This window comes from Cytobacillus sp. S13-E01 (assembly GCF_029193815.1).
Classification (GTDB): domain Bacteria; phylum Bacillota; class Bacilli; order Bacillales; family Bacillaceae_L; genus Bacillus_BV.
On sequence record NZ_JARFVC010000033.1, the window covers coordinates 1 to 46,040 of the forward strand.

The 46,040-nt window shown below is 36.0% G+C and carries 43 protein-coding genes and 3 pseudogenes; 37 read left to right on the top strand and 9 right to left on the bottom strand.

The genetic code is table 11. The features are described from left to right. The first annotated feature begins 402 nt into the window (after nt 1-402). From PY093_RS16760 to PY093_RS16835, 15 genes and pseudogenes are all read left to right on the top strand, one after another. Nucleotides 403-999: an MSMEG_1061 family FMN-dependent PPOX-type flavoprotein gene (locus PY093_RS16760; RefSeq protein WP_275647001.1), complete on the top strand. Its 597-nt coding sequence runs from the start codon at nt 403-405 to the stop codon at nt 997-999. Between the two features lie 1,133 nt (nt 1,000-2,132). Beyond that, entirely contained in the window at nt 2,133-3,392 is a 1,260-nt protein-coding gene (locus PY093_RS16765) for a mechanosensitive ion channel family protein (RefSeq protein ID WP_275647002.1), read from the top strand. Nucleotides 3,393-3,738: 346 nt separating this feature from the next. Next, nucleotides 3,739-4,710, top strand: a complete 972-nt coding sequence (locus PY093_RS16770) for a DnaD domain-containing protein (protein WP_275647003.1) — start codon at nt 3,739-3,741, stop codon at nt 4,708-4,710. Beyond that, nucleotides 4,707-5,516, top strand: a complete 810-nt coding sequence (locus PY093_RS16775; RefSeq protein WP_275647004.1) for a DnaB-like helicase C-terminal domain-containing protein — start codon at nt 4,707-4,709, stop codon at nt 5,514-5,516. The genes PY093_RS16770 and PY093_RS16775 overlap by 4 nt, the downstream gene beginning before the upstream one ends. Before the next feature lies 1 nt (nt 5,517). Continuing rightward, complete coding sequence (locus tag PY093_RS16780; protein ID WP_275647005.1) at nt 5,518-5,979, top strand: DnaB-like helicase C-terminal domain-containing protein; 462 nt, start codon at nt 5,518-5,520, stop codon at nt 5,977-5,979. A gap of 70 nt (nt 5,980-6,049) precedes the next feature. Further along, on the top strand, nt 6,050-6,469 hold the full coding sequence (locus PY093_RS16785) for a hypothetical protein (RefSeq protein ID WP_275647006.1): 420 nt from the start codon (nt 6,050-6,052) through the stop codon (nt 6,467-6,469). A gap of 148 nt (nt 6,470-6,617) precedes the next feature. Continuing rightward, nucleotides 6,618-6,884 carry a type II toxin-antitoxin system Phd/YefM family antitoxin gene (locus PY093_RS16790; protein ID WP_275647007.1) on the top strand — a complete coding sequence of 89 codons (267 nt, stop codon included), beginning with the start codon at nt 6,618-6,620 and terminating at the stop codon, nt 6,882-6,884. Between the two features lie 333 nt (nt 6,885-7,217). Continuing rightward, nucleotides 7,218-8,468 (top strand): DUF4153 domain-containing protein, encoded by a 1,251-nt coding sequence (locus PY093_RS16795; RefSeq protein ID WP_275647008.1) that lies wholly within the window; start codon nt 7,218-7,220, stop codon nt 8,466-8,468. A gap of 281 nt (nt 8,469-8,749) precedes the next feature. Further along, on the top strand, nt 8,750-9,037 hold the full coding sequence (locus PY093_RS16800) for a hypothetical protein (RefSeq protein WP_275647009.1): 288 nt from the start codon (nt 8,750-8,752) through the stop codon (nt 9,035-9,037). Nucleotides 9,038-9,227: 190 nt separating this feature from the next. Next, a pseudogene (locus tag PY093_RS21300) lies at nt 9,228-10,504 on the top strand (insertion element protein); the annotation flags it as partial. 66 nt (nt 10,505-10,570) lie between these two features. Next, nucleotides 10,571-11,065 (top strand): GNAT family N-acetyltransferase, encoded by a 495-nt coding sequence (locus PY093_RS16815; RefSeq protein ID WP_275647012.1) that lies wholly within the window; start codon nt 10,571-10,573, stop codon nt 11,063-11,065. 305 nt (nt 11,066-11,370) lie between these two features. Next, nucleotides 11,371-12,078, top strand: coding sequence for a M48 family metallopeptidase (locus PY093_RS16820; RefSeq protein WP_275647013.1), 708 nt, complete (start codon nt 11,371-11,373; stop codon nt 12,076-12,078). A 118-nt stretch (nt 12,079-12,196) separates the two neighbouring features. After that, on the top strand, nt 12,197-12,274 hold the full coding sequence (locus PY093_RS16825; protein WP_275647031.1) for a hypothetical protein: 78 nt from the start codon (nt 12,197-12,199) through the stop codon (nt 12,272-12,274). 414 nt (nt 12,275-12,688) lie between these two features. Continuing rightward, nucleotides 12,689-14,062 carry an MDR family MFS transporter gene (locus tag PY093_RS16830; protein ID WP_275647014.1) on the top strand — a complete coding sequence of 458 codons (1,374 nt, stop codon included), beginning with the start codon at nt 12,689-12,691 and terminating at the stop codon, nt 14,060-14,062. 254 nt (nt 14,063-14,316) lie between these two features. Further along, entirely contained in the window at nt 14,317-14,781 is a 465-nt protein-coding gene (locus PY093_RS16835) for a YehS family protein (protein WP_481769315.1), read from the top strand. A gap of 250 nt (nt 14,782-15,031) precedes the next feature. Here PY093_RS16835 and PY093_RS16840 read toward each other — a convergent pair whose 3' ends face one another. Continuing rightward, complete coding sequence (locus tag PY093_RS16840) at nt 15,032-15,556, bottom strand: DUF2269 domain-containing protein (protein ID WP_275647016.1); 525 nt, start codon at nt 15,554-15,556, stop codon at nt 15,032-15,034. Continuing rightward, complete coding sequence (locus tag PY093_RS16845; protein ID WP_275647017.1) at nt 15,553-15,786, bottom strand: hypothetical protein; 234 nt, start codon at nt 15,784-15,786, stop codon at nt 15,553-15,555. Before PY093_RS16845 ends, PY093_RS16840 begins: the two co-directional genes overlap by 4 nt. Nucleotides 15,787-16,004: 218 nt before the next feature. Here PY093_RS16845 and PY093_RS16850 point away from each other — a divergent pair, with 218 nt between their 5' ends. The 3 genes from PY093_RS16850 to PY093_RS16860 all read left to right on the top strand — a co-directional run bounded on the left by PY093_RS16850 (nt 16,005) and on the right by PY093_RS16860 (nt 17,023). Beyond that, complete coding sequence (locus tag PY093_RS16850) at nt 16,005-16,250, top strand: hypothetical protein (RefSeq protein ID WP_275647018.1); 246 nt, start codon at nt 16,005-16,007, stop codon at nt 16,248-16,250. Nucleotides 16,251-16,259: 9 nt separating this feature from the next. Then, the gene (locus PY093_RS16855; protein WP_275647019.1) at nt 16,260-16,436 is read left to right on the top strand and encodes a hypothetical protein; all 177 of its coding nucleotides are present in this window, start codon (nt 16,260-16,262) and stop codon (nt 16,434-16,436) included. 128 nt (nt 16,437-16,564) lie between these two features. Beyond that, the gene (locus PY093_RS16860; RefSeq protein WP_275647020.1) at nt 16,565-17,023 is read left to right on the top strand and encodes a hypothetical protein; all 459 of its coding nucleotides are present in this window, start codon (nt 16,565-16,567) and stop codon (nt 17,021-17,023) included. Between the two features lie 46 nt (nt 17,024-17,069). Here the strand turns inward: PY093_RS16860 and PY093_RS16865 are convergent, their stop codons facing one another. The 4 genes from PY093_RS16865 to PY093_RS16880 all read right to left on the bottom strand — a co-directional run bounded on the left by PY093_RS16865 (nt 17,070) and on the right by PY093_RS16880 (nt 20,294). Continuing rightward, entirely contained in the window at nt 17,070-18,131 is a 1,062-nt protein-coding gene (locus PY093_RS16865) for a HAMP domain-containing sensor histidine kinase (protein ID WP_481769316.1), read from the bottom strand. A gap of 2 nt (nt 18,132-18,133) precedes the next feature. Next, entirely contained in the window at nt 18,134-18,841 is a 708-nt protein-coding gene (locus PY093_RS16870) for a response regulator transcription factor (RefSeq protein ID WP_275647022.1), read from the bottom strand. Between the two features lie 106 nt (nt 18,842-18,947). Continuing rightward, nucleotides 18,948-19,949 carry a UDP-glucose 4-epimerase GalE gene (galE, locus tag PY093_RS16875; RefSeq protein ID WP_275647023.1) on the bottom strand — a complete coding sequence of 334 codons (1,002 nt, stop codon included), beginning with the start codon at nt 19,947-19,949 and terminating at the stop codon, nt 18,948-18,950. A gap of 144 nt (nt 19,950-20,093) precedes the next feature. Next, entirely contained in the window at nt 20,094-20,294 is a 201-nt protein-coding gene (locus PY093_RS16880) for a GHMP family kinase ATP-binding protein (protein WP_275647024.1), read from the bottom strand. A gap of 201 nt (nt 20,295-20,495) precedes the next feature. Between PY093_RS16880 and PY093_RS16885 the strand changes: the two genes are divergently transcribed. From PY093_RS16885 to PY093_RS16910, 6 genes are all read left to right on the top strand, one after another. Continuing rightward, nucleotides 20,496-21,953 carry a protein adenylyltransferase SelO gene (locus PY093_RS16885; protein WP_275647025.1) on the top strand — a complete coding sequence of 486 codons (1,458 nt, stop codon included), beginning with the start codon at nt 20,496-20,498 and terminating at the stop codon, nt 21,951-21,953. Between the two features lie 151 nt (nt 21,954-22,104). Further along, nucleotides 22,105-22,248: a hypothetical protein gene (locus PY093_RS16890; RefSeq protein ID WP_275647026.1), complete on the top strand. Its 144-nt coding sequence runs from the start codon at nt 22,105-22,107 to the stop codon at nt 22,246-22,248. Between the two features lie 409 nt (nt 22,249-22,657). Then, a complete protein-coding gene (locus PY093_RS16895; protein WP_275647027.1) occupies nt 22,658-24,685 on the top strand; it encodes a DEAD/DEAH box helicase in 2,028 nt (675 codons plus the stop codon). Between the two features lie 30 nt (nt 24,686-24,715). Continuing rightward, nucleotides 24,716-25,675 (top strand): hypothetical protein, encoded by a 960-nt coding sequence (locus PY093_RS16900; RefSeq protein ID WP_275647028.1) that lies wholly within the window; start codon nt 24,716-24,718, stop codon nt 25,673-25,675. 437 nt (nt 25,676-26,112) lie between these two features. Then, the gene (locus PY093_RS16905; RefSeq protein ID WP_275647029.1) at nt 26,113-27,126 is read left to right on the top strand and encodes a DUF1646 family protein; all 1,014 of its coding nucleotides are present in this window, start codon (nt 26,113-26,115) and stop codon (nt 27,124-27,126) included. A gap of 509 nt (nt 27,127-27,635) precedes the next feature. Then, nucleotides 27,636-27,860, top strand: a complete 225-nt coding sequence (locus PY093_RS16910) for a hypothetical protein (protein ID WP_275647030.1) — start codon at nt 27,636-27,638, stop codon at nt 27,858-27,860. A 226-nt stretch (nt 27,861-28,086) separates the two neighbouring features. Here the strand turns inward: PY093_RS16910 and PY093_RS16915 are convergent, their stop codons facing one another. Further along, nucleotides 28,087-29,412: a DUF2254 domain-containing protein gene (locus PY093_RS16915; RefSeq protein ID WP_275644475.1), complete on the bottom strand. Its 1,326-nt coding sequence runs from the start codon at nt 29,410-29,412 to the stop codon at nt 28,087-28,089. Nucleotides 29,413-29,738: 326 nt separating this feature from the next. On the opposite strand from PY093_RS16915, the gene PY093_RS16920 reads away from it, so the two are divergent. Both PY093_RS16920 and PY093_RS16925 read left to right on the top strand, forming a co-directional pair. Further along, nucleotides 29,739-30,452 (top strand): FadR/GntR family transcriptional regulator, encoded by a 714-nt coding sequence (locus PY093_RS16920; protein WP_275644476.1) that lies wholly within the window; start codon nt 29,739-29,741, stop codon nt 30,450-30,452. 255 nt (nt 30,453-30,707) lie between these two features. Next, on the top strand, nt 30,708-31,721 hold the full coding sequence (locus PY093_RS16925) for a mannonate dehydratase (protein WP_275644477.1): 1,014 nt from the start codon (nt 30,708-30,710) through the stop codon (nt 31,719-31,721). Nucleotides 31,722-32,016: 295 nt separating this feature from the next. Here the strand turns inward: PY093_RS16925 and PY093_RS16930 are convergent. Together PY093_RS16930 and PY093_RS16935 are read right to left on the bottom strand one after the other, a co-directional pair. Further along, a pseudogene (locus PY093_RS16930) lies at nt 32,017-33,460 on the bottom strand (IS4 family transposase). A gap of 290 nt (nt 33,461-33,750) precedes the next feature. Next, nucleotides 33,751-34,014: pseudogene (locus PY093_RS16935) on the bottom strand (transposase); the annotation flags it as partial. Nucleotides 34,015-34,240: 226 nt separating this feature from the next. Here PY093_RS16935 and PY093_RS16940 point away from each other — a divergent pair. From PY093_RS16940 to PY093_RS16990, 11 genes are all read left to right on the top strand, one after another. Next, nucleotides 34,241-35,275, top strand: a complete 1,035-nt coding sequence (locus tag PY093_RS16940; RefSeq protein ID WP_275644479.1) for an ATP-grasp domain-containing protein — start codon at nt 34,241-34,243, stop codon at nt 35,273-35,275. A gap of 291 nt (nt 35,276-35,566) precedes the next feature. Continuing rightward, nucleotides 35,567-36,166 carry a TerD family protein gene (locus PY093_RS16945; protein WP_275644480.1) on the top strand — a complete coding sequence of 200 codons (600 nt, stop codon included), beginning with the start codon at nt 35,567-35,569 and terminating at the stop codon, nt 36,164-36,166. A gap of 58 nt (nt 36,167-36,224) precedes the next feature. Next, nucleotides 36,225-36,803 (top strand): TerD family protein, encoded by a 579-nt coding sequence (locus PY093_RS16950; protein WP_275644481.1) that lies wholly within the window; start codon nt 36,225-36,227, stop codon nt 36,801-36,803. Nucleotides 36,804-36,888: 85 nt separating this feature from the next. After that, nucleotides 36,889-37,467 carry a TerD family protein gene (locus tag PY093_RS16955; protein WP_275644482.1) on the top strand — a complete coding sequence of 193 codons (579 nt, stop codon included), beginning with the start codon at nt 36,889-36,891 and terminating at the stop codon, nt 37,465-37,467. A 53-nt stretch (nt 37,468-37,520) separates the two neighbouring features. Further along, nucleotides 37,521-38,303, top strand: coding sequence for a TerC family protein (locus tag PY093_RS16960; protein WP_275644483.1), 783 nt, complete (start codon nt 37,521-37,523; stop codon nt 38,301-38,303). Between the two features lie 222 nt (nt 38,304-38,525). Beyond that, nucleotides 38,526-39,722 (top strand): HpcH/HpaI aldolase/citrate lyase family protein, encoded by a 1,197-nt coding sequence (locus PY093_RS16965; protein WP_275644484.1) that lies wholly within the window; start codon nt 38,526-38,528, stop codon nt 39,720-39,722. Then, complete coding sequence (locus tag PY093_RS16970; RefSeq protein ID WP_345774216.1) at nt 39,661-41,043, top strand: phosphoribosyltransferase family protein; 1,383 nt, start codon at nt 39,661-39,663, stop codon at nt 41,041-41,043. Before PY093_RS16965 ends, PY093_RS16970 begins: the two co-directional genes overlap by 62 nt. Further along, nucleotides 41,036-42,145 carry a cysteine protease StiP family protein gene (locus PY093_RS16975; protein ID WP_275644485.1) on the top strand — a complete coding sequence of 370 codons (1,110 nt, stop codon included), beginning with the start codon at nt 41,036-41,038 and terminating at the stop codon, nt 42,143-42,145. The genes PY093_RS16970 and PY093_RS16975 overlap by 8 nt, the downstream gene beginning before the upstream one ends. Continuing rightward, the gene (locus tag PY093_RS16980) at nt 42,142-42,939 is read left to right on the top strand and encodes an HAD family hydrolase (RefSeq protein ID WP_275644486.1); all 798 of its coding nucleotides are present in this window, start codon (nt 42,142-42,144) and stop codon (nt 42,937-42,939) included. Before PY093_RS16975 ends, PY093_RS16980 begins: the two co-directional genes overlap by 4 nt. Nucleotides 42,940-43,176: 237 nt before the next feature. Next, complete coding sequence (locus PY093_RS16985; RefSeq protein WP_275644487.1) at nt 43,177-44,790, top strand: YceG family protein; 1,614 nt, start codon at nt 43,177-43,179, stop codon at nt 44,788-44,790. Between the two features lie 17 nt (nt 44,791-44,807). Continuing rightward, nucleotides 44,808-45,899: a toxic anion resistance protein gene (locus PY093_RS16990; protein WP_275644488.1), complete on the top strand. Its 1,092-nt coding sequence runs from the start codon at nt 44,808-44,810 to the stop codon at nt 45,897-45,899. The last annotated feature ends 141 nt before the right edge of the window (nt 45,900-46,040 follow it).

Sequence of the window (46,040 nt, forward strand, 5' to 3'; positions counted from 1 at the left end):
TTAAGTCCTCCTTTGGTTATTAAATGTCCTTTGCGCTGATCAGCTTGGACACTTTGTATCATACCAAGGAGGCTTATTTTATTCAAATCTCATTTTGCTTTAATACAGGAATGCTTTCTTATCTTTTGAAAAAGCCCAACTGCCGGCTTTTTCAAGTTCGGATTCCCTTCGGGGAGGGATGCGAGCCTCCTCGGCTATGCCTGTGGGGAATCGCCGGATATCCCTCTTAATCCCGCAGGAGTCAAGTGCCTTCTGCTCCAATCCACTCTTGATTTAAATATCTTCAGATAGCAGCAAGCTTTACACTTTTTCATTGCTAATTAGAAGTCAAGTATTGATAATGATTTTCATTCCTGTAAAATAGATAGTAACTAAATGTCGTTAAAGAAAGAGGGTAGTATGATGGAGTTAATCAATTTTTCTACCGATGCAATTGCTTCAGAAGAGGAGCTTCGAGAAATAGTAGGAACGCCACACGAATATGTCATAAAAAAAAGCGTTTCGGTGTTAGATGAGCATTGTAAGAGATTTGTAGAAATGTCACCACTGTTTTTTCTATCTACGTCAAATTCAGAGGGAGATTGTGATGTTTCGCCAAAAGGGGACTATCCGTGTGGAATCCAGATAATAAACAACAAGCAATTAGTGATTCCGGATCGTCCAGGCAATAGACGAGTAGACTCCATCATTAATATTTTATCCAATCCACACGTAGGACTATTATTCCTCATTCCAGGGCTAGAGGAGGTACTCCGCATAAATGGACGTGCAACTATAATAAAAAATACTGAGATTTTAAACAACATGAACCTAAACGGAAAGCCACCATTACTTGGAATCGGTGTTGATATAGAGGAATGCTTTATCCACTGCTCTCGTGCATTGAAAAAATCAAAAATATGGAACACTGACACATGGCCAAACAAAGCAGACATCCCATCCGGTTTGGAAATATTTCATGCAGCCTTGCAACACAATGGAGTGGAAGTGAGGAGATAAAGGTGAAATTTAGAGCCTGACCACAGGCCTTTCATATAGTGAATACATTCAAGAATTTCACATCTGGTTTTCAGGTCAAATAGAAAAAAGGATAGGGTAATAAAACTAACGGGTTCCCTTTTGAAGTGCAAAAAGTGAAAAAACAGGGTATATAACTTACAAAAAGTCATAGGAAGTCGCCATGCTTTTTATATTTCTTTAAACCCAAAAATTTAAGTGTATAAGGTATATAAATAATGTCCTTAAAATCAAGGCTCTGTTATTATTCATTGTTGATATTCGTGTAGGAATAAGAATTCATAGGCGGAGAATTTCCTGCTAATGTTTATAGAGGGGGCTTTAGATGCAGATATAAGCGGAGATATTCCGATTAACTGCTCTAAATAAGACAAAATCCAAGGTTTTGGATAATTTAAACGGAAAAACTTCCCTTATTTTTAGGAAAATATGCGTATTTACCAATTTAAACGGAATTTTTCCGTTTATTTTTTAAACACGGTAAAAACAGCATTTAGTTATAATGGAGCCGAAATTTCTGATAATCCGATCTTATACATAATTTAACATAGTAATTTTACATCTATTTTAGCAAACCAATTATCAGATAGAGAATTGCTATTCGCAAATAGTGATTTACTATGTGATTTATCATGCGATTTTATATGTTAAATTACAAAAAAACATTGATCTAGCAATAAAAAATAGGGTGAGAAAATCACTACGATTTCGCACCCTATTTGCATTGTGATTTACTGTTTTGCACCTTTAAAGAGAACCCGTAAGTAATAAAACGACCTTGCTCCCTTTTTTACTGCCTAGCTTTTCCCCGTATGTAACTACTTTTTCTTTCATTTTGCTTCTTTCTCCAGCAAAGTAACATTACCAAACGATGGAAGTTTATTTTTCTTTTGAAATAGTAGAAATATTACTTTAAATTGCTCACTTTAACTACTTCTTTAAAGTTTTTTGTGGACTTGTTTTTCATCGACTATCAAATTCCTATAAAAATGAAGAACTCAACTGGCTTTCTACCGATAAACCACTGTAAACTACCTTCGAATGGTATATACTAAGTAACATTAGTGAATTCGGACACCCGAAAAGCCGTAATAAGGATAGAAGGGAGGAATACGATGGAGTTTATTCTTAACCAAATGCTGGAATTTGGAATGGGTCCGAGCCTGGCTGATTATATGGCTGCTTTTATCATGATTTTATTTATAATAATCCTCTGTATAATCGCAAATTTTATCACGAAGAAAATCGTCATGAGGGTGATCACGCATTTCATTACGACAAATAAATTCAAATGGGATGACATGCTATTGGAAAGAAGGGTCTTTCATAGGTTATCTCACATTGTTCCAGCAATCATTATCTATTACTTTGCTCCAACCTTCCCTGATTTTCAGCATGTTATAGAAAAAGGGGCAATTGCCTACATCATTATTGTCGGTGCACTTGTGATAAACAACTTTTTAAATGCATTTAACGATGTTTATCAAACGTTCGAAATCTCAAAGACTAAGCCGATTAAGGGATATATACAGGTCGCAAAGATTTTGATTTTTATCTTTAGCGGAATAATTGTCATTGCGAACCTGATTGGGAAAAGTCCTTTTCTTCTATTAAGTGGGTTTGGAGCGCTCTCTGCTGTTCTCTTGTTAGTGTTTAAAGATTCAATCTTAGGGCTTGTAGCGGGCATTCAGTTGGCAGCCAATGACATGGTACGTGTTGGAGATTGGATTGAAATGCCTAAATATGAAGCAGATGGGGACATCATTGATATCTCTTTAAATACGGTAAAAGTTCAAAACTTTGATAAAACGATTACGACCATACCGAGCTATGCTCTTGTATCTGACGCTTTTAAAAACTGGAGGGGGATGCAAGCTTCTGGTGGTCGACGAATCAAACGATCCGTCTTTATTGATACAAATACAATCATGTTTTGCACGGATGAAATGATTGAGGAATTTAAACAAATTAACTATCTATCTACATATATAAAGAATCGAGAAAATGAAATTGCTGAATACAATGCGAAGCATGACAATAACAAAAACAATCGGGTGAATAGACGAGCCCTTACAAATATTGGTGTTTTTCGGGCGTATATAAACAATTACCTTCAAAATCACAATGGGATTAGTCAGAATATGACCTTACTCGTCAGACAACTGGCACCAACCGAACACGGTTTGCCAATAGAAATATATGCGTTTACCAACGATATCCGCTGGGACGTATATGAAACCATTCAATCAGATATCTTTGATCATCTCTTTGCAGTAGCACCCGAATTTGGACTTAGAGTGTTCCAGAATCCTTCAGGGAATGACTTGAAAAGAATTATTGGTGAATCAGGCAAGGAAAAGATGGTTGATAATTAGATTATGATCCAGGGAAGAGATTAAGTTATTAAAAAAATTGAAAAATAGAGACAACTAAAAATAAAATTTCAGTTTTATGATTTTAGCTATCTCATATGAAATAACGAGAGGACATCCGGAATAAATGGATGTCTTTTTTGCTATTGGAAAAATATACATTAGTCTCTAACAGATTGATTAAAAGAAAATTTTCTAGGTATATGAAACCCAAAATCTAAAAGTAATTTCCCCAAATTTAATTAAAAAATATTTTATTGAAAAGTCATGCCACCTTTTGTACCCTCTAAGCCTATAACTTATGTGAAAAGGAATCTTAATAAAGGTTACTGAAAGGATAGTGGTTGGGATGGCAAAGTACAGAATGGTACATACAGAATTTTGGATGAGTCCGGTAGTATCGGAGGAGATGACACCGGAGGATCGGTACTTTTTTTTATATCTATTAACAAATCCACATACGAAACAAATTGGCATCTATAAAATTACGAAGAAACAGATGGCGTTTGATATGGGGTATTCGATTGAAAGTGTGCATTCATTAATGGATCGATTTATTCAACATCATAAACTCATTCGCTACAATCCAGAAACAAGGGAGCTTGCGATTAAAAACTGGGGGAAGGATAACCTGCATCGTGGTGGCAAACCGGTGACAGATTGTATTTTAGCAGAATTGGAAAATGTCGAGGATACCTCGCTTATTCAGTATGTTGGTGAAAACATTCCTAAGCTTGATATTCGTAGTCTTTATGAAAATTTTTATGAAGCGGAAGATACGACATCTATCTCTTCTGATCCCCTAGTCGACGATTCGTCTGACGATTCGTTTTCGACTCGTTTCACGATACGTGGGCAAAAAGAAAAAGAAAAAGAAAAAGAAAAAGAAAAAGAAAAAGAAAAACAACAACAAACAGTTCTCTATCCTAGTAAAGTGAATAAAACAGAACAGACGGTTTACGAAGAGGTTGTGAAGGAAATCAATGAGTTTTGGGATCTGAATGGATTTGGTTTTGCAAACATTCATGCAAAAGCTCAGCTACTAGCTTGGTTAGATGATGCTACATTTATGAATCCGAAAGAAGTAATTTTAAAAGCAATGCACATTGCTTGTGTAAACAATAAACGAAAGCTGAACTATGTTGTTGCTATTTTAAAAAATTGGGAAAATGAATCATTGCTAACCGTTGAAGAAATTGAGTTGTATGACGAGAACAAAGCCAAGGGTTTGAGAGAAAAACAATTGGGCGAATCAAAAAAAGTCGGTCGCGATATACCAAGGGAATTTGTACTAGATATAACAGCAGGTGAGGAATCGTGAATGTTGTAGAACAGACGTTTCTTGGCAGCTTAATGAAAGCCGATTATTTGATCAAAGATACCGTTATCCGCCCTGAACAGTTAGAAAGTGGACGTCATAAAGAGTTGTTGCGGAGAATGGTTGACTTTAACCAAGCGGGTAAGAATATTGATTTGATCACCTTAACAACCTTACCTAATCTTGAATCCTTCGGTGGAATGTCGTATTTATCCGAACTGTTATCATTTGCCGATATTGAAAAATTTGACGAGGTTGAGAAGCTCATCATAGATGGGTGGAAGGAAAGAGAAAAGCGAAACATCCTGAAGATGGCAGCCTTGAAAGATTGGGAGATTGCTAGAGTCATAGCCGAATTGGACAAGATTAATCAGCTGAAAATGGATGATCATACGTCAATCCAACAAGCATTGGTAAGCATCTATGAAGCCCCTTGGAAAAAGCAAGAAGTGATAAAGAGTGCGGCAACTGGACTTAAAAAACTTGATGCCATGACAGGTGGTTTTCAAGACGGGGAAGTAACTATTTTAGCGGCAAGACCATCGATGGGCAAATCAGACGTTATGCTCCATTTTGCAAAAGCAGCGGGATGGACAGGCTATGTTCCACTTATCTTTTCACTCGAAATGCCTGAAAAGCTCATAACGACTCGCCTAATTGCTTCAACAGGAGGCTTCAACCGTGTGAAAATGCGTAACCCCAAAAAAATGCTAACCCCAGCCCAAAAGCAGAAATGGTCTGATGTGATTGGGGACCTAAATGAAACAAATATCCAAATTTTAGGGTGGGGCTGGACAAACGGTAGCTAACATGAGAGCAAAAACAAGAAAAGTCATGAATCAATACCCAACCAAGAAACCTATTATTTTTATCGATTATTTAACACTCATACAATCAAGCCAACCTTTTGGAGGAAATGCCCACCTACAAGTAACGGAAATCTCCAAAAGTTTAAAAACAATGGCAAAGGATTTTGCCTGCCCTGTCATTTGTTTAGCACAACTAAATCGGTCGGTCGAGACAAGAGCGAATAAACGACCGATGATGTCTGATATTCGTGAATCAGGAAGTGTCGAACAAGATGCCGACGTTATCTTGTTCTTGTACCGTGAGAAATATTATGACAAAGACTCTGGAAATCCTACTCTTGAAATCATTGTCTCGAAAAATCGGAACGGTCCAGTTGGTACGGTTACCGTAAAATACAACGAATTTACTGGAACCATTGAAGAGCAAACGGAGGAAAAGAGAGAGAATGAAGTCTTTAACTAACTGCATACATCAAACTAAAACCCAACCACGAACCCCACAAAACAACCATTATACTAATGAGGTGAAACCAATGAAGGTAAAAGAGGTATTCGATTATAGTATTTCTAATGAAGTATCACCATTGGCACATTACATCTTCCACTTATATCAAGAAAAAAAGATTACTTCAGAAGACGACTTTTCCAAACTAGATTTCGATCAAGCCGATCATCAGAAAGTAGAAGAAATGATTACTAATAATGTATTAGGAATTTATAAGATGAATATCTATGCACTTAAGATGAACGAGCAGGATTTCGTCTATATCTTTGCCCGAAATTCGAATGAGGCTACCCAGTTCTTTATTGAAACGTATTATCAACCCCCAATGTATTGTAAGGAATCCTCACTAGATACTGAGTTTGTTAGAGGGAAGGAGATTGTTTCTTTTCGGGATATGAGGAAGGAGTATAGCAGCTTTCCGGCTGTGGCTGGGGAGTTTAGTTGGTAGTCAATTGGAATTTTAAATACCTTTCTCTTCTATAATCGTAGTAACTGTTAAAGAGTAAATAGACTAGAAAATGGATAGGTAACTATTTGTTGGTTATTCATAATAATGCTATAATTAAGGCATAGTTATGATACGAGGAGATGTGATTATGCCTGAAATTCGTCCGATAAAGGATTTGAGAAATACTACAGAAATCTCTGAATTGTGCCACCAAATCAAGGAACCTCTTTTTATCACGAAGAATGGCTATGGAGATTTAGTTGTTATGAGTATGGAAACCTATGAAAAGTCTCTAGGGAAGTTGGAGTTATACCAAAAGTTAGCTGAAGCAGAAATCCAATTAAAAAACGGTGAAGAACTTTTAGATGGGGAAGAAGTCTTTAAAGACCTAAAGAAAAAGCATGGAAGAAAATAAATACAAAATAAGGTGTTTAACATCAGTCAAAAGTGACAGATGTTAAGCACCTTTTTATTTTGGAGTTTCGTGTATTAATCAAAAGTGGATTGGAGCGGAAGGCGCTTGCTCCTGAGGAAAAAACAAACTTTGAGAAAAGAGGCATCAGTTAAAAGATAATTAGCAGAATCGTTTATGTGTTACTAAGCAATAAAAATATAGTATAAAATAACATATATTTATTGTAATTCGATAAATATCGTGTTAAAATCTTATAAACAAGATAAAGGAAATGTAAGGCTTTAGAAAAAGGAAAGTAGATTTTGATATGAAGAAATATGGGAGGTAAAAACGATGGACAATAACCATTTGTTTATTGAAAATATTGATAACCCACATGAGCTGGAGAGGATGTTCAGAAAAGACCCTAAAGCTTTTAAAAAGTCATTCTCACACGCTTGGGAACAAAACCCAAATTCACCTGTTTTTGCTGTTTGGTATGAAAGATTGCATTTCAAGGAGGTTGAGAATACGGATAAAGCATTCTTGCCTCAGAAAGGTTTCTTGCTGATGGGCATTTTAGCCATTCTGGCAGGGATAGTTACTAGGGTCATTTTCCATTTTGTCGAACAGGAAGCAATCGCTCCAATTAACCTGGCTTTTGGAATACTTCCCTTTATTGCAGCTTATTTTGTATATAAGAATCCTCCGAAGAAAAAGGTTCTTTACACCCTTATATCAATGTTCTTGATTTCTGAGGTTTTCCTTAATTTACTGCCATTAGATTTTAATAAAGATAGTATCATCCTTGCTTATTTACACCTACCCATCTTCTTATGGGTTTTGGTAGGATTAGCATTCACAGGAAATGACTATTCAATAGGCAACACAAGATTAGGCTATCTTAAATTTAATTTGGAATTTGGCATTTTATATGGCAGCATGGCCATTAGCGGTATGTTGCTCGCATTATTAACCATGCAGTTATTTAGCTTTGTCGCCCTAGATATAGCAGACTTCTATTTTAGAAATATCGTTTTATTTGGTGCTGCTGGGCTCTCAATTGTGGCTACACACCTAGTATCTAACAATCTTAAAATCGCCAAGAATATTACACCATATATAGCTAAAATCTTTAGCCCACTTGTCTTGGTCACATTATTGGTCTACCTTATAACCGCTATAGGGGTTGGGGAAAATCCATTCTTAGATCGCAATTTCCTGCTAGCCTTTAATGGAATACTACTTTTTGTATTGGTCGTAACCATATTTTCTATTACCGAAAGCGGTACGGAGGAGAAAAAGAACATGTTTGATTATATCAATTTTGCCTTAATTGTTCTTGCTCTTATTATTGACAGTGTAGCGTTGTCGGCCATCGTGTTCAGACTTTCTTCTTATGGAATTACGCCCAACAGACTTGCTGTTTTAGGTGTAAATCTACTTATCTGGGCAAATCTAATTTGGATCATGCTTTCCTATATACGTTTTTTACAAAACAAAACCGGACCTTCAACCATCCAAGATGCCATTACTAAGTATTTGCCAATCTATGGTCTTTGGGCAGCTTTTGTTACATTTGTTTTCCCTTTGATTTTCAAATAGCTAAATCATGTTGCCTAGTCACTTTTCGAATTGGAACAAAAATTTATTGGAGTTTTATTAACTCTCAAAATAGCAGAACTGTCAAGGTGAGGTCACATAAAACGGTTTATGAACCCTAATATAGCAAAACAGTCAAAATGAGCTCGAAATGTTGACGACCAAATTTGTATAAGGACAAAGCATCTTAATTGTTATGCTTTGTTCTATTTTGGTTATAATTATTACTATAATAGCAATGTTTTAGGTGGAGCATTATCAAATTAGTAGAGTAGGTGTAAGCGATGAGTGACAAGATGCCTAAGGATGTAGAAAATCAAATGATAGCAGCCTTACAAGGTTTAAAGAATTTGAGAAGAGAACAGGAGGACAAACAGTATAAAAAGCATTGGGGAGAAACTCAAATTCCCTTTACTTTAACAGAAGGACTTAGAAGATATACGAAAACAGAGCTGGATACTATTAGAAAAAGCTTAGAAATTTCAAATGCTAGTAATCTCAAAAAACTCGACTTGATTGAGTTATTAACGGAAAGGTTACAAACGGATTTTTGTCATCTAAGTTACAAGTGAAAGCTAATCTTATCTTATGTAGAATCAATCTATGAACCGTATAAAGCCCGCATCCATGTGCAGGCTCTTTTTCTAGTTAAGTGCTTTTTGTAGAGTTTCTATATTCCTTCTTATAAGGCTGAATTAATCTTCTTTATTAAGTATATCTTCTTCAGAAATAGACTCAAGATTGCTCAAGTGAAGAACTTCCGGACGAAGTGCCAGGTACCGTGTCACATTAATTTTAGATATTGGGGTTGGAACATACTATCACAAGTTAGAATGGCCTTATCGTAGATGTTTAGAGTTTTTGGACAGATACGAAACAAAACCTTTAAAGGACAAGCATTTTGGGGAAATGTGGCTAAATACCGATAAGGTGCACTATTTACTTAACAATGTTCTGAAAAAGGGTCAAGGTGGAAGTAAGTTTCGGGGGTTGGAAGATTTAAATTTGCAAACTTACATTGTTGTTACTTCGGAAGTTTTTTCAAGGTATGCCTTTCGTTCTGATGTTGCTTATGATTGGGATATTACCTTTGAAGAGTTGGCTTTGGATACCATTCAATTTAAAGATGATTTCTTGAATGAGTTTTCTAAGAAAAATGCAAGATTAGAGTTTTCTCACTTCCCACAAGAACCACCCAAAGAAGATAAGGATTTGTATGCTCAATACACCCACGACATCAATAAAATTAAACACAGAAGCCAATATGTAGATGGTCTTCACGTCAATGCTACCTATATAAATATTGCTCATTATTGGCTTATTAAACAACTTGTAAAGGCAAATGAATGGCGAATGATTAGCGACAATGATAACTCTATCAAAACAGCCTTCTATCGTGTTTTTGCTGAAGAAATCAAACGATACGATGCCCATCACTTTCTAAGTCTTGTTGACAGAAAAAATCAAAGAAACAGTGTTTGCAAGAATTTCAAGATGCGAAATAGGATTTGTTGGAGTGGGGTTTTCAAAGTGGGTATGATACAAAAAATTTAAGGAAGTTGGCGAAATACTATTTGACCGAAGTGTTTAGCCAACATACTTTTCACGAACAAGTTTCAGAAGGGAAAAAGACCTTCAACAAATATGCCAATAATCCAACTGAACATCCTTTTGCATCAAAAGATAAAGGCTTTCACTTGGTTGATTGCACAACAGACCTTTCCTCTTATGAGCCAAAAGATATTGCTGATATGGTATTAGAGGTAAATGATAATGCCACCAATGCCTTTATCCAACAAATGAGAAGAAGATTATCCATTCTCGAAAGACCTTTAATGACCGCAAGAGGTGAAGGAAAAAGTTATATTTACGCTAACTTTAATCCGAAGTATGCTCAATACGCATTGACTATTTTGAGAACTTATTTTAATTTTTGCTTACCTTACAAGTCTGCGGATGGAAAGAAACTAACTCCAGCTCAGCGACTTGGTATTTCAGATAAAGTGTTTGAACTAAACGATATTATCTATTTCCGATGAAATTTTTGCAAAATAAAAAAATATGGTAAAATATGAAAAATATAAAAACAAAGGGATAGAGTTATAATGATAATCAGACCAATAGCAGTAAGTGATGCAGAAAACTTCGTAGAGTTAAGCAAGAAAATTGATGAGTCTGGATTTATGACGTTTGAACCTGGGGAAAAAGAAACAACTGTTGAACAGCAAAGAAAATCAATAGAAAGAATTCTATCTGAAAAGAAATCAATCTTCTTTGTAGCCGAAGTTGAAAGCAAAATTGTTGGTTTTATCGCAGTGTTAGGTAGCAATCTAAAACGAAACCAACATTCTGCATATCTTGTCTTGGGTATCCTTGAAGAATATCAAGGACAAGGGATTGCCACTAAACTATTCAACCAAGTTTTTGAATGGGCAAAAGAAGTTGAAATTTCAAGATTAGAGCTTACGGTTATCAAAGGTAATATAAAAGCATTCAACTTGTATAGAAAAATGGGCTTTATATTAGAAGGCGAAAAAGTACATTCATTGATAATAAACGGAAAGCCTGTTAATGAATATTATCTATATAAGTTGTTATAAACTCAATAAAAACAACAATTAAAGCACCTTTGAGCAAAGGTGCTTTAATAATGTCTAATATAGTTGCTATTTTTAGTGTTATTTTATACACCAAAATACAGTTATTTCGGTGTATTTTTTCTACGTTATTTCTGCTTTTCTACTCCAAAACTGAACTACTTACTAAAAACGGTTTCTTCTTTTTATATGTGTGTCGTATTATTGTTATAGTACCTTCATTGTAATTTATTTAATAAGTATATAATCTAGTCTTTTAAAATTAACAATTTTATAGAATACAAGGAAAATGCCATAAGGGTGATAAAATGATACATTCCTACTTAGGTGAAACAATGCGTTTTGAGATAAAATATAAAAACCGTAAATCGATAGGCGTTTATATAGACGTCTATGGAAATGTAGAAGTCCAGGCTCCTAAAGGGACATCAGATGAAAGCGTGATTCAGTTACTAGAGGAAAAATGGATACTGATTCAACAAAAGTCAAAAGAAATGAAGGATAGGTTACTTGGACCACAGGAGAAAGTTTATGATCATGGTGAGAGCTTTCTTTATTTGGGAAACACTTATCCTATAAAAATCCATCAAGATAGTACTATAGAGCAAGACCACGTAGTGTTTGATGATAAACAGCTAAATATTTATGTAAAACAGTTTGAGGGCGAAAGAATAAAGCAAGCGTTAAAGCGATTTTATTACCAGCAGTGCAAAGCCTTGGTGGAGAAGAGTATCAGGTCCTATCAAAGTAATTTTAAAGTGAAACCACGTTCAATCAGGATATCAGATAGCCAAAGTACATGGGGAACCTGTGATTCAAACCTACAGCTAACCTTTAACTGGAGGCTAGCTATGGCACCAAAGAATGTCATTGATTACGTAGTCGTTCATGAAATGTGCCACATGGTTCATATGAATCATGACCGATCCTTCTGGCGCCTTGTTGGCAAAATAATGCCCGGCTATAAGGATCAAGAAAATTGGTTAGCATTATCAAACTGGAAAATGACCGTTTAGCGGGACGAGGGACACAGGAACCCTGTCCGAATAAACTGAGACAGTGAACCTGTCCCCATGACCCGTTTTGTAATTCTATTTTTTTCTAACAAAAATTATTATTGTTGAAATAGAGGATATGGAATCAATATCCTATAAGGGCAATTATTCCTCGTTTATAAGCCAAAAGGAAGAAAGTATGCGGATACAATATTAGCATTTTAGAGAACAGCAAAAAAAGATCAAAACGATGAAAAAAACAGTTACGGATCTAAGGGAATGGGCTATGAGGGCTGATAAAAACAAGTTTTTCAAAAGATCCGCCAGCATCCCAAAAAAGCACAGCAAACTAGACCGAATTGATAAACCAGTATTTGAGCGACGAAATATGAACCTAGATTTTAAAGTAGCAGAACGGTCCGAAAAATGAAACTATTAAGGCAATGGGGCTGTCTAAAAGTTGTAAGGCTAAACAATTTGTAAAGGTTGCAAGTTTGTATGTAAATCGTTATTATTTTCCATGGACTAGTTAATTATATTAATAGAATTAAAAAGATAAAAAGCAGTCTCTAATGGAAAGGATCTACTCCAAGTAATCGGGTATGTCCATAGAAAGAAGGAAAAAGGAAAAATGAAAAGTGAAACAAAACAAAAATCCGTCGTTTTTGCGTTATTAATAGCAACATTTTTAACCGCTATTGAAGGTACGATAGTTAGTACTGCAATGCCTAAGATTGTAGGAGATTTAGGTGGGAGCGAGCTATATACGTGGGTCATCTCTGTCTACCTTTTGGCCATTGTTATTAGTACACCTATTTTTGGTAAATTAGCTGACCTATATGGAAGAAAGCTTATGTTTACCATTGGAGTGATTATTTTTCTAATAGGGTCAATGCTTTCGGGTTTATCTCAATCAATGGAACAACTTGTCCTTTTTCGACTGCTCCAGGGAATTGGTGCGGGGGCGCTAACAACAATTCCATTTACAATCATTGGCGATGTTTTTACATATGAACAGCGTGCAAAAATGCAAGGATTGATGAGCAGTGTTTGGGGGATAGCAGGAATTGCTGGTCCACTTGCTGGAGGTTTTATAGTCGATACGATCTCTTGGCACTGGATTTTCTATATGAATCTTCCTTTTGGTATTGTTTCTCTTATCCTGTTATGGATGGCTTTAAAAGAAGATATTGAAAAGAAAAAACACAAAATAGATTATGCCGGTATGTTTACATTTGCGGTTAGTATAACAGCATTCTTGTACGCTTTAACAATGTTAAAAGAACATAACCAAGTTACAGGTGGAATTTTATCGTTATTTATTTTGTCGTTTATTGTAATTATTATATTTATATGGATTGAAACTAAAGCAAAAGAACCAATGATCCCACTTGCTTTATTTAAAAATAGATTTATTACAATCTCAACCATAGCGGGATTCTTACTTGGTTTCATTTTAGTAACCGTCACTTTTTATATCCCATTATGGGTCCAGGGTGTCACAGGTTTAAATGCAACTCTATCTGGAGTTACGATGTTGCCAATGTCACTTACGTGGCCCCTTGCTTCGATGTTATCAGGAAGAATGTTAGCCAATACATCAATTGGACGAATAACCATGATAGGAATTTCAATCATAATGGTTGGTTGTATAGGTTTAGTCTTATTTAATGAATCCACAACTGTACCTTGGATGATGGTCGTAACAGCTGTAATTGGGTTTGGTTTCGGTTTATCGCTTACTGCCTATACAGTAGCTGTCCAATCGGCTGTTGAATGGAAAGTACGAGGAGCAGCAATGGGTACCTTTAATTTAGTGCGAAACCTAGGACAAGCAATCGGAATTGCCGTTTCAGGTCTATGGCTAAGCGACCAACTAACAGGACATGCCTTAGAAGTCAGCTTACACACTGTATTTATCATACTAGTAATATTAGCACTTTTCGCGGTCATAACATCAGCAATGTTACTTGGTGAAAAAGGAAAACAACTATCGATGAGTTAGAGAAATGAAGGATGAAGTAAGTAGCCTGGTTGGTCCTGAAAGTTTTTGAAAATAGACATGTAAGAGTTCGAGAATCTGTTGGACTTGCGTATTTTCTTTAATACCTTTTTCCTCGTTAAGACCTTATTAAAAAGGGCAATAATAGAAATGATGAAGCTGCAGTTCAAATAGGCAATGTTATAGGAGGATTATAGGTGACTAATAATGATATATTAATTAGATTAAGATATGCTCTAGATATAAAAAATGTAGATATGGTTGAAATATTTAAACTTGGTGGCATTGAGGTAACAAAAGAAGACGTGCTTAAGATGCTAACAAAACCAAAGGATGATTACGATTACGAAGATGACTATGATGGTGATACCGAGGAAAGTGATGATCATAAAAGTGTAAATAACAGTATGTTAGAGACATTTTTAAATGGCTTCATTATTTTTAAAAGAGGAATACAAGAACCAAAACCAGGACAACCTGAAAGACCTGCACTGACTAATGAACATCCTAATAATATGCTTCTAAAGAAATTGAGAATAGCGCTAACCTTAACAAGTGAGGATATGATCGAAATAATAGAAGATGCAGGAGTCAATATAACAAAAGGCGAATTAAGCGCCTTATTAAGAAAAGAAGGGCATAAGAATTATAAAGAATGCGGTGATAAATTCGCTAGGAATTTCTTAAAGGGATTAACTATAAAATATAGGATACAACAATAGTATGAAAACAGATATATTTTAATTAACTCAAACTTTGCAGCGTGAAATCGGGATGCCTTAACGGAGTAATGTGTTATTACAATGAACCTTTTATGACCAACAATCATGCAGACTAACCTATTGGTAAGTCTGCCATGTTATTAATACTTGAAAAATCAAAATGGTAAAAACAATTAACAATTTTTATCGACTAAATTGTTAATTGTTTTTATGTTGGTTGTTCTTGTCACGCTATATGATTCGGTGCGTTCTACGACTGTGATACCTCGCGTTTTTGCTGCTGCTTGCGCCACCCATATCTAGTCATGCCCTTGGGCTTGTAGACAGACAGGATTGTAATCAAGAGCAACACCACTAGGGCACCAACGGCGTGATCCATGCCTGCCCCCATCGCACGTAGATCAGCAACGGACGTTGTCGGATCGGATGCTACGCCGATCATGCGACTCATTGACTGCGTGAACCCCAGTAAGGTGTAGGTAGCAAAGACGGTAAGCAGGAGTTTGAAAACGACCCAATAGTGTCGGAACAAGCCCCATGGGGTGCCTAGTGACATGACAAGCCCGGTTAGTAGAGAGGCAAAGGCCAACGGGACGAGTACGTACCCAGTGATTGGCTCTAACGAGAGATAGGCGGCACGCACCATCTGAGTATCTTGGCTGGTCTGAGTAACGACGGCGAGAGATAGGTAAGCAATGATTGCACCGAGCCAGCCTACTGAGGCAGTAATATGCGCGGTGAGTGCGAACTTGCGGAGACCGGTTGTCATCGTCATATCTGTTCCACCCCCTGTACTATGGGTAGTGTCTGAGCACTAGCATCATTGGTCGTAATGTGGCGTTCAGGACCGTGGTTACCACCGCCAATAAAAATCATGATGACGATCAGAAGGATCAAGACGATCGTGATGATCCCAGAAACCTTCACCCAGCGTGGTATGCCTGGTGGTCGATTCCCAGTAGGCCCCACGTCAGCGCCGTTGTTGGAATTTAGTAATTGACTCATTAAGATATCCACCTCTTTGTTTTCTTGAACTATTAGTGCAAAATCCAGTAGTGCAATGTTTTATTAGCATACCGTCAACCCTATTGTAAATGGGCAAAATAAAACACTGGTAAAATGAAGATAAAAAGATATAAAACAAATCTAAAGAATTATGAAGTAGCGTTTAAACAAAAATGCCTTTTGTTTAAACTGAAATTCTTTATAAGATAAGAAATCTGATGCCCGAAATTCCGAAAAAAATCGAAAACGGTAACCAAAAGGGGAATCTGATGCCCGAAATTCCGAAAAAAATCGAAAACGGTAACCAAAAGGGGAATCTGATGCCCGAAATTCCGAAAAAAATCGAAAACGGTAACCAAAAGGGCAATCTGATGCCCGAAATTCCGAAAAAAATCGAAAACGGTAATCAAAAGGGCAATCTGATGCCCGAAATTCCGAAAAAAATCGAAAACGGTAATCAATAGGGCAATCTGATGCCCGAAATTCCGAAAAAAATCGAAAACGGTAATCAAAAGGGCAATCTGATGCCCGAAACTCCGAAAAAAATAAAAAACGGTAACCAAAAGGGCAATCTGATGCCCGAAACTCCGAAAAAAATCGAAAATGGTAATCAAAAGGGCAATCTGATGCCCGAAATTCCGAAAAAATAGAAAACGGTAATCAAAAGGGCAATCTGATGCCCGAAATTCCGAAAAAAATAAAAAACGGTAACCAAAAGGGCAATCTGATGCCCGAAACTCCGAAAAAAATAAAAAACGGTAACTAAAAGGGCAATCTGATGCCCGAAATTCCGAAAAAAATAAAAAACGGTAACCAAAAGGGCAATCTGATGCCCGAAACTCCGAAAAAAATCGAAAATGGTAATCAAAAGGGCAATCTGATGCCCGAAATTCCGAAAAAAATAGAAAACGGTAATCAAAAGGGCAATCTGATGCCCGAAACTCCGAAAAAAATCGAAAACGGTAATCAAAAGGGGAATCTGATGCCCGAAATTCCGAAAAAAATAAAAAACGGTAATCAAAAGGGGAATCTGATGCCCGAAACTCCGAAAAAAATAAAAAACGGTAATCAAAAGGGCAATCTGATGCCCGAAACTCCGAAAAAAATAAAAAACGGTAACCAAAAGGGCAATCTGATGCCCGAAACTCCGAAAAAAATCGAAAATGGTAACCAAAAGGGCAATCTGATGCCCGAAATTCCGAAAAAAATCGAAAATGGTAATCAAAAGACGTTTTAATTGACGTTCCTCAATATGGGCGCCTTGCGCTTTTCTTAACAAGTTTCTATACAAGCGGGAGACTAAACCGAATTCCCAATCCTCCATGGTTTGAATGAAACGCGCTAATTTCACCACCGTGCTGTTCAATTATCGATTTACAGCTGGCTAGGCCTAGTCCCGTTCCACCATTATCCATTTGCCTGGACTTATCAACCGTAAAAAATTTATGGAATAGAGAAGCCATCTCTTGGTCTGGCACTCCCACGCCATCATCCTCAATCTGAAAAAACGCATAATTTCCCCGTGTATACCCGCTCATATAGACTTTGAGATCCTTTTTTTCTCCGTATCTTACAGCGTTGCTGAAAAGATTTCCATACACGCGCCGTAACATATGTTCATTAATCATAACGAGCTGGTTCGGGTTGAAGGAATAATTCCATGTCAGCTTGTAATCGAAGCCGGATAATTCGGTTTCATATTCAGCGGCAATGTTTTCAAACCATGTTTGCGCTTCTACCGATTTCAAATCAATGGTTTCTAGCATAAGCTCGTCCTTAGTAAATTCAGAGAAAGCGTCGATTAGCTCAACCATATGTTTTGATTTTTTGATAATAAGCTCAAAATATTCCTGTGTTTCCCTTTCGGTTAGATTTTTATGCATAGAGAGCAGTTCCACAAAGCCTGTTATAGTCGTTAATGGAGTCTTCAAATCGTGTGCGATTGCTGCAATCATATCAACCTGTTCTCTGTGCGCTTGATAAAGTCTTTCCTCCATCTCATTGAAATGATTGTACAATTCTCCGATTTCGTCCTGCCTTCTTGAATGCAGGGATTTTCGAGAATGCCTGATATTTACTTCTGTCAGTCTTATATTGAGAGTCTGAATCGGTTTGGTAATGTTGAAGTGAAAATATACGATTAAAACGACAAACATCAAGCCCATTAAAATACTTAAAAGCAGAAGCATTTCAAAATGCAGCGGATTTAATATATTTCCTATCCACTGGTGCCCTTGATCTACTTCTAACGATTTTATATATATAATAGAAAAAAAGGTAATCAGCCCAAACATCAGCAGAAACATCAGAAGAAACAGTAGAGGAAGCTTAATTTTGAGCTTCAAATTCATTCGTTCCCTTCAACATATTTGTATCCGACACCCCAGATGGTTTTTATGAAGTCGTACTGCCCACCGAGCTTTTTACGGATATTCTTGATGTGCACCGTGACAGTGTTTAATTCTCCGTACTCGTCTCCCCAGACGTTCTCGTAAATTTGCTCGCGGGTTACTACGTTATTAGGGTGATTCTTCAGAAAAGATAAAATCTGGAATTCTTTTGTCGATAACTCCAGTTGCTGATTATTTAAAAAAGCTACGAACGTCTTTTCATTCAAAACGAGTAGCGAAGTTGAAACTTCGGTATTCCGCTCCTTTTCCTGCCTGAGACCGTTCCATTCCTTATACAATCGGTCAACCTTTCTAAAATGAGCTTTGATGCGCGAGGTAAGCTCTTGAATGCTGAACGGCTTGGTCATATAATCGTCAGCGCCTATTTCCAATCCGATAATCTTATCCATGTCCCTGTTGCGAGCGCTCAGCAATAGGATCGGCGTATTGTGCTCACTTCTGATATTCCTGCAAACTTCTAAACCGTCCATTTCCGGCATCATGATATCAAGAACGATAAAGTCAATCTTGTTTGCCTTCAAAATAGATAAAGCTTCTTTTCCAGAATATGCAGGTATCGCTTTAAATTGTTCGAATTTTAAGCTTTCTGTGATTAGCCTGACGATATCCCGATCGTCATCGACAATCAAAACTGTTTTCTCCATTTTTCACCTAGCTTTAACTTTTTTCATTGATTCTTTCATAGTAACAAAAAATTACGCTCGTGACAGCACTTTATTGGTAGAATGGATACTGCTATATATTGAAAGATCATTTTCCCACTTCCTTTTTGTATCCTTCTGGACGTGCAGAATGCCACTTCCAAGCGTCCTCCATTATTTTTGTAATGGAAGTTCTTGTTGGTTTCCAGCCTAACACTTGTTTTGCCTTTTCGGAGCTTGCAATCAAAATACTTGGGTCACCAGCTCTTCGCGGGCCAATTTCTGCGGGTATGTCTTTACCTGTTATGGCTCTAGCTGTACCAATCATTTCTTTCACTGAAAAACCTTGACTGCTTCCAAGGTTGAAGACATCACTATTGCCACCATCTTTTAAATAGTTTAGTGCTAATAGATGGGCATTGATTAAATCTTCAACATGAATATAATCACGGATACATGTCCCGTCTGGCGTATCATAATCCTCACCAAAGATTGTGATATGAGATCTCTGTTTTAATGCTGTCTGTAAAATAATGGGGATCAGATGGGTTTCTGGGTGATGATCTTCCCCTATTTCTGCAGTTTCTCTTGCACCAGCCACATTAAAATAACGTAATGAAACATATTTTATGCCGTGTGCTAGTTCTGTCCACTTCATTAATTTTTCCATGGTAAGCTTTGTTTCACCATAAGCGTTAGTTGGGTTTGTGGGTACGGTTTCCGTAATGGGAACAGCTTTTGGCTCACCATAGGTTGCTGCAGTGGAAGAAAAAACGATTATTTTAACATCATGCTCGACCATTACTTTAAGCAACACCTGTGTTCCGTAAACATTGTTATCAAAGTACTTAAGGGGATTTTCCATCGATTCACCGACAAGGGAATTCGCAGCAAAATGAATAACCGCATCAATTGATTCTTTTTCAAATATAGAGCGTAGGAAATTTATATCACGCATATCTCCTTCGTAAAATAAAGCCTCTGGATGAACAGCTTCTCTATGACCGGTTTCAAGATTATCAACAATAATTACAGAGTCACCTTGGTCTATTAACTGATAAACAGCATGAGAACCAATATAACCAGCACCACCTAAAACTAATACACTCATAATTACAGCTCCTTAGAAAGTTCTTTTGCATCATCACCATTTATAGCTGTGTAAAAAATAGCATCATAGCCTACCTTTTCACGATAGTTTCATCATTAAAGTTCCATAAAAGCGGAACATATTTATATTCTAATGTTTGGCAGTTTAGCAGGATAAGCATAATCCTTTTTCTCCATAAAAAATAGAAAATTGATCCATTATTACACTGTTGACACCAATATACTTATTTTCGGCCTGTTTGCCAAGTTTAATCATTTGGATTCGTTCCATCTTTAAATCAAACAGCTCAGTTAGCAAAACATCTATTGCCAGCTTGGGATGCGGATGAGGAGAGACCTGCTCCATTTGGCATATTTCCAGAAGATAAAACATTTACTCTTTATTCTACAAACGTATCAAGCCTGTTTCAGACGGTATAATACATTTGTAGAAGTGAACACTAAAAAAGGGTTTCCTTGTAGAATGTAGATTTGAAAATAAACCATATTATTGTTTTAAAAGCTAAAACTGTGATACTTATAGATAATAGAAGAAAAGGGGGATACGATGACAAAGAATCCGGGATGGAATTTAGATAACAGTTATGCTCGTCTGCCGAAAACATTCTTTACAAGCCAAAACCCAACTCCTGTCCGATCACCGAAGTTAGTCATTCTTAATGAATCTTTGGGTACATCCATGGGATTGGACGTTCAGGCACTACAAAGTGAAGATAGCGTAGCGATGTTTGGTGGAAGTCAAATTCCAGAAGGTGCGATGCCGCTTGCTCAAGCTTACGCGGGGCATCAATTTGGGCATTTTAATATGTTAGGGGACGGTCGGGCAGTTCTGATTAGCGAGCAGATCTCTCCTTCAGATGAACGGTTTGATATTCAGCTCAAGGGTTCTGGTAGAACGCCATATTCCCGCGGTGGCGATGGCCGAGCGGCACTTGGACCAATGCTACGCGAATATATCATCAGTGAAGCCATGCATGCGCTTGGTATTCCTACAACCCGAAGCCTTGCAGTAGTTACAACTGGTGAGGCAGTAATCCGCGAAACTGACCTGCCTGGTGCTATTTTAACCCGTGTGGCTGCAAGTCATCTGCGTGTTGGTACCTTTCAATATGCAGCAAATTTCGGAACTGTAGAGGAAATTAAAGCTCTCGCAGACTATACAATACAGCGCCATTATCTTGAAGTTGAAGGTGAAGAGAGCCGATATCTGTCGCTCCTTCAAGAAGTAATCAAACGCCAGGCAAAGCTTATTTCCAAATGGCAATTGGTTGGTTTTATTCATGGAGTGATGAACACTGACAACATGACAATAAGCGGGGAAACCATTGATTATGGTCCTTGCGCCTTTATGAATGAGTATGACCCGGCTACGGTATTCAGTTCTATTGATAGACAAGGCCGTTATGCATATGGTAATCAGCCTAATATTGGCGGGTGGAATCTCGCACGATTTGCGGAGAGCTTATTGCCGTTACTACATGAAGATCAGGATCAGGCCGTTGAGATAGCACAAAATGCGATTTCAGATTATCCTGATTTGTATCATAGTAACTGGCTAGCTGGTATGAGAGCGAAACTGGGATTATTTAATGAAGAGACTCAGGATAAATCTCTTATTGAAGACCTTCTCACTATGATGGAGAAGCATCGTGCGGATTTTACAAATACCTTCCGCGCATTAACTCTTGATAACCTTGAGGACTCACCCTTGTTTGGTACTCCGGAATTTGCACAGTGGAATGAGCTGTGGCAGGCAAGATTAGGCAGACAGCAGGAATCGAAGGAATCCTCACAACAGTTGATGAGGGATAGCAATCCTGCTGTTATCCCCCGGAATCACCGTGTAGAAGATGCACTAGAAGCAGCCGTGCAAGGAGACTATAGCGTAATGGTGAAACTACTTGAAGCTCTTTCTAAGCCCTTCGCCCACTCACCAGATCAGGTTGAATACTGCACATTACCGGGGCCATCAAGCCGTCCTTATCAAACGTTTTGTGGAACATGATTTCTTATTTATTTTAACGGTACAAAATAATCAGACCTAGCAAGTAAACCTAATATTGGCGAGATAAACATTGGAGATTACTAATCACAGATTCGAATTAGCAATTTAACCTACAGATCAAAATATTACTATTATTCAGGAGATGAAGACAGTGAAAAAAACCAAGGATAAGTTTTTAGAGGGAGCTAAAGTTACAAAGGATAATCAAATATTTGGTACACCTAATAGTGACAGCAAGGATGGCACTGGTGACTCACCAAATGACAATGTTGGTAACAATCATCATAAACGCTAGACTAGCCAGCCAAGGAATAAGTAAGTTCCAAATTAGCACAATAAGGAACGGTCTCATTTGAGTGACAATTGAGACCGTTCCCTTTTAAAAGATAAGAAACTTCAGTGCCTGACCCCCCAGAAATTAAAGCATTAACGCATTGGGGGTCAGGCCCTTTTTTTGGCCTCTTTTTTCGTATAGCCGATAAGCGTGTACCCTAAGCTTTTTAGAAGGAATAAGACATAGATGTAGCGAATATGTGAATAATCAGCTAGAATTATCCTGTTATATACTATATATGGAGCAAGGAGACCAATTAAAAGTACTTGCGCACTATAGATAAAGTAGATCTTGTCGAAAAAATGTATTGTGAATGTTAAACTATTTGTAATAGATTAGCATTCAAACAAAAAAAGCGGGTGATTTGAAATTGGAAAAATTTCTATTTAAGGTAAACCAAGAACTTTTTGATTTACATGCAATGGAAATGGATGTTGCATTGATCCATTTTTTTAAGAAAACAGATATTTCCGACCAAGTATTTGAAATGGAAAATGACCAAGGGCTACGTAGGAAATTTTCGATTAATTGGGATGAAAGACTTTTGCAAGGTAGGGGAATCAAAGGATTCTTTGCCCGCTATTCATCTGAATTTTTAACGATTGAATATACGGAAGACGAAAGAATAAAAGTAACTGTCCCAGTTATTCCACCAGCTGATCCTTTAGTTTTAAAACACCGAAATAAAGAGCATGCAAGTAAAGTGATAAGCTCAATCACTCAGTTTACTAACATTCCTGATAAATGGTTTCAACTATACCAAGTCGCAAAGGAATTCAAAGTTGGAGCAAATCAAAATGAGTTAATCTGTTTACCATATGTGCGGGAAATTGAACCATTTGACTACCAAGTTAATACAGTTAAATCAGTAATTAACCGTTTTAAAGGACGAGTTTTATTAAGCGACGAAGTTGGGCTCGGGAAAACCGTTGAAGCAGGGCTTGCGATGTTAGAATACATCATGCGCGGCTTGGTGAGAAAAATTTTAATTCTTGTACCCCCATCCCTTGTAGGGCAATGGGAAAATGAAATGAAAAGGAAGTTCAATCAAGACTTTATACGTGCGGATCATCCCGATTTTAAAAAAATGAATGAACAGGCTTGGGCCCATTATCCAAAAGTAATTGCTTCGATTGATACAGCAAAACGAAAAAATCACCGTGAAGCCATTTTTGAACAGCATTATGATTTAGTAATCGTAGATGAAGCCCATCATTTAAAAAACAGGTTAACACAAAAATGGCAGTTTGCGAATGGAATAAATAAAAAGTATATCTTCTTACTAACCGCTACTCCTGTCCAGAACCATCTCGAGGAACTCTACAATTTAATCACGCTCTTAAAACCTGGACAACTTCGAACATATCGTTATTTCAAGCAGAATTTTGTAGAAAGTAAAGACGGCATTGAAGTTAAAAATGCAGGTGTACTTAAGAATTTGTTAGCTGATGTCATGATTCGCAACAAACGTAGTAATGTCGATGTTACGTTTACCAAAAGATTTGCCTATACAAGAAATGTGGCGCTTTCAGTACAGGAAAAGATTTTATATGATGACATGAGTACTTTTATTCGCAATCATTACAAAGAGCAACATCCGGTGTTAAATCGTTTTCATCTTAAAAGCCTTCAAGAACAGATTGGCAGTTCAACCATAGCGGTTATTCCTTCACTAGAGAGACTTGTCGATAATGATAAGTTATCTGAGTTTGACCGCAAGGCGATGAAAAGGTTTCTCGATCGAACCCAAGCACTAGCTCAAAACGAAACAGAAACGAATGCAAAAATGGAAGAGCTCATATCAATCTTAACGGAATTTAATGATAAGATGATTGTTTTCACTAAGTTTCCTTCAACACAGGCCTACTTAGTTACCTTGCTAAAGAAACGTGGGTTTCAAGTTGCAGAATTTCACGGGAGACTACGGCGAAAAGAGAAAGAAGAACAGGTCGCTTTCTTTAGAGAAAAGGCGGATGTTTTGGTAAGTACGGAAGTTGGCGGGGAAGGGAGAAATTTACAATTTTGCAATGGGATGATTAACTTTGATTTGCCTTGGAATCCAATGGCTATTGAACAGCGGATTGGACGAATTCATCGCATTGGACAAGAGAAAGATGTATTTGTTTATAATCTCGCTTCTAGGGACACGATTGAGTATTATATATTGGATTTACTAGATCGCAAAATTAATATGTTCGAACTAGTCGTCGGCGAGGTAGATGCTATCCTTGGTGATATTGAAGAAAAGGAAGACTTTTCAGACTTGGTCATGAATGCGTGGGTGAATGCAAAAACGAATGAAGAAGTGCAATCTGAATTAGATCAAATAGGCGAAATCCTTCTTGAAAATAAACAAAAATTGAGTAAGCAAAAGCAATTAGATGACCACTTGTTTTAAAGCTTACTTTACAAAAGTTGGAGGTGTGTGATGCAATTACAGCAGTTTGTCATTGAGATCATTGAAGAGCTCGGTGGACTTGTGGAACCCATCGAATATGCCCTATGCAATGTTCTCATCCCTGAAGTATATACACTTCACTTTCAAAATAGATCAGAAATTATGCTAGCCTTTGATTTTGAAGTAGCACAGGAAAATCCAGAAGCAGAGTTTGTAACATTTGGAAGTTATATTTTGGAGCAATTATTGGCCATCGTCCAAGAGCAAGCAGTGAGCACATTACGTTTTGCGGAAGTCGAGCGACTAGAGGTGGGCAATCCATTAAAAAAGCTAACAGATTTTCTTAAAGATGAAGAATCCAGTAGGTTAAACATTGTTGAGGAAAGACCTGTACTTGGGGTATGGGCCGTTTTTCAATATCAAATTACATATGTATCGGATGAAAAAATAGAAACATCTGAACAAATTTGGATAAACTTATTAACAAACGAAATTAGTGCTGAGATGAAAAAGGAACAAAATCGAATTATCTATAAACATGAATCACTCTACACCTATCCAATCCCAGTTCAAATTGACTTATCACAGCCAATTGATATGGCAACAAATTATGTAAAACAAATGGCAGAACAACAAAATAATCATGCTTCCAAACCAGTAGCGTTTGAAAAGGATATTACTAGAATCACAAACTATTATACTGAGCTTTTAAAAGAAAATGAAAAGCGTGCTAGTCGAACGGGCCTAAGTGATGAGAAGAAAAAGGAGATCATGGCAAAATCTGTTGCAATCGAACTTGAAAGAGACAAACAACTACAAGAAATTTACAATAAATACACCGGACAAACGGAAATTAACCTAGATAATGCGATATTGTATTTCATCCCTTTACAAGAGTTTACAATAAATATTGAATTTAGGAGTAAGATAAAAAAGAAAATCATTTATTTTAATCCAATCACAAAACAATTTTTTGGAGGAAATTCTTAAGAAACCCATATCATTATGGTGTCTGTTAAACACGAAAGTCCACCCTCGCCTAGTAAGTAGATGTTCGGGGTTGTAAAGGAAGTCCGCGACTTCGGGTCTGACCCCAAGTATATGAAGGTATTAACGCACTTGGGGTCAGGCACCTTTCTAGGGGTTACTCTCCTTTAAACTGGGAAAATGGCCAATGAGAACGGTGATACAGGAAATATCAGATGAATAAGATGGATCAAGATATGCGAACAGGACAACTGAAAGAATGGTTTTCCTGTTTTCTTTGACTTTAGAAAAAAATATATCACCCCACAACTCAAGATAAAGCAATCAGGTAAACGGAAACTGGTTGGAAAGATTGTCCATGTCATCGCATATGAATATATTATTCCATATATAGACCGTAACAAAGTGTATGGGAGAAAACGAATATGGAGTAGATATGGATGGTCATTGGACTACTTGTAATTTTTTTTCTTGTATTGCTGTTGCCATTAACAATAAGAGGCGTAGAGAAGAATTTAGAAGTGTTTTTATTTGGGATGGGAGTAATAGCAGCCACAGTTAGTGGTGTGTTGAATAGCTCATTATTTTTAAAAAGTGCATTGGATCCAATTAATATTACGGTTGCCGTTTTTGTAGCAGGGTTATTATTCAAGTGGCTTCACGTTCCATTAGAAAAGACTATTACAGGAATTAGCGATAAAATGCCTTTTCGAGTATTTATTGCTCTTTGTGTGATTCTTTTAGGTGTCATTTCCAGCATGATTACTGCGATTATTGCTGCACTTGTGTTAGTGGTAATTGTTACATCACTCCGCCTTGAACGCACAGCAACAATAAGATTTGTTGTATTGGTATGCTATTCGATTGGTTTAGGGGCAGCCTTGACACCTATTGGCGAACCACTTTCAACGATAGCTATCAGTAAATTAAATGAGGATTTCTTCTTCTTAGTTCGATTAATTGGCCCTGAGATATTCATAGCCCTGATTACTTTTGGGTTGCTAGCAGCTATACTTATTAGCCCTCCCACAAATGGTATTGGGTCAGTTGGTAAAAAACAAAGCAGTGAAAGTTACGAAGAAATTCTTACTCGTGCATTAAAGATTTATTTTTTCGTGATGGGACTTACTTTTCTAGGTGCAGGCTTTGAACCACTCATTAACTTATATTTTTTAGAACTTGACCCAGCACTGCTTTATTGGTTGAATACGATTTCAGCTATATTAGATAATGCAACTCTAACTGCTGCAGAAATAAGTCCTGTTATGGACCATTCAACCATTCGATCAGTTTTATTAGGTTTACTTATAAGTGGAGGCATGTTAATTCCAGGTAATATCCCAAATATTATCGCAGCGGGAAAATTAGAAATCACAAGTAAAGAATGGGCGGGATTTGGTGTTCCGCTAGGCATATTTACCATGCTTGTTTACTATTTTGCTATTGTTTTGTAGATGAAAAAACTATAATGCCTATGACTTAGGGGCCTTACCCGAGTTGAAGAAATTATTAATGTGCTGGGGTAAAGTTCATCCAGTCTGAAAAATATCAGTTGACACAGGTACTCATCCATTACTAATGATTTTGTATAATACTTTTTCAATGTAGATGGTGGCTACGAGAAGGGTAGCCATATTGGTTTCTTATGATTCGCAAGCAATGTAAACCATTAAGGACAGGGACTACTATAACGACAGCTCCGTATAAATTAGAAAGGCACACTCTAGTTGCCTTTCTTTAAAGGGTAAGAAAGTATAAGTTTTTTACCCGGTTTTTATGTCTAACTTCGATGTTCGCTACCTGACGTGGCGGGTTTTAATCGACGCGCCGATGGGCGTGCGTGCGCCCCTTTCGCTTTTCGTATACTATCAGACTTAATATGTTGATCCTTTTAGACTTTAAACGGCATAATAGATCAAAAATCCTGGCACAAGATACCTTGGTATCGGTGATTTCTAAATGGGTGGGTATAAAAAATATAACTTCGAAATTAAAAAACGGTAACCAAAAGGGCAATCTGATGCCCGAAATCTTGAAAAAAATAAAAAACGGTAACCAAAAGGGCAATCTGATGCCCGAAATCTTGAAAAAAATAAAAAACGGTAACCAAAAGGGCAGTCTGATGCCCGAAATCTTGAAAAAAATAAAAAACGGTAACCAAAAGGGCAATCTGATGCCCGAAATCTAGAAAAAAATAAAAAACGGTAACCAAAAGGGCAGTCTGATGCCCGAAATCTAGAAAAAAATAAAAAACGGTAACCAAAAGGGCAGTCTGATGCCCGAAATCCTGAAAAAAATAAAAAACGGTAACCAAAAGGGCAGTCTGATGCCCGAAATCTTGAAAGAAATAAAAAACGGTTATCAAAAGACGTTTTAATCGACGTTCCTCAATATGGGCGCGCCTTGCGCTTTGTTCAAATTGCTTCAAAGTCCTTCCCATGCCCAGTTGTGTTTGCGAGTGCCTCCAACAGTTTATTTACATAACGCTTGTCCAAAGAAAGGAGAGAATCTTGATCAATTCCTTCAATAATATATTCGGCAAATTCCCAAACAATCTCCTTTATATGCTTGGGATTGCTTTGTGCAACCAAGGTCAATGCTTTAATCCCAGCTGATAAGACAGAGATATCAGAAAAACCAGCTTGGCGGATTTGAAAAAAGCATTGATACAAGAAATCTGAGAAGTCGGGTTTGTTATAAATGACTCTGAGATTTCGTTCATCATCGTTATGATATGAATTTGGTATATGTTTGTTCCCTAATTTAGTTAATATTTTACCTAAATTTTCAATACAGTTAATCGCTGTATTAGGATCATTAATTCCGGTAGATAATGCACGAAGTCCTATTTCAACAATCTTTGTGAGTCCAAATTCAATATCATTTACAGCAGCTTGCTCTGAACCGATAACGAAGAATTTATAATAGTCTCCTTCAATTTTGTTAGGAGATAATGTCCAAAAGGATAATAAAGGAGTATCATGGTCTACGTAATCATTAACTTGTTTTTCTATACGGATAATAATGTCATCTTTAGTTGCCTGGTTAACTAGGCCTTCTATATCGATGTATTGGATATATCCAGCATTGTTTATACTATATTCTGTTGGAGTAATATGCTTAATTTCATCACTTTCCCAATCATCCCATGGGGCATCCTCGAGGACATCTTTTCGATCTTTTAAATCCTTATTAATTTTCTCAATTGTTTCTAATGTAATAGTGTGAATTAAGTTACTAACCTGAATCCAATTTGTCACATGATGAATGAAGAACACAAAGACAATTAAACATGTAATAGAAATGAAAATTGCGATAGCTGGAACAATAAATAGTGTTGTGGTAGTTGTTTCTCGTAAAAGCAATAACAAAAGAATCGAATAAATAAATCCACCAACAAAAATCCCTAGAACACTCCTGGTTTTATGGTCGGTAATAAAGTTTTGTAGTGTTCTAGGAGAAAATTCAGATAGATATGTTGTTAACACAACAAGTATTGTCGAAAAAGTAATGGTTGTCATCGTAAGTAATGAAGCAGATATTGAGCTTAAAATGATTTGTGCAAGATTGATATCGGTAAAAAGAACACGTGGAAAGATAGAAAATAGAGTTTCTTGATTTACTATATATACATTCAGTTTTGTACTTAAAATAGCAAGAATTGCTGCTATAAATCCATATAAAGATGGAAGGTACCAAAAACTTTTTCTGATACGAATTAAAAAACTTTTGAAATTCATAATTAACACTTCCTAAAAAACGAAGCTAGATTTTTTCATTAGTCTTCGCTATTATGTAAGTTTTATTCAAATTGCGAAAAACACCCCAGATAATAAATAATCATATTTTCTTTGTGTAAAGGCCAGATTGTTTATCAAAATTTATTTTACGAAAAGAAGAATAGATTAATTTGAATAACAAAATCCATAAAATCACACCAAACTTGTAGTTTGATACACAAGTTGAAGAGCGAATCTTGACAATTTCCGATAATTGATTTACGATTTATTTAAATTGTCTTACAATTAATAATTAGATAGACTCTATAAAGAAGGGAGGAGTAAATGTGGAAAATCAAAAGAGTGTAGATATTAAATCACTAAGTCGAAAAACATTATCAAACCAAGTAATTGATGAAATTATCTCGCTACTCACTACTGGACAACTTAAACCAGGAGACAGAATACCGTCTGAAATAGAATTAATGGAAATTTGTGATGTAAGTAGACCTGTAATCAGAGAAGCAATGACTTCTTTAGAAGTATTAGGAATTGTAAACCGAAAAACCCGAAATGGCACATTCTTTTCTGATAAAGTTGGAAGTAAACCCTTTTCAATGATGTTAGCGCTTTCAGCAACAGATCTGGTCTCGATAATAGAAACGAGAGTCGCATTAGAACTAGGTTTAGTTACGTTAGCAGCTGAGAAAATTACTGATGAAGATTTAGCCAAATTAAACGAACTAATTGAGGAAATGAAATCCTTACCAACTGAGGATTCCTCAGAAGTTGATAAAGAGTTTCACAAAATTATTGCTCTTGCTGCCAATATTCCTCTTTTTGAAGCAATCATTGACCCGTTACAAAGTTTTCATCAAAAAGTATTAGAACAGATCCCTTTAGAAGATCGAAATTTGGCTCAAACATTAAGTTATCATACTGATATATATAACGCACTTGAAAAACGTGACCCTATTGAAGCGTATACTAGCATGTACCGTCATCTTGATTTTGTAAGAAGGAAAGCACTAAAAAATTTAAAGTTAAATAATCTTAATTGAGTTTTACAAATCGAATAACGACTCATATGAAAGAGAACCCGAATAAAGGATTCGTTCCTTATTCGGGTTCATTTATATGGATAATTAACTTTGTATTTAAAGTAATTAGAATATTATAAGATTTATTATTGACTTACATATTTATTTGTCTTACAATTAAAAAAACAAATGAAATGGTAGGCGGAAATACTCTTATAAGTTAGAATGTAAGCGGATACTTATTTAACTTCAAATAAATCACTGGAGGAATATAAGATGATGAAGGTATCGGTGACTACAACAAAATTTGATTTAACAGATGGCGATTTAAGACAAATGTGTCAATTAGGAGTAGATTGTGTTGATTTTGGAACAGGGTCCTCTTTCCCTGGTGTAAAAGAACAGGGCTACCCTGATTTAGACGAACTATTAAAGATGAAACGTAAAGTTAGATCCTTTGGTCTTGATATTAACCGTGTTACATTACCTGATCTTTCCAAAAGATTTATGGACAATGAAGATGGTAGCGAAATAGAATTAGAAAACTCAGTGAATGCGGTTAAAGTCTTTGGTGAAGCAGGAATTAAGATTGTGAGACAACGCTTTGCAGGTGATACATACAACTACATGACAAAGAGTTACCAGGCGAGACAAAGAGGGGGAGCGATAGCACGTGGTGAAAGCCTAGGCTTTAACAAGGAACCTTATCAAACTCCTACTCTTGAAGATCATGAAAAATGGTGGGGACGATTCCGTGATGCTTACTCTAAACTAGTTCCTTTATGTGAAGATTATAATGTTAATTTGGGCATGCACCCTTCTGATTCACCAAATCATGATACACCATTTGGTGGGCTGGGTTATCGCCGTATTATGGATGAATTTCCAAGCAAAAATGTTGGTTATATCTATTGTATTGGGACTCGGGCAGAAGAAGGAGGAAGTCCTTTAGTTCTAAATGAAATTAATCAATATGGTAGAAAAGATCGAATCTTCCTAGTGCACTTCCGTAACGTGAGGGGGAGTCTACCGACAGCAGGAGCATTTGAAGAGGCCTTATTAGATGATGGTGATATGAATATGTTCAAAATTTTATTAGAGCTTCGAAAAGTCGGCTACAATGGTTGTTTAAATCCTGACCATGTACCAATGATGGAAGGTGATAATCCTGATCTTGATGGAAACTGGGCACATTCAAATATCGGCTGGAGTTACGGAAGTGTAGGTTTTGCATATTCAATTGGATATATCAAGGCATTGCTAGCTGCATTAGTAGAGTTTGAAGGCTAGATTTATAACGGAGGGGGGAGACTATGTTAAGACTTAGTAGGGATATATATGCAAGCGCTTTCTTGATTACTGTCTCAATCGTGATGTATATAGCTTCAAATAGTATTAAGAAATTAACAGTATCTAAAATTGGGGCTGATTTCGCGCCTAAGTTGGTTGCAATTGGAATATTAATCCTGAGCATATTCTATTTAATCACTTAAGTTTCGCACCCCAAAACACAAGGGAGTTCAGGTATAAAATTTACTGATTTCCCTTGTCACTGTTATGTTTTATGTCATTCCACTTTGATCTATTATGCAACATTATCCCGTCCAAACAACTGATTCCCTAAAAAAGATGCCTCAAATAAACCCTCAAGATATTTGTATTCTTGGGATTTTTTAAAGGATTGGATATCAACAGATCCAGACTCGGAGATGCTGATATAACAATATCTAATAGTTCATCAAACATACTCCATAATTGTTCGGCAACATTTTTCTGTGTCATTTCATCTTTCATATCTGCGAAAAGCCCGCCCAGTGTTTCGTAATCATTGATTCTACGAAAATAAGACAAAAAGATATACAGAATATATGTTGTTGTCACATGAGCTATTTGGGCATCAAAATTCTGGGATTGGCATTTTCCTAAGTGAAGCAGCTGCTTGGTTTCCTTGAAGAAAACTTCAATAGACAACGAATAGAATAGATTTCAAGCATTTCCACCAATGACAAGGATTCATCTGTGGATAGATATAGTTTCCAGTCCTTTTGGTATGGATAACGGCAATAATATAGTTTTACTGTTTCGCCAATACCAGAATAATCGACTACTACCTCAAAATAACGCACGTTCCTTTTGCGGCAACGCTTTTCTTTTCCTTCTTTTTTTAGTACCTTCAAAATCTCTTTGGCATTCAGTTCTTCGCCGTTATACCCATATTTTCTAAAGTCGCGCCTCACTGCACAAATAACATGCAGAGATCCGTTTTTGATTCCTCTAACAGTGGATATGAAATCTTTACTTGAGAACCAACTGTCTACCAACACATACTTAGCCTTAAATCCGTGCTTGATGGCTCTTTTAAGCATACGAAGGGCACTTGTGATTTTGTCGATATCACATTCCTTTATCCGCTTTGCCCCATTTGTTTTCGGGTTTCTCTCTTTTCTGTATTGCTTTTTCGTGTCTTTTCGCTTTAATGCCTTTTCCGAATGAAGACTGAAATCAAGGGGAGTAAAGCTTGTCCCATCGAACAGCCCCATTGTCAGGTTCTTAAATCCGAGGGTACTTTTCCCCTTCCGACCAGCAACATGATCATGGACGTAGGAAATCTTTTCAATCTTTTTTCCTGTACGAGCATCTATCGTATCGTCAAAAATAAAAGCCGAATTAGGATTTACTTCCTTTTCAGGATTAACCAGCTTCTGGAACTGCTTCGATACACTAAAAAGCAGATTTCGCCAAGGTAGGCGACTGTTATTTTTCACACGATAAAATGCATCCTTCTTCATCTCTTTCATCGTTTCGAAATTGCTTTTATAAAGGGCATTAACACTGTCTATAAGCATAAGTGGAAACAGAAGCATTAAAGACAAAATATCAGTAATAGAGTATCCTTGTTCCTTTTTAAACCCGACCTGATGACAGAGTGAACGAAAATTGAATTTCTTCATCACATTTTGTATAATAGAATCAATCGAAAATCCATGAGATTGGAATACATTTTCGATTTCTTTAACTCTCTTCCGCATGATAACACGTCCTTTTTGGTTGGTTTGGATTGGTACCTTAATTATACCAAAAATCCAGTGTTCATGCGGATTCCCATGTCTTTTTTCTTCTCTGAAAAAGGGCTTTTTTTATTGGATTTTCAAGGTGCGAAACTTAAGTTATAAGTTAAAAGCGAGGTGTCAAACACAACTTGTTAGGGTGTTTGACACCTTATTTTATTGCCTGAAACTTTACGTATTTGTATAGTGTGAAAAAGAGTAAAACTCCATTATAAAAGGATATGTCAAATAATTTTTCTGCCGACAGTCTTAGTTGAGCCTGGTTGGATTCTTTTCTTGGCAAAGTCAGTCAAGGTTTCACCTTTAATATTAGGGACGACCTCCATTTTAAGAAAAAGCGGATGACCCATTTGATTTAAGGATAACCCTACTAACACCTTGGTTTTGTCAGTTCCATATCCGCATTTTCCGCCTTCGGTTGGAGCACCAAAGAAAGCCTTGTCTAGCTCTACAATTCCTGCTTGGGTATAGTTAGCATCACGCTTTCTCATAGCTTGTCGGATTTTATGAATAATGTAATTTCCTAACCTGTGTGAGGCGTTTCTCTGATATACATTTGCTGAATTAAATCTTCCAAGCCAAACAAGCTTTTTTGTCGTATAATGTTACATAGGGAGGTACACTCCTTTCATCTCTGGTAGAGTGTGGTAACTATATCTTTTTTGTGCCCTACAAAACTTAGTCATATCAAGGCTATGGAATTACGAAATTTACTCAAAAAAAAGTTATCGGAGTGTCTTTATGAAAATATGGTTTAATCGTTGGTTCTCAACAGTGTCTCATTATATAGAAATGATTAGAAATAATCCTGACGGCAAAGAAGTAATCATCTACGGCACACATCCTAATAAAGATGCTGTTTATCTGCAGGTTTGCGATTTTGCGGAGATAGAGCTAGATATTACAGGTAAAGAATATATTGATTATTGTCTTGATTTTTGTAAAAAGCATCAAATTGATGTTTTTGTTCCAAGAAAAGAGAACGTATTGATATCAAAGCATCTCACTCAATTCACTAGAATAGGGACTAAGGTGTTAGTATGTCCAGATCCAGAATTGATGAATATGATGGATGATAAGGAACTAACGTATAAAGCAATCGAGGATAATAATAAAAATGGTGATTTTTTAGTTTCGATTCCGGATTACTATATAGTAAACTGTTTAGAAGATTTTAAAACGGCTTATGAAAACCTGAAGGCAAAGGGACACACTGTTTGCTTTAAACCAGTTATTGGAGAAGGTGCAAATGGCTTTCGAGTCGTGAAGGAGCACATTGAGAGTATCGATGATTTATTTACAAAAGGAATTGGGTTTAGGATACCTTATTCTCACGCTTGTGAAGTATTTAATCAGCAGGAGACATTTCCATCATTAATGGTATTAGAATTTTTAGATGGTCCAGAATATAGTATTGACTGTTTAGCTGATCGAGAAAAGTTATATGCCGTTGTTCCTAGGAAGAAAGGAAAGGGAAGAGTACGTGTACTAGAAGATAATCCAGAACTAATTGAAATCGCAAAAAAAATCTATGAAAAGTATCGGATCCCATTTGTATTCAATATCCAGGTGAAATATCGCAATGGAGTTCCAAAGCTGTTAGAGATAAATCCTCGTATGAGTGGAGGGCTTCATATTAGTTGTTTTTCTGGTGTTAATTTTCCTTATCTCTCCTTAAAATTGCTATTAAATGAAGAGATAGATATCCCAAAAGCTACATATGATATAAAAGCTAGTTATTTAGAAAATCCAGTGATTTTATCAAAAAAACGATAAGTTTACTAAATTTAAATGGACAAGGTAAATAATAGAGTGGATACTAATCGCTATGTGATTACACTTACATATATTTACACAACCTAATTCTATTAAAAAACTAGATTATTATATAGGTATTTAGTAGAATAAACCTATATTCATTTTTTACATTTTTCTACAGGGTGGGAATAGGAATTGAATTTTATTTATTCACCCATATATTTTTTGCCCGATCTATAAAGAAAATAGAAAAAACGTTTATGCACACTACTATTCATAATTTAATATTAAATTTAAAGGAGTGGAGAAATGTCTATTTCATTGCTAAAGGGACAAAGAATTGACTTAACTAAAGGTAATGCCGGATTATCAAAAATAATGATCGGACTTGGTTGGGATCCTGTACAAACTAAAAAAGCTGGATTCTTAGGATTTGGTGCTTCAACACCAAATATAGATTGTGATGCATCCGTTCTTATGTTAGAAGATGATAAATTTACAAACAAAAAAAATCTTATATATTTTGGTAATTTAAAAAGCTCATGTGGCAGTGTTCAACATACTGGGGATAATATAACCGGTCAAGGTGATGGGGATGACGAACAAGTACTCGTTGATCTCAACAAAGTTCCACAAAACATCAATAAGATAGTTTTTGTTGTTAATATTTATGATTGTGTAAAACGGAAACAAGATTTTGGAATGATTAAAAATGCATTTATTAGAGTTGTAAATAGTGCTAATAATCAAGAGATGCTAAAGTTTAATTTAACTGATAACTACTCTGGTAAAACTAGTTTAGTTGTTGCAGAGATTTACAGACATGGAAGTGAGTGGAAATTCGCTGCGGTAGGTAATGGTACAAGTGATGCCAAATTAGAAGACATCGTTAATGGTTATAACAAATAACTTCCTTATACTACTGGAAAATATAAGCAAAACCAAAATTGAGAGGATGGAAAATTAAATGGCTATTTCATTATCTAAAGGTCAAAAAGTTGATTTAACTAAAACAAACCCTGGTTTATCAAAGGTAGTAGTTGGACTTGGTTGGGATACAAATAAGTATGATGGTGGGAAAGATTTTGATCTAGATGCTAGCGTATTCTTACTGGATGCAAATGGAAAATGTGCATCTGAAGCTGACTTTGTATTTTATAATCAATTAAAGGCTGGAGCGGGTTCTGTTGAACACACTGGTGACAATCGTACTGGTGAAGGTGATGGGGACGACGAAAAAGTTAAAGTTAATTTAGGTTCTGTACCAGCAAGTGTTGAAAAAATCGCCTTTGTTATCACAATCCATGATGGTGAAGCAAGAAACCAAAACTTTGGTCAAGTTTCCAATGCTTTTGTAAGAATTGTTAGCGAAGATAACAATGAAGAAATTATTCGTTATGACCTAGGGGAAGATTTTTCAATTGAAACAGCTATTATCGTCGGAGAATTATACCGTCATAATGGAGAGTGGAAATTCTCAGCGGTAGGTTCTGGTTATCAAGGTGGACTTGGACGTATTGCTACAGACTATGGCCTATCTATTTAAAAAGTAATAAAAGAAGACAAGAAATAGATTCATGTTCTTGTCTTCTCTTTTCTACTCTACTAATTAAATAATGGGGGTATTTACTATGGCTGTTCAGTTATCAAAAGGACAACGTATTGATTTAACAAAAACAAATCCTGGTTTAGTTAAAGCGATGATTGGTCTAGGTTGGGATACAAATAAATATCAAGGTGGACGTGACTTTGACTTAGATGCTTCTGCTTTTTTAGTAGATGAGAACGATAAATGTTTAAATGATCAAGACTTTGTATTTTATAATAATCTTTCACATCCTTCTGGAGCAGTTGTTCATAGTGGGGATAACCGAACAGGAGAAGGTGATGGAGATGATGAACAGTTAATCGTTGATTTCTCTAAAATTCCTTCAAATGTGCATAAAATTGGAATAACCGTAACGATTCATGATGCAAATACACGTCACCAAAATTTTGGACAAGTTTCAAATGCTTTTGTTCGTGTATTGGACGATTCTAACAATCAAGAATTGCTGCGTTTTGATTTAGGAGAAGATTTCTCAATTGAAACAGCTGTTGTCATTTGCGAATTGTATCGCTATGGGAATGATTGGAAATTCAGTGCCGTTGGTAGTGGATTTTCAGGAGGTTTAGCAGATTTATGCAGTAATTACGGTTTACAAGTTTAAAGAGACCCTGAACGTAAATTCTTCGTTCGGCTCAATAATAGGAGGAGCAACAATTGGAGATTTTACAACAGATTTTTTCAACATACGCGATGTTTTTTGACTTCGAAATGTGGGGTGAGGTTTTATCTGATCCAGTATCATGGGGATTAATAGGAACATTAGTCGTTATAGAGGGTCTATTATCAGCAGATAACGCATTAGTACTTGCGGTATTAGTAAAGCACTTACCCGAGAAACAAAGAAAAAGGGCTCTTATGTATGGTCTTTTAGGTGCTTATTTCTTCCGCTTCTTATTCATCGGAGTAGGTGTATATTTAGTTAAGTTCACATTTATTAAAGTTTTAGGTGCCGCCTATTTAGGGTGGATTGTAATCAAATACTTCCGTGAGAAAAATAGCAATAAAGATGGTGAAGATGAGGTTAAGGAATTTAATAAGACTTCATGGTTAGTACGTACTTTTGGTTTGTTTTGGGCTACTGTAATATCAGTAGAAATGGTAGACATTGCATTTAGCGTAGATTCTATCCTAGCTGCTTTTGCTATCTCAGATAAAGTTTGGGTATTACTTGTTGGTGGTATGCTAGGAATTCTTATGATGCGTACTATTGCAGGTGTATTCTTAAAACTAATTGATAAGTTCCCTGAATTAGAAACTACTGCATTTGTTTTAATTGGTATAATTTCAGCTAAAATGTTCGCAAGTATATTCGGGTTCAGTTTAGACCATCTTCTTTTCTTTGCAATAATAATTGTTTCATTCCTAGCAACATTTGTAATTCACTATTATAACAAAGCTAAGGCAACGCGTAAGGAAGCTGCTGCTTCAAAAGAATAATAAGTAGAAAGAAGGAGTTAGAAACATATCTCCTTCTTTTTTATCCCACGCTTAAGTGGGGGATCAACTGCCCCTAAAGGTCCGACGAAGCACAGGATGTGCAAGTATGGCGTAGCGCATAGGACGTGCGCGCTCCTAGCGTTATAAGTTCAACTAACAATCAGTTGGGGATAAAGACCCCCATTGATTGAAGGTTCACTTTATAAATTAAGAGGTGTTATTTTGAGATATTTTAATTATCTATCCGAATTACAAAGAGAAGGTATTTTCTTAATGAAACCCACGATCGTAACAAAATCGACTCCCAAAGACCTTTTGCAATATAGTTTAGGGGCTACATTATATATGCCTTCAACCAGACATGATATTGCCGAACTTGTTATTTCAAAAAAATATACAGAACTCTGTTCAATGGTACTTTGTCTTGAAGATGCAATAGGAGACAACGAGGTTGAAATGGCAGAAGCCATGGTTATAAAGCATATTGAAGCAATCTATAATTCCCTAAAAGAACAGGTTATTTCTACAGAAGAACTTCCACTAATTTTTCTTCGGGTAAGATCACCAGAACAGATGTCGCGTATAAGTTACCAGCTTAAAGAGTCACTTGATTGCTTAACAGGCTTTGTGTTTCCTAAGTTTTCCGTTTACAACGCGACAGCCTATCTAGAGAATTTAGTTACTATCGTAAAAGAAACCAACATTAAATTATATGGAATGCCAATATTTGAAACACCTGATATCATCGATAAAGAAACAAGAGTAATGAATTTTTTGACGATAAAAAAACTTTTAGAAAACTATAAAGATTCTATATTGAACATTCGAATCGGTGCTACAGATCTATGTGGACTATATGGTATACGACGAAATTGCCATACAACGATATATGATATTTCAATTATACGAGACTTTATAACTGATTTAATTAATTTCTTTGCTCGAGATTATGTGATCTCAGGACCAGTGTGGGAGTATTTTGAAAACTCAACTACTAGAATATTAAAACCACAATTACGTCAATCTCCATTCTCTGAAAGTTATGGTGAGGGGGGACTAAAAGTACGTACTCAATTGCTGAGTGAATATGGTGACGGATTAATCAAGGAAACACTATTAGACCTAGCTAATGGACTGAATGGGAAAACGGTAATTCACCCAAATCATGTGAAGATTGTCCAAAGTCTTATTGTAGTGTCCAATGAAGAGTATTTAGATGCATTATCAATAGTTGAAAACTATACTGGAAATGTAGGTGTAGTAAAAAGTGAATACTTAAATAAGATGAACGAAATAAAACCACATTACCTATGGGCCGATAAGGTTTTGAAAAAATCCAAGATTTACGGGGTGTATCATGACAACCACAACTTCATCGACTTACTTGCAGAATCAACCTACTCTTCAAATCTCGTCTAACATGTCAGTAAAGTTAAATATCATCTCGAATCCTCTTAATCTTGCAATGGATGAATTATTTTTAATGGCAGCAAGAGTTAATAAAAAAAGAGGATTTCTTTTTGTCAGTAAAGTTCTAGGAAAACATTTACCTGTACATCCCTTGAAACCATTACTTACTTCTGGATTATTAGCAATAGAGCACTATGAAAATGCAACTGGACAACGTGTTCATACTAAACCAGCAATACTAAATGGATTTTTATCAGAAGATTCTGCTGTTATAGAAGAAGCTTATCAATTACTGTCAGAGTTAAATCTAAGACTAGGCGAAGATCCAATCATTATTGGATTTGCAGAAACAGCTACTTCATTAGGGCATGCATTTTTTGATTGTATAAAAGCTGCTTTTTATATCCATACCACTAGAGAATCTGTTGATGGTTTGACTTCAAATTTAGAATTTGAGGAAGAACACTCACATGCTGTCGATCAACACTGTTTTATCGATATTAGCCAAATTGATAACCAAAAACCTATTATTTTAGTGGATGACGAAATTACTACGGGTAAAACGGCTATTAACATTATTCGTAATATACATGCTAAATTTCCAAGACGAAACTACTCAGTTATTTCAATACTGGATTGGCGATCAGAAAATAATGTGAGGCAGTTTTTAGACTTAGAAAAAGAATTAGACATCACCATCAACACATGTTCTTTAATATCAGGAGAAATGGTGTTTGACGGAGAGGCATTAGAGAGTGTGAATTATAATTATTCACCATTACCAAAGCAAAATAAAGTGAATCATAGAGTAATAGATGTTTCTAAGTTCTTTACCCAGACTAGTTATAATAATGAAATGCATATACCATATATTAATGAAACGGGCAGATTTGGGATAACAAACAAAGATAGACTAGGCATTGATCAGGCTTGTGCTGATGCTGGAAAATATTTAAGTGCCTTTAGTTATGGTGCTAAGACCCTTTGCTTAGGAACCGGAGAATTTATGTATCTTCCGATGAAAATATCGGCTCATCTAGGTAAAGGGGTAAAATTCCATTCGACAACAAGAAGTCCAATTCTTCCAGAAGTTAAAGAAAAATATGCAATCCAAAACGGCTTTACATTTTTTAATCCGGAAGATTTAGAGATTGTTCATTATATATATAACATACCAAAGGATCATTATGATGAAGTCTATCTCTTTTTTGAAAAAGAAATTACCGAGGATTCTCTAAAGGGACTAATGGATATAGTTAGAGACAGAGGAATACAGCATGTGAATATTGTTATATGTTCTAAGAAAAAAAGGAGTGAGCAATGTGAATAGCGCTCTTTCTAAAATAGGTAGCTATCCTGAGCAAGATGTTACCTTCTTATTAAAAGATTTGTCACATATTAATATAGAGAAAAAGACGATGGAAAGAGAACTGTCGATCCAAAATGGAGTTCATTACTCAGAAATGCTCCCGGTTGAGTATAAGCCATCAGACGACTATATGAAGTTGTTTTATGAATCACTCGAAACTAGCAAGGAGAAGGTCGCCTTATCTGTTGCAGTGGTTGCTGAACAAATTGTTAGAAAAAGGGGACTTAATATTGTTCTTTGTAGCCTTGCTCGCGCTGGGACTCCTATTGGTGTACTGATAAGGAGATATATTGAGTTGAAGTATGATGCCTTCATTCCGCATTTTAGTATATCAATTGTTCGTGATAGAGGAATTGATGAGAACGCCTTAAACTTTATAGCATTACATTATCCTAAGCAGGAGATAATTTTCGTTGATGGATGGACGGGTAAAGGGGCAATCACAAGAGAGTTAGATCTATCAATTAAAAATTATAATGAGAAATATAATAAGCAATTATCTTCTGAATTAGCTGTTTTAACAGATCCTGGTTATTGTTCTACTTTATATGGAACGAGAGAAGATTTCTTAATCCCGAGTGCTTGCTTAAACTCAACTGTTTCTGGTTTAGTTAGTAGAACGGTAGTAAATAAGACATGGATTGGATCTGATGATTTTCATGGGGCTAAGTATTATAGAGAATTATTGCCCGAAGATGTTTCTAACTATTATGTAGATACGATTACAAATGAATTTCAAAAGGTTTTTTCGATTGTGGATAGTAAACTAGAGGTTCTACAAGCCACTCATGAAGAACCAAACTGGAAAGGTTTAAAGTCCATTCAAAGGATTCAGCAAGAGTTTTCTATTGATAATACAAATTATATTAAACCAGGTGTAGGAGAAACAACAAGGGTATTATTGAGAAGGGTTCCATGGAAGATACTAATTAACCCAAGCCAAAAGCATCATTTGGAACATATCATCTTACTGGCAAAAGATCGAGGAGTTCCTATCCAAGAATATACTAGAATGTCCTACAGCTGCTGTGGTTTAATAAAACAATTGGAGAAAAAGTCATGAGAGCATTCGCGAGTGATCTGGATCGAACCTTAATCTATTCTACAAAAATGTTAAATACACATCAAACAAATAGTCCCTGCGAATTAATTGAAACAGTTGATGGTAGGCAAATATCTTATATTTCATTAAAAACGAAAGCTTCTCTTAGTAAATTAAATAGAGAAATGTATTTCATTCCCGTAACAACCAGAACAATTAGTCAATATAAGAGAATCCATTTATTTCAAACTGAAATTATACCTGAGTATGCAATTACAAGTAATGGCGGTCATATCCTAAAGGGTGGTTCAGTGTTGCAAGACTGGACAAACTATATTCATGAGCAATTAAAAGCTTGTTTGTCTTTAGATGAAATGATAAAAAGGATTAGAAATATAGCAAATCCACAATGGGTTGAACAGATTAATCAGGCTGACAACCTATTTATTTATTTGTTTATAAATAGAAGTCTTATTACAAATAAAGAAATAACTGACCTTAATGAATGGGCTCGAAATCTTGGCTGGCAAATGTCACTTCAAGGTAGAAAACTTTACCTTATTCCTTTTCCTATTAATAAATGGAAAGCTGTTGAATTCCTTTGTAACGAATTGAACGTAAGTACTATTTATTCAGCAGGTGATTCATTGTTAGATTATGATTTAATTACGAACGGACATTTTGGAGTTGCTCCTTTGCATGGAGAAGTGTTAGAACATTATCCTACTCTTAACAAAACTACTTCTTCAGGGATGGAAGCTTCAGAGGAAATTGTAGAATTGATTCATAATAAGGTTTTTACAAAATCACCGTAAAAGCAATGTAGAATTACGCACTACGTACCCGAAGTAGATTATGTAGGAAAAAGCAGTAGAATTACCATCTCTTTTAGTGTAGATAGATTTGGAATATAATATAAAATAGAGACAAAAAAATATCGAGACCTTATAGTTAAGTAAACCGTTGAATGAATTATGTAATTCAATAAATGGCATGGTAGTAAGTATAACCTTGGTCTCCCGAAATTTTATCTTTATAAAGGGGATGACATAATGAGTAATTATCGTAATCTTCAAATTACTCAAGCTAAACTTGATAGTGATAAATGGAAACTTACTCTCTTTAAGACTCTCCCAGAGAGAACACCTTATGAGAAAAGTGATGAATACCGTTTTTGTCAACTATCTGGAAGAATATTAGGTACGAACCATGATGAAACTGATTACTATCTAAATCTTCATGAGTTATATACTTCTGAAAAGATTCATGTCTTGAGTGAAATACTAGATAAATCAATCTCTACATTACGGTTTCAAGGTGTTCAAAAGGTACACATGATTAATCAAAAAGAAAAAGGGTTGTCAGTTAATAGATTTGTAGCTTTTTTAGAAGGGGAACGTTTAATTCCGACTCATCCCAATAATCTTGTGCATCGTCATATAAGACAAACGCTAATTTCTGTTTTAGAGACATTTCAACAAAATCACAAAGATGGTTTCAATCATCCAGAATTCCGACGAGTGTTAGTAGATATTATTAAATGGTCTTGGAATCATCTCAATGGTTGGTTAGAAAATATAAACCTAGAAATTGAAATGCCTCGTGTTATTTGGTATGGAGATGCATCTAAGAGCCAATTGTATTTTCTTTACTACTTAATGAAACTTGGGTGTGATGTGCTTATTTTTCATCCTGAAGGAAAAGACGAATTTGCAGAGATTGACCCTAAACAGAATATTTCTCAAATTGTTACTTATCCAGCTACTGGAAAATTAGAACCTTTTCCTAAAGAAAAACCAGACCGTCAATCAACAGTTGCCTATCGAGCAACAAAAGAAATTAATAATGTACTATTTCATGAGGGATCTCACCTTTATAAACCATGGCAATTTAGAAATCATCTTCCGACATCGGTGACGTTAAAAACGACCTATGATGAACTATTCTTAATTGCTAAAGAACCGGCACATATTCGACAAAATTTTCAAGTTACTAAAGGGACTGTTCTGATTCCTTCAATTTTCTCAAAAATTATGGGTGTCTCTGCAAATAAAAAAGAATATTGGGACCGGTTACAAAAGTTATCTGAATCAAAGAATACTGAGTTAATTAGAAATTTCCCTTTTACTAAGGAAGTTATCGCAAATCATAAATTCCATTATCAACACGCACTTGATAAAGAGGGCAAGCTTCATCCTAAAAAGATGGTTGAAAGTAATTGGTGGCAATATAAGCATTTACCAGAAGGAATTCAACTAGCGATTGCTCATGTTATATCAAATATATGCGCAAGCCCTAAGCTCATCCCGAAAAATAATGAAAAAGTAGAAGATGTTCAACTGTATTTATTTACACAAGCCACAGATATTGCACCTAACCACTTAAACTTAATGCAGTTGTTTGATTATTCCCAGGATGTACCTAAGTTAGTTTTATTCAATACAGAGATTAATGGATCTCTTTCCCGATCTGATGCTGCTAGGATCTTATTATTCAATGAGCTTGGAATAGACATTGTAATTTATAATCCACCAGGCCATAACTGTATAGAGCAGTTCATAGATTCTAGTATGTTTGATACGCATTGGCTTGAGGAAATGTCATTTCAACAAGAATTCAAAGAGCCATCTTTTCTTAAAAAGATATTTAAGTCAATAAAATTTTAGATTTGGAGTGAAAGTAAATGACAAATGATGTACTAGCATCAAGTTTCGAGAAAAATGAAGAAATTACCGAGTCGAAAGCCAACGATATTAGATTACAACTTCGTCAGGAACCTGAGGTTATTAAGTTAGCGCAACAAATAGACGTGAAAAACCAAATGGAATTATTGGAATTTGGAAAAGAACCTGCTGTTTTAATTTCACAGTTTTCGGATCGAATTTTATCAATGATTCAAACAAGTAGTGTAACGGATTCAGGTGAAATGTTAAAGCAAATCGGAAAGATTATGGATCGCTTTGATAAGAAGGATTTTGAAGAACAAAAAGGTGGTCTACTCAGTAAATTATTTAAACGAAGTAATGGAATGGTTGAAAAAATCTTCGGTAAATATCAAACCTTAGGTGGAGAAATTGAGAAAGTTCATGTTGAAATCTCAAAATATAAGGATGAAATGACTAGATCGACAGTGACACTAGAAGAAATGTATGAAAGTAACATTAACTACTACATGTCACTGGAAAAGTATGTGGTGGCAGGACAAATTAAATTAGAAGAACTAACTACCTTAGTACCATCGTATGAGCAAAAGGCAGCAAATGGTGATCAGATGGCACAATTACAAGTAGATACACTAAAAAATGCAATTCAGACACTAGAGGAACGAATTTACGATTTAGAAATGGCTCGTATGGTTTCACTACAAACTGCTCCACAAATCCGTTTACTACAACGTGGTAATACAAAGCTTATTGGCAAAATTAATTCAGCGTTTGTTATTACGATTCCAATTTTCAAGAATGGTATCATCCAAGCTGTAACGGCAAAGCGCCAAAAACTTGTTGCTGATTCTATGAGTGAATTAGATCGTCGTACAAACGAAATGTTAAAGCGAAATGCTGAAAACATTTCTAGTCAAAGTGTAGAGATTGCTAAACTAGCTGGTAGACCAAGCATTAAAATTGAAACGATTGAAGAGTCATGGAATACAATCGTAAAAGGAATGCAGGAAACAAAATCGATCGAAGAAGAAAACAAGCGACTTCGTGAAGATGGTTTAAAACGCATTACCCAGTTGCAGGATAATTTAAAGCAAATCGCACAACAAAAATAGTGTACTCCTCCTTTTAGGAGGAGTCTTTTTAAAAGATAACAAAAAGTTTGTATCTAGTTTTAGTGTCTAGCTCCGGGTGCCTAGAAACGAGGAGAAACTTCAACTCCTCCTACAGAAGCAAAGAACGCTTCTTTCGGCGGA

What these genes read in the sequence shown, in the direction of transcription:
- PY093_RS16940 (WP_275644479.1), top strand. Translation starts at nt 34,241, where the DNA reads ATGAAAATATGGTTTAATCGTTGGTTCTCAACAGTGTCTCATTATATA.
- PY093_RS16855 (WP_275647019.1), top strand. Translation starts at nt 16,260, where the DNA reads ATGCCCGAAATTCCGAAAAAAATCGAAAACGGTAATCAAAAGGGCAAT.
- PY093_RS16840 (WP_275647016.1), bottom strand. Translation starts at nt 15,556, where the DNA reads ATGACGATGACAACCGGTCTCCGCAAGTTCGCACTCACCGCGCATATT.
- PY093_RS16760 (WP_275647001.1), top strand. Translation starts at nt 403, where the DNA reads ATGGAGTTAATCAATTTTTCTACCGATGCAATTGCTTCAGAAGAGGAG.
- PY093_RS16825 (WP_275647031.1), top strand. Translation starts at nt 12,197, where the DNA reads ATGGAATCAATATCCTATAAGGGCAATTATTCCTCGTTTATAAGCCAA.
- PY093_RS16870 (WP_275647022.1), bottom strand. Translation starts at nt 18,841, where the DNA reads ATGGAGAAAACAGTTTTGATTGTCGATGACGATCGGGATATCGTCAGG.
- galE (WP_275647023.1), bottom strand. Translation starts at nt 19,949, where the DNA reads ATGAGTGTATTAGTTTTAGGTGGTGCTGGTTATATTGGTTCTCATGCT.
- PY093_RS16880 (WP_275647024.1), bottom strand. Translation starts at nt 20,294, where the DNA reads ATGGAGCAGGTCTCTCCTCATCCGCATCCCAAGCTGGCAATAGATGTT.
- PY093_RS16900 (WP_275647028.1), top strand. Translation starts at nt 24,716, where the DNA reads ATGCAATTACAGCAGTTTGTCATTGAGATCATTGAAGAGCTCGGTGGA.
- PY093_RS16765 (WP_275647002.1), top strand. Translation starts at nt 2,133, where the DNA reads ATGGAGTTTATTCTTAACCAAATGCTGGAATTTGGAATGGGTCCGAGC.
- PY093_RS16815 (WP_275647012.1), top strand. Translation starts at nt 10,571, where the DNA reads ATGATAATCAGACCAATAGCAGTAAGTGATGCAGAAAACTTCGTAGAG.
- PY093_RS16905 (WP_275647029.1), top strand. Translation starts at nt 26,113, where the DNA reads ATGGTCATTGGACTACTTGTAATTTTTTTTCTTGTATTGCTGTTGCCA.
- PY093_RS16845 (WP_275647017.1), bottom strand. Translation starts at nt 15,786, where the DNA reads ATGAGTCAATTACTAAATTCCAACAACGGCGCTGACGTGGGGCCTACT.
- PY093_RS16790 (WP_275647007.1), top strand. Translation starts at nt 6,618, where the DNA reads ATGCCTGAAATTCGTCCGATAAAGGATTTGAGAAATACTACAGAAATC.
- PY093_RS16885 (WP_275647025.1), top strand. Translation starts at nt 20,496, where the DNA reads ATGACAAAGAATCCGGGATGGAATTTAGATAACAGTTATGCTCGTCTG.
- PY093_RS16985 (WP_275644487.1), top strand. Translation starts at nt 43,177, where the DNA reads ATGAGTAATTATCGTAATCTTCAAATTACTCAAGCTAAACTTGATAGT.
- PY093_RS16830 (WP_275647014.1), top strand. Translation starts at nt 12,689, where the DNA reads ATGAAAAGTGAAACAAAACAAAAATCCGTCGTTTTTGCGTTATTAATA.
- PY093_RS16970 (WP_345774216.1), top strand. Translation starts at nt 39,661, where the DNA reads ATGACAACCACAACTTCATCGACTTACTTGCAGAATCAACCTACTCTT.
- PY093_RS16915 (WP_275644475.1), bottom strand. Translation starts at nt 29,412, where the DNA reads ATGAATTTCAAAAGTTTTTTAATTCGTATCAGAAAAAGTTTTTGGTAC.
- PY093_RS16860 (WP_275647020.1), top strand. Translation starts at nt 16,565, where the DNA reads ATGCCCGAAATTCCGAAAAAAATAAAAAACGGTAACCAAAAGGGCAAT.
- PY093_RS16785 (WP_275647006.1), top strand. Translation starts at nt 6,050, where the DNA reads ATGAAGGTAAAAGAGGTATTCGATTATAGTATTTCTAATGAAGTATCA.
- PY093_RS16770 (WP_275647003.1), top strand. Translation starts at nt 3,739, where the DNA reads ATGGCAAAGTACAGAATGGTACATACAGAATTTTGGATGAGTCCGGTA.
- PY093_RS16795 (WP_275647008.1), top strand. Translation starts at nt 7,218, where the DNA reads ATGGACAATAACCATTTGTTTATTGAAAATATTGATAACCCACATGAG.
- PY093_RS16820 (WP_275647013.1), top strand. Translation starts at nt 11,371, where the DNA reads ATGATACATTCCTACTTAGGTGAAACAATGCGTTTTGAGATAAAATAT.
- PY093_RS16800 (WP_275647009.1), top strand. Translation starts at nt 8,750, where the DNA reads ATGAGTGACAAGATGCCTAAGGATGTAGAAAATCAAATGATAGCAGCC.
- PY093_RS16945 (WP_275644480.1), top strand. Translation starts at nt 35,567, where the DNA reads ATGTCTATTTCATTGCTAAAGGGACAAAGAATTGACTTAACTAAAGGT.
- PY093_RS16925 (WP_275644477.1), top strand. Translation starts at nt 30,708, where the DNA reads ATGATGAAGGTATCGGTGACTACAACAAAATTTGATTTAACAGATGGC.
- PY093_RS16950 (WP_275644481.1), top strand. Translation starts at nt 36,225, where the DNA reads ATGGCTATTTCATTATCTAAAGGTCAAAAAGTTGATTTAACTAAAACA.
- PY093_RS16980 (WP_275644486.1), top strand. Translation starts at nt 42,142, where the DNA reads ATGAGAGCATTCGCGAGTGATCTGGATCGAACCTTAATCTATTCTACA.
- PY093_RS16955 (WP_275644482.1), top strand. Translation starts at nt 36,889, where the DNA reads ATGGCTGTTCAGTTATCAAAAGGACAACGTATTGATTTAACAAAAACA.
- PY093_RS16850 (WP_275647018.1), top strand. Translation starts at nt 16,005, where the DNA reads ATGCCCGAAATTCCGAAAAAAATCGAAAACGGTAACCAAAAGGGGAAT.
- PY093_RS16990 (WP_275644488.1), top strand. Translation starts at nt 44,808, where the DNA reads ATGACAAATGATGTACTAGCATCAAGTTTCGAGAAAAATGAAGAAATT.
- PY093_RS16835 (WP_481769315.1), top strand. Translation starts at nt 14,317, where the DNA reads ATGGTTGAAATATTTAAACTTGGTGGCATTGAGGTAACAAAAGAAGAC.
- PY093_RS16780 (WP_275647005.1), top strand. Translation starts at nt 5,518, where the DNA reads ATGAGAGCAAAAACAAGAAAAGTCATGAATCAATACCCAACCAAGAAA.